Below are 47,518 nucleotides of genomic sequence, written 5' to 3' on the forward strand. Positions count from 1 at the left end.
GGGGATATCGAGGCTGACGTCGGGGTGGAGACCATAGAGGATAATGCCCGCGCGGCTGAGTGTGCTGCGGGAGGTATTTCTGTAGCAGGTAGCGGCGCTGTTCATAAAGTGGCAGTGGCGGAGCTTTATCCCGCGGCTGACGAGCTCGTCATATGTGTCGAGTATGAACTTCTGCTGCTTGTCGGTGTAGGCGACATTGTCGGGAGCGTCGCTGTCTGCAACTGAAAAATGTGTATATATGCCCTCGGCAGAGAGCTTGTTTATCTTCATCATTTCGGCTATCTCATCGGCGCATTCGGCAGGAGTATCGTGCTTCAGACCGATGCGTCCCATGCCAGTGTCTATCTTGATATGGCAGCGTATCGACGCGGGAGAGTTCTGTGCGAGCGCCTGTGCGTATTCCGTGGAGACTACGCCCTGTATGATATTGTGCATGGATATCTCATGCGCGTACTCGGGAGGAGTGTAGCCGAGAATAAGTATCTCCGCATTGGGCGCGTAATTCCTTACGGCGATAGCCTCGTCGAGGTTTGACACCGCGAAGTAGGTTATGCCGCAGTCCTGTGCGAGAGTGCGGACGATATGCGCGTCCCCGTGACCGTAGGCATCAGCTTTTACGACTGCCATTACTTCGGTCGGAGGGGAGTTGAGCCCCTTTATTATCTCTACGTTCTTTCTGAGCTGGGAGAGCGAGACTTCCGCCCACGCTCTTTTCAGATACGGTTTCATGCTGTCATATCCTTTCTTTATATAAATGCAATGCTTTTTTGCTTGAATATGTTGCAATATTCTTTATTCTGTGGTATAATATTTTGTATCGACATATTTGAGGTGCGCTATGCTCAACTCTTTGATATCGGGAATGCCTGTCGGCTCTGCTTCGGAGCTGCACTGCGACCGCAGCAGGACGGTCTGTATCACAGGTCACCGTGAGAAAAACATCCTGCCGTATAAGGGCGACCCGCTGTACTCCGATATCACGCTCGGAGCAGTCAAGATGATGCTGTACAGGTATATTGATATGGCAGCCGAGCGCGGATACACCGATTTCATCAGCGGACTTGCCACGGGTGCCGACCTCTGGGCGGCGGAGTATATCGTACGCAAGAAGCAGATCGACCCGCGCATCCGTCTCATCGGAGCTATGCCGTATCTGCGGCATGCCGAGAGATTTTCGCGGGACTATGCCGCGCTTCTCGACTATGTGGAGAAGAATGCAGACGTGCTCGTCACTGTGAACGATGACCCCGATATAGTTTACAGCAAGCACGGCGGGGCAGCGGGTCTCTACCGCGACCGCAACTACTATATGGTCGACCGCTCCGCGGCGGTGATAGCCTTTCTCAATGAAGGCAGCTTCGCGTCGGGGACGTCACAGACCGTCAACTATGCCTACCGTAACGGGCGGCTGATTTGCCGCTTCGGTATTAATGACGTGTACGGGCTTATTGACCGTGCGGGAGCAGACCTGAGAAGCATACGGCGAGAGACCGCGTTTCTCAACAATGTTTTCGACACTGTGCTCTGACGCTGCATTATCATTATACCACATATGCAGAATATTTCAAGCCCCGACGGCGATTTTTCTGCATATATATAGTAAAAACAGCAGCTTTGCGGCACACTATGTTGTGAAAACGGCTAATTTCCGTGAACGCGCGTTCGATTTCAACAGAGTGTTGAATCTGCTGTTTAAACACGTGCTCCGTACTCACAAATTGTTGAAAAGTTGAAAAATCTGTTGGTGTAGATATTACGCCGTTTGACATTACTGTCGAAATTTGTGTTATGACTTTCATTCACTTTACAGTGAATAATCAAAGACAATACTTATACGTTTTGTTGACTTGGGTCACATCGAAAGGAGAAACATCTGTCATGGCAAAGAATAAGAAAGTCGGAAGTATCGCATTACCCTACCTTATAACGATATTCGTGGGTATTCTGGTAATAGGCGGAGGAACCTTCTTCTTCCTGCATCATCTGGGTGTACTCGGCGGAGAGAAGGAGCTCTCCGAGCCGCCTCCGAAGCAGGTCGCTACCACCACCTACGAGGACAACCACACTATCCTCTTTATACTTGACGAGCCCGACCAGAAGTGTTCGTCAACATTTGTGCTCATGCGCTCTATCCCTAAGGATAAGAAGCTCGTTTTCGTGTGCATACCCGCAAATACTATCTCACTGATAGACGGCGAGCAGAAGGGCATCAAGTCCTGCTACGAGCAGGGCGGTGCGGCTGAAGCGGTCAGCTTTACTGAGAAGGTGTTCGGCATCACGGTCGACAGATATATGAAGCTCGATTCTGAGGCATATATCAAGATATGCGATATCCTCGGCGGCGTTACCTATCCTATCTCCGAGGACATTGCGGGCTTCAACGGCGACGGCTCCGAGCAGTATCTCAACTCCGAGCAGATAGACAAGCTCACTACCTACGCACTCTTCCGCGGAGGCGAATATGAGCGTTCATATACGGCAAGCGCCCTCGTTTCGAGAATGGTAAACCAGTCTGACCTCGTGCGCGTGTCAGACAGCTTCGACAACAGCTTCAACAGCCTTGTGAACATGACTGAGACTGACATCACTGCCGTTGACTACAAGAAGTACAAGGTAGCGATAAAGACCATGCTCGAAAGAGGAAGCGGCAGCTCTATAGCTACTCCGCTCGTTCTTGACGGTGACGAGGCTGACTCCGATTACATCCCCGCTCAGGGCTTCATCAACGATTTCAAGGACAAATACTATACACAGTACGAGAATAAGTAAATGAACAACATTTTTGATACTCACGCCCACTATGCTGACCATGCTTTCGATGAGGACAGAGAGATGCTGCTTTCGGAGCTCCCCGAAAAGGGCGTGAGCTATGTGATGCTCGCTTCATCAAGCGTTGAGGATACCGCCGAGAATTCCGCTCTCGCCGAGCGGTACGACTACATCTACGCTGCCTCGGGAGTCCACCCCGAGAGCGTTGATACGACCCCCGCAGATTACCTTGATATCGTCACGGACACTGTCAAGTCCAATCCGAAGGTGCGCGCGATAGGGGAGATAGGGCTCGACTACCACTACGAGGGCTATGACCGCGATAAGCAGATAGTCCTGTTTGAGGAGCAGATAGTCCTCGCGAAGAAGCTTGGGCTGCCGATAATCGTCCACAGCCGCGATGCTGCCGAGGATACGCTCGAACTGCTGAAAAAGCACCGTCCCGCCGGAGTCGTACACTGCTTCTCCTATTCGGCGGAGATTGCTAAGGAGATAGTGAAGCTCGGGATGTACGTCGGTTTCACGGGAGTCCTCACATTCAAAAACGCGAAGAAGCCCTGCAAGGCTCTTGCAGAGGTGCCGCTCGACAGGCTGCTGCTTGAGACGGACTGCCCATATATGGCTCCCGAGCCGTTCAGGGGAAGGCGCTGCGACAGCTCGCTCATCGCGTACACGGCACAGGCTGCCGCCGCGATAAAGGGGCTCGAAGTACAGGAGCTCCTTGATATAACCTGCGAAAATGCGATACGATTTTATTCTATATGAGCCTTTAGCCGTTAGCCTTTAGCCGTTAGCTCATTGTGTCCGCTTCGCGGACGAAATTTTAAATAATATCGCCGTAAGGCGATACCATTAGCTAATGGCTAACGGCTAAAAGCTAATGGCTACAAGAAAACGAGGTCACGTATGTTTTACTGCTGCGGTATAACTGAAAAAGGCATCATGCCTCATAACGAGGACGCTATGCTCGTCGGCAGAAACGTCCTCACGGACGGCAGGCTCGAGCACAGGCTGTCCGCACCGTTTATTGCCGCAGTTTCCGACGGCGTATCGGGTGAGAACGCGGGCGAGCTCGCGTCGAAGATGTGCCTTGAAATGGTGCGCGACATCACAGACTACCGCAAGGGCGAGCTCAGGGCTGGGCTGATGGAGATACACCGCAGCCTCGCCGAATACAGCGAGGATGACCCCGACAGCCGCAATATGCAGACCACACTTTGCGGAGTTGCCGTCGCGGATGACAGGCACGTTGTCGCTTTCAATGTCGGAGATTCGCGGCTTTACCGCTTTCGTGCAGGGAAAGTCCGCCAGCTCTCGCGCGACCAGTCGCTCGTGCAGCTGCTCTATGAGGAGGGCTCTATCACTCAGGAGGAGCGCCGCACTCACGTTCACAGGAACATCATCTTCCCCGCGTTCGGCAATGTCAAAAACGACCCTAAAATAGACGTCGAAGAGATAGAGGGCGGCATGGAGTACGGAGATGTGCTCCTGCTGTGCAGCGACGGGCTCTCGGATTACCTCTCCGCCTACGATATACAGGAGGTCATGGAGCTTCCGAAAAGCCTGCCGAAGCGGCTCGATATGCTTGTCAAGGAAGCGCTGCTCCGCGGCGGAACGGACAATATCACCGTCTGCGCTGTGGTGTGCGAATACGATGGATAAAAAAAGGAGTACCGAGAGGTACTCCTTTTTTGCATATTGTAGGGGCGTATTCCGTGCGCCCGTACGTGTTTCCTTAAAAAAGTCTGCATATAAAGGGCTGTCGAGGACGCCAGCCCCTACGAAATGTTGAATCAACGCAGTGTAGGGGACGGCGTCCACGACGTCCCGCACATTACCTGAGCATTTACAATATAAAGCATATCAGCCCCGAGCAGCCGTCGTTTATCACTCGCTCGAGTGTCTCTTGCAGCTTCATTCGCGCGTCAACGGGCATTTTGTAGAGCTTGTTGTGGAGTCCCTCGTTGACGAGCTCATGCAGCGACTTTCCGAAAATGTTGCTCTCCCATATCTTCTTCGGGTCGTCGTCGAAGCCGTCGAGCAGATACATCACAAGCTCCTCCGACTGCTTCTCCGTGCCGACGATAGGCGAGACGGTGGTATTGATATTCGCCTTCATCAGGTGTATCGACGGCGCGGACGCTTTCAGCTTAACTCCGTATTTTCCGCCCTGCTTGATTATCTTAGGCTCCTCCAGCGAGAGCTCCTCCAGCTCGGGCATAACGATGCCGTAGCCCGTTGCTTCGACCTCCTCCAGCGCGGGAGCTATGCGCTCATACTTGCGGCGAATGGAGTTGAGCTCCATGAGAAGGGGCATGAGGTCACTCTCGCTTTCGAGTTCGATGCCCGTCGCCTCGCCGAGGATCTTGTAGAAGAGACTGCTGTCGAGTTCGGCGGTGATAGTGACCGAGCCTTTGCCGAGGTCGATAGCAGTTGCGGCGGCACTGACTATATGCGGACACTCCGCCATTGCCTGAACAGAGGCGACCGCCTCCCGCACGAGCCGCACGTCTTTTGCAGCCTCGCGAATGCAGTCGAGGATCTCGCTTTTCAGCCAGTGCCCCTTCTCGAGGGAGTTTATCCAGCGTGCTGTGCGGATATTTATCTCTTTTACGGGGAAGGAGTAGAGCATCTCGCGTATCATGCCGCGGATGTCCTGCTCGTCGAGACTGAGGCAGTTCACGGGTATCACCTTCGCGTCATAGCGGTCGGAGAGCTCCGCGGCGAGAGCCTTCGCCTCGGGAGAGGTCGGGGAGGTGGTGTTCAGCACGACGATGAACGGCTTGCCGATAGCCTTCAGCTCGCGGATAACGCGTTCCTCGCACTCTTCGTACTCACTGCGCGGGATATCCGAGATCGAGCCGTCCGTGGTGACGACGAGCCCGATCGTGGAGTGGTCGGTGATGACCTTCTGCGTTCCTATCTCCGCCGCCATATTGAACGGTATCTCCTCGTCGAACCACGAGGTCATGACCATGCGCGGCTGCTCGTTCTCTATGTAGCCGACGGCGCTCGGGACTATGTAGCCCACGCAGTCGATGAGACGGACGTTGAATGTTGCACCGTCCCCGAGGCTGACCTCGACCGCTTCCTCGGGTATGAACTTGGGCTCGGTCGTCATGATGGTCTTGCCCGCGGCAGACTGCGGGAGCTCGTCGAGTGCGCGTTCGCGGACGAATTCGCTTTTGATGTTCGGGATGACGAGCGACTCCATAAAGCGCTTGATAAAGGTCGACTTGCCTGTCCGCACGGGACCGACAACTCCGATGTAGATATCGCCGCCTGTACGCTCGGCGATGCTCGAATAGATATCTTTAGCCATATTATGCTCCTTTGCAGATTATTCTTTTATCGGGATAAGCAGCATCCTGCCGTTTTCAAGCTTTTCGCCCGTGAGCTCGTTCTCCTCCATTATCGCGGATGCGTCGGTGCTGTAACGCTTGGCGATGTCCCAGACATCTTCGTTCTCGACGCCAAAATAAAGCTTTATCGCGTAGTCCCCGTCGCGCTGCTTCTTCACGGAGTCATCGACTGTGACAGCGGTCACGGCGCGTATGGCAGCTGAGCTGCCCGCGCTTATCTTCAGCGGGATATCAGCCTTTGCGGTGAGTACACCCTCGGGCGAGATGTTGTAGGAGACATTTGCTCCCGAGAGCTCCGCGGAGACCTCAGCGCCCGTGAGGTCGTCGCCGATATCTATCTGCTCCTCGAAGGCTTCATCCCTGTCGGGCATTATCATCTGTCCCGAGTTGTCCTTAGCCGCCATAGAATAGGTCAGCATCCCCGTGATCATGACGGAGCGACCGTCTTCACCTACGCGGGTGTTGATGTTCTTGGGAGTACACCACAGCGCGTATATCTCAGCGGGGACGGCGTCTCCCTCTGCGAGCACAGCCGAGTGGCGGAAGCTCTCCGCATAGACTGACGGCATCTGCTGAGCCTGTATCTCTGAGTATTCGACCTCGCATGGGTAGACAGTCGAATACGCATCCACAGCCGCCATAATGTCGGAAGTCTTGACAGCGCGGCAGGTTATGCGCAGCTCGGGCTCACATTTGAGCAGTCGGTTCTCGCCGTCCTTGTCGGCGGTCGGCGTCAGCTCGCAGCTTATGATCTCCGCACGGACGATGCACTCATATGTGTCGTCGAGCCCCTCCATGTCGAGTATCTGACTGTAGGGGATAGTGAAGCTCATCGGCTCGAGCGAGGAGCTTCCTCCGCTGCTGCACGAATAGAGAATATCAGCCTTTATCTCGCCCTTTGCGAGGAGCTTGCCCGATACTGTCTTCATCTCGCACTCGCCCGCGGAGCAGGTACGGTACACTATGTCTATCACGGGCGGCTGAGCTGCGCTGAGCGCTACCTCCTCCGAGAGCTGTACGGTCTTTTCGGCGCTGAGCCTGTTAGCTGCGAAGCGCACAGGTGCTTTTTTCAGCTGGATATTCATGCCGAAGGCGTCGCTGACGACCTCCTGCGAGCGCTCGCCGCGTACACTGATGCGTACGGAAACTGCACCTCTGACGTCAAGACGGCGCTTGTTCACGGCGCGGAAGTTGATGTGGTCTGATTTAGCTGCAAGCGTGACCTCGGGTGAATCGGTGCTCCTTCCGAGCTCCACAGTCTTGGAGTAGTCCTGTTTCTGCGTTACGCATCTGAGCTCCGAGCCGTCCTCGCCGCAGTAGAGCAGGCGTATCTCGCACCTGAGCTCATATGTCAGGCGGTCGCCGCTCACCGACCAGTCCGATACCACGGGTATCACGTCGCACCGCACGAGCCTTACGATGTCAGGGTAGTAGTCGGGGAGTATATAGTCGAGCTCGACTCCCTGTTCCTGTACGCCGCTGTAGATGATCTCCTCGGCGGGCACAGCTTCTCTGTTCAGTCTGAATTCCATATATTGACCTCCTTGAAAAAATGCTTTACAGCATTATATTCAGGAGCACGTACAAGTATTCCGACAGTGGAGATATGGCGTGATATTGCACAAAAATCGGAGCTGTTACGGCTGATTTTTCACGTTCCCGCCGTTTAATATTTAGAAAATGTAAACTTTCGCGCAGCAGTGTTTACTTTTGCCTCCAAAAGGATTAAAGTATATAATGTATTATTATGTTTAGGAGGCATTCACCAATGAGAAAACAGCTTATAGGCAAAGCAGTTTCCGCATTTATGACAGGTGTTATCGCGGTGGGAAGCACTGCTCCCGCGATACTGTCGCCGTATTCCGCTTTTGCGGGGCAGCAGCTCGGTCAGACCGACTTCGACGAGGGAGTTGGTCTGCCGTGGCATATCTGCGAGTCGGCTCCCGGAGAGATGGACTTTGAGATAGACAACGGAGTCTACAAGATAACGATAGTCAATCCCGGCGGAGCTTCGCAGGGCGGCGAGGACAGGTGGGACTGCCAGTTCCGCCACCGCGGACTCAAGATAGTCTCTGGGCATCAGTATAAGGTCAGCTACGAGATAACGGCGTCAAACAGCGGAAAATTTTACACCAAGATAGGCAACCTCGACGGCGACGTGGAGATATGGCATAATATGTCCACGGGCGACGGCGACTTCAACAATACGTGGGACCCGATACAGATAAACGCCAACGAGACGAAGAAGGTCGAGGTCACATTCACTCCCTCGCAGTCTATGGAGGTCGCGGAGTGGGCGTTCCACCTCGGCGGCGACGGACAGTACACCCCCGGCGGGTGCTTCCCCGCGGGAACTGTCATCACCTTTGATAATATGTCGCTCATCGACCTCAGCAGCGACGAGAACGACTATGTTCATCCCGAAGAGGAGCAGAGGCATTTCGTACTCACGAATCAGGTCGGCTATTTCGTTGGAAGAGCGAAGCGTGCCACCTTTGTCAGTGAGGACACCAAAAGCAATTTCACCTTCGACGTCATAGACGAGAACGGCGAATCCGTTTATTCGGGCAAGGCTCAGAAATTCGGCTATGACAAGGACTCTGACGACAATGTGTATATCCTCGATTTCAGCGATCTCGACGACGAGGGAACTTATCACATCGAGACCTCGGACGGCAATGTCAGCCGTGAATTCGCAATAGGCGGGAGCTCGGTATATTCGAGTATGCTCTATGACTCGCTCAACTACTTCTATCAGAACAGAAGCGGAATAGATATCGAGGCTTCTCTCATCACATCGGGAGACGCGAACGCTCTCGCGCGCAAGGCGGGTCACCCCAAGGATATGGCTGAGATAGAGCACACATGGGGCTACAGCGGTTCGAGCGGCAGTATCGACGTGACAGGAGGCTGGTACGACGCGGGCGACCACGGCAAATACGTCGTAAACGGCGGCTTCTCGCTGTGGATGATGCAGAATCAGTACGAGACGGCTGTGAAGTACGGCTTTGAGGACAAGTACGCCGACGGCACCATGAATATCCCCGAGAACACCAACAGCTACCCCGACCTCCTCGACGAGGCGCGCTGGGAGATGGACTGGATGTTCAGCATGATAGTCGACAGCGGCGAGTACAAGGATATGGTCTACCACAAGGCTCACGACGAGAAGTGGACTGCACTGGGCATAGCTCCCGCAGACGACGATATGAAGCGTATCGTAAAGCCTCCGACGACGGCGGCGACCCTCAATTTTGCGGCGTGTGCGGCACAGTCGGCTCGCCTCTGGAAGGGCATTGACGACAGCTTCTCGCAGAAGTGTCTCGACGCGGCAGAGAAGTGCTATGAGGCGGCAAAGAAGCACCCTTCGATGTATGCTCCGCTCGATGAGTCGGTCGGCGGCGGCGCATATGGAGACGACGATGTCACCGACGAATTCTATTGGGCTGCGACGGAGCTCTTCATCACAACAGGCAATGAGGACTATTACGACGATATACAGGAGAGCAAGTTCTTCCTCGATGTGCCTACCTCCCTCGGAGGCGGCGAAAGCGTTGATACTATCGGCAGTATGGACTGGGGCAACACAGCAGCCTGCGGAACACTCAGTGCCGCACTCAATACTAAGTCATTCGATAAAGGCGACGCTGAGATAATCACGGACGCGGTCACGAGTGCCGCCGACTACTACATAGACCTCGAGAATGAGCAGGGCTACGGCCTGCCATACGGTGCGAGCAAGCTCGCGTATAATGACTCAGACGAGGGCTACGTATGGGGAAGCAACTCCTTTGTTACCGATAATTCCATAGTTATGGCGTTTGCTTATCTGCTCACGGACGATGACAAGTATATGGACGGCGTCATCGGCGGTATGGACTACATACTCGGACGCAACCCTATGGATTACTCATACGTTACGGGCTACGGTTCACACACCACCGAGTACCCCCACCACCGCTACTGGTCCAAACTCATCGACGATGCTTTCCCGAAGGCTCCCTGCGGAGTAATGGCAGGCGGTCCCAATTCGGGTATGCAGGACCCGTGGGTACAGGGCAGCGGCTGGAAAAAGGGGCAGATAGCTCCGCAGAAGTGCTACCTCGACCACATCGAGGCGTGGTGCGTGAATGAGTGTACTATCAACTGGAACGCCTCGCTCGCGTGGGTAACGGGTTTCCTCGCGGAGGAGAACGGCGGTATAGTGGTAGGCGAGACGGGATGCTCTGCGGGAATTGTCAACGACACCGCCAAGGATGAGTCCGCCGCCAAGGTCACGACTTCCAAGACCGAAAAGAGCGGCAGGACGGTCACAACCGCAAAGGCAAAGGCTTCCAAGGCTGACGATGACTCCGAGAAAGGCTCGTCAGGTGTGTGGATAGCTATCGCGGTGATCGTGGCTGTTGTTATGTTTGCGGGAGTTGTCATCGCTATAGCGCTGATGATATTCATATATAAAATGGTGAAGCTCAGATCCGAAAACGGCGGCAAGCTGCCAAAATCCGACGAAAAGAAAAAAGATTAAGAAGTTCTTTCCTTAGCGAGACGGTGACAAAAAAAGGCGTGATAGATTTCTATCACGCCTTTGCTTTTTACAGCTTTTTGCTGCTGCCGAGCAGGTACTTCTGCAAGAGCACCATGTCGTTTATTGCAATTTTTTCGTCGGGGTCAATGTCAGCGTTTGACTTCGCAAGCCCTGTGAGTTCTTTCTTGCCTGTCAGTGCCTGACGTCCGAGTATAAGGTCGAAGGTGTCGACAACTCTGTCACCGTCAATATCGCCCTTGATACCGTAGAAGCTGAAATCCGCCACGTTGAAGAGGAAGTCCTCAGTGCCCGTGAATACAAGGTAAACGTCGTTTACGCCCTTGACCTGTTTGGTCTTGCACTCGAATTCCTTGAACTCCGTCCAGCCATCAGTTCCCGTGATATCACACGTTCCGAGCAGCGTGCCGTCAACTCCGCCCACTCGTATCTCTATCGTTCCGCCTGCGGATTCGCTCGCAGCGCTCACCTTGAAGCCCTGTGCGCCGCTCTCGAAATCCATGTTCCTGTAGACAACGTATGAGCCGTCGGTGATGTAGCCGAGGTCGGTGTCGTCGTGGTCTTTGCGGACTGTTCCGTGTTTGGAACGGTAGCTGCAAGCTGCGGTCTTATCGTAAGCCGAAACAGGTACGGGAGGCGTACTGCTTCCGCCGTAGAGCTCCAGCTCGTATACTCTCGCTCCGCCGTCGTTGCTCTGCGTAGAGGTCAGCAGCGTGAGTTTTACGTATCTTGCGGAGACATCTTTCAGGCTTGAACCCGCGACAGTCTTTGTGTTGCCGCAGACAGTGTCTATCTCGGACCAGCTTGTGCCGTCGGTGCTGCCCTCGAGTTTGAAATCGCGTGCGTTGTACTTGATATCTTCCTTCACGCCCGCGAACTTGATAACGTAGCGGCTGATGTCAACTTCTTCGCCGAGGTCGACCTGTATCCACTCTCCGCTGAGACCGTCCATATGACACCATTTTGTGCCGTCCTTGCCGTCCACAGCGAGAGCTGCTTCCTCGCCGCTTTCATTTCCTGAAGACGTTACCTTCTTGCCGAGCGCAAGATTCTGCATCTCGTCCGCCCCCTCTATCATCAGTGAGCCGTCGAGGGTATACTCCTGACCAGCCTCGGTGTCGAAGCTGACAGTAGCTCCTGCGTATCTGACTGTGCAGACGCCGCCCGAGCCCGAGAGGATAACTGCCTTGTCGAGCGAGCCGTCAGACCAGCTCATCTCTTTTATCGTGAAGTTGCCGCGCGCGCGGAGACCGTTCGCGTGACCTGTGTTCCACTTCTGAGGAAGTGCGGGGAGGAGCGATATCACGTCGTTGTGGCTCTGTAGGAGCATCTCTGTAACGCCCGATGTAAAGCCGAAGTTGCCGTCTATCTGGAAGGGCGGATGAGCGTCCCACAGGTTGTCGTAGAGGCGTCCGTTGCTTCCGACAGGCGAGCAGAGGAGCTTCACGAGTTTGTAGGCGTGCTCGCCGTCCTCGAGGCGTGCCCAGCAGTTGAGCTTCCAGCCCTCAGACCAGCCCGTACCGCTGTCGCCGCGTCCGTTGAGTGAAGTTGCCGCGCCCTTTGCAGTGGTCGGGTTGTCGGTGGGAGTTATCTCATATCCCGGGAAGAGCGCGTACATATGCGAGATATGCCTGTGGGTCTCCTTGGGGTTGTCCCAGTCGTGAGCCCACTCCTCTATCTGTCCCCATTTGCCTATCATCTCGGGGCGTATCAGTGTAAGCTTGGCGTTGAGGTCATCGCGGAGATTCTCGTCTCTGCCGAGTATCTCGGAGGCTTCGGTCACGCCCTTGAACAGCTCGCGGGTGATGCCGTTGTCCATCGTTACGCCGTAGTCGCAGAATGCCTCGTTCTGGCCGCTGTAGGGCGGGAGATTCAGCTCGGGAGAGGTACTCGGGTTGATTACCGAGTATTCCTGCCCGTCTATCTTGACAGTCTGCATGAGCCGGTTGAGGAATTGCGCACTGCCCTTTATCGTGGGGTATACCTTTTCGAGGTAGCTGTCGTTCTGATTGAAGCGGTATGCGTCGTAGAGCATATTCGATACCCACGCTCCGCCGACGGGCCACTGTCCCCACGCACCGTCTATCGGAGCTGTCCTGTTCCAGAGGTCGGTGTTGTGGTGGAGCACCCAGCCGTCGGATATGCCGTAGTGAACACGTGCGGTCTGGTTGCCGTTCTCCTGCATAGATATCGCCTTATCCACGAATGGCATGAAGCACTCTTCGAGGTTTGTCGTCATCGCAGGCCAGTAGTTCATCTCGTAGTTGATGTTTGTGGTAGCCTTGCTGCCCCACGCGGGCGAGGAGTATTTGTTCCATATGCCCTGCAGGTTCATAGGCTGAGCGTCGCGTGACGCGCTTATCATGAGGTAGCGTCCGTACTGATAGAGGACCTTTACCATTTTGGGGTCGTCGCTCCTGCCGAATTCGCTGATACGTGTCGGTATGGTCTTGGAGTTGGCAGCCGCGCTGTCTCCGCCGAGGTCGACGTCCACGCGCTTGAAAAGCTCCTGATAGTCAGCCTTGTGAGCGGCGTAGAGCTGGTCGTAGGTTTTCTTCTCAGCCGCTGCCATATCAGCCTTTGCGTCGCCCTTTTCGTCTCCGTTGCAGGTCTTGTAGTCGACAAAGTTTGTGCGCACGGTCGTGAGTATCATTACCGAATCAGCGCCCGATACGTTAAGCGAGCCGTTGCCCGCGCTGACTTTGCCGCTCTCGGGGATGACCTTGGTGCGCGAGGAGAAATAGACCGCACCCTTTACCCAGTTGTCGTCGCTGCCGTGACCGTTGGCAACGAGCGTATCGCCACCTTCTACGGAAGCTCCGCCGTTAAGCACGTTCTCATAGCCGAGGCTCAGCGATACCGAGCCCGACTTGTCGGCGGTTATGCGTGTCACCATAACTTGGTCGGGGTGGCTGACGAAGGTCTCGCGCAGGTATTTTACGCCGTTGCAGGTGTACTCCGTTCGCGCAACGGCGTCGTTCATATCGAGTACGCGCTGATAGTCAGTGACGTTCTTGTGTCCGAAGCTGAGTTTCAAGCCGCCGACCATCTGGTACTTCGCCTCGCCGCCGCCAATCATCTTGCTGCTGATGAGGTCGTTAGCCTCCTTGTATTTTCCGCTTTTCAGCAGGTCCTGAGCCTGCTTGAGATAGGAGGCAGCTCCATCTTTGTTGTTGTTGCTCGGCCCCGAGCTCCATACTGTACACTCGTTGAGGTCGATGAGTTCGTCGGGATAGTTTCCGTAGACCATTCCGCCGATGCGTCCGTTGCCGACGGGTAGAGCCTTGTAGAACGACTCGTCATTGTTCCATGCATTGTTGGTGTTGACATTGCCCGCCATGGTAGTGTAGCGCATGACCATGTCGTCGTCATATCCGTACTCAGCGGCATTTGCTGCTGCGGGCACCGTGCTCACCCCGGGAATCCCCGAGGCGAGCGGCAGTACCATGCACGCAGACAGGCACACCGAGAGCATTTTCTTTGTAATTTTCATCTTCGTTTATACCCCTTCTGAAAGTAAAAATTCCCTTTTATTCACGTTTAAGCCGTGAGTATCTTTCTGAGACGTATCAGGTCGAAGGTATCGACTCTGCCGTCCTTGTCGAGGTCGGCTGCCTCGAACTGCTGCTTGGAGAACTTCTCAGCCTTGAGCAGGTATCTCTCCATGCATACGAGGTCTGCCGCAGACACTTTGCCGTCGAGATTTACGTCGCCCTCGGGCTTGCCGAGCGGTATCGCAAGCGCAATACGGTCGACCGAGGGAGCGTTGCCTTCGTTGTTGTAGAGCTTTATGGTGTTGTCGCCCGCCTTGAGTTTGACTGTGGTAGTTATCGCGCGTATGCCCGACCAGTCACCCTGATTTGCGAACAGGTCATTCAGCTTGACTGCGAACTGTCCGTTGACGTCCACCTTCAGGCTTCTTCTCTCGCCTGAGATGTAGTAGATACGCAGCGGGTACTCGCCGTCCTTGTCAGCTCTGATGTTTGTGAAGGTCACGCTGCCGCCGCCGCTGCCGCCTACATAGCCGACATATGCGCTGCCCGAGCTGTACTTTGCGTCCTTGCCTGTTGTGAGCTTAGCTCCGCCGCCCATCTGAGCGCTCTCTGCCTCGTAGAACTTGTAGTTCGAGTAAGGCGTTGTGAGATTCATCTCATGCTGAGTAAGCTTTATTACGCAGCCGCCGTTTGCGAGGAGCTTCTGCGTGATAGTGTCCTTGGAGGTTAGCCCTTCGAGCTTCTTTATCTCGAGAGCACTGCCGTTGGCGTTATCGCCGAAGATGTAGGCGGTGTACTCGCCGTCGCCAACGAGCTCCGAGAGCTTAATATTAACAGTGCGTGCAGAGAGCGTTGAAGCTCCGATGAACCATTCGTCGCCGCTTCTTCTTGCGGTCACGTTGAACTGCATTGGATAGCCGTCGAGCACCTTCATGTCGTCCCATGCTACGGGCACGTCATTGAGCAGCGGAAGTGCGGGGTTGCCCTCGTAGGTGTATACGGAGTGGGCGAAGTGCTGAATGCCCGATTCAATGGTGACAACGTCCGCAAGTGCGAAGCCTGCTGTTGCCTTTATCCCGTATATCGGGATGCCCGTGGGAGTGAAGTCAGCTGAGCCGACTACGTTTCTCGTGAATGTATAGGATACTCGGTTTGCGAGCGCGGGGGACTCGAACCACTTGTAGTACTCAGTGCCGTTGACAGCCTCGAAGGAGACTATATTCGGGAATGTACGGCTCTCACCGCGGGGGATGGTACAGCCGTGGAAGAGCACCATGAGGTGATTTTTTGCTGCTATTGTCGCACAGAGATACATCTGCTTCATTGTTTCCTGAGTGTCGCTCTCGTAGTAGTCGACCTTGACGCCCTGTACTCCGAGACCGCGGATACGCTCGAACTCGCGGACAATAGTCGCCTCGTCAAGCAGCGAGTAGTACGGATAGGCAGGATTGCCCTTGCTGTCCTTGTAGCCGCTGTGGCCCTTGTTGTTTACGCCGTACCAGAGGTATATGCCGATCCCTCTCTCAGCTGCGTATTCGCAAAGCTCCTTGACCTTTGCTTCACTGTCGTCCCAGAGAGCCCAGCCGAAGTCGAGGCAGACGAAGTCCCAGCCGTTATCGGCTGCGAAGTCGATGTAGTCCTTCTGAGTATGGTACATAACGGGCGAGTCACCGCCGCTGCTCCACCATGACCATGCGGTCTTGCCTGGGCGTATCCAGCTTGTGTCCTCTATCTCCGAGGGCGGATTGAGGTTGAGGATAAGGTCGCTCGAGGACATCTCATCGAGAGTGTCACCGATGACAACGGCTCTCCACGGCGTATGGAACGCTTTGCTCATTGATATGCCGCTGACCTTGACGCCGCCCTTGAAGCGGAGGCTGTGGTAGTTGCCGAGGAACTGCACTGCGCCTGCACAGTACGGGTCGGGTTCGTTGAATACGCTCGCCTCGGAAACTGTTACCCAAGTGCTGTCGTTGGCGAGTACGCCCGTATACGGGAGCGAATATGTCGCGTTGGTCTCATTCGCTCTGTCTTTGGGAAGCTCGACCATATCCCACTCATATGTGGCGTTAGGCCAGTTGCCCCAGAACTTAGAGCCTCCGGGGAAGATGACCTCAGTCGCTTCCTCCTTTATGGAGCCGCCCTTGTTAAGCGCATACCTCAGACCGATACCGTCATCGTATGTGCGGAGGTAGACGGTGAGTATCGAATTGCCCTTCACAAGCGGGAACGAGAGCTCATTATAGCGGTCGCGGATAGTGGTGTGCTTGCCGTAGGGCATTGTGTATATCTCATCGTGCGGAGTTATCGTTGCATCGGGAGCTGTCTTGCCAAAGCCGCTCGACAGGTCCTCATTGCTGAGGACGATACCCATTTTCGAGGGCGAGATGACCGTCTCACCGCTCTCCTTGCTTACGGAGTAGTAATAGCTTCCGTTATTGTCATACCAAATCTTGGTGACGAGCCTGCCCGTGGGGGAGGTGGTCGTCATTGCGGGTATGCTCGTAACGGTCGCGCCTGTGCGGGACTTGCCCTCCTCCTCGGTTATCTCTGTCTCCACTTTTGTGACGGTATCGCCGTCGAAGCTGTATGAGTAGAGCGGGAGAGTATCGGAGTTCGGTCCGACAGCCGAATCGTAGAACTGTACGTCGTCTACCGACATACTGATGTCGTTGTCGGAGTAGAGCGAGTGACCTATCGAATTGTAGATGTACTTGTCGAGTATCTTTTCGGAGAAGAGGCTGTTCATCGTATCGGTGATAGTGTCAGCCTCGTAGCCGACCTTGTCGCCGTCAATATAGTAGGTCGCAGCCTCGGGTGTACATACAAGCATGAGCTCGTGCCACTTGCCGCTGTCGGGTTTGGCGCTTAGGTCGAATATCGCACGGTGCTTATCGTCGTTCAGCGTGGAATCGCCTGTGCCTGCGAATACGCTCGCGCGGAAAGCGGTCTTATCCTTGACGTCGACGGAAATATCGGGCGACGAGTACGAGGGCGCATTTCCCGTACCGAAGGGTACAGTCGCGAACTGGAACAGACGCGAGTAGTTCGCGGCATCGGAGTTCAGCTTGTACTTCATCGAGAAGGTGAAGCCGTTGTCGCAGCCGCTCTTGAAGAGTTCGGGGAGCTCCAGCCAGCCCGCTCCGAATGAGCCTCCCTTCAGCGAAAGGACGTCCGAGCCGAGCTCGCTGTCCTTGCTGATCGCAGCACCCCCGCGGAGATAAGCCTGCGAGTCTGACTTTCCGATGCTCCTGACCGCAGTTTCTGTCCGTACCGCAGCCATACTGTTCGGCAGTGCGGGGAATGTGCCTGCGCCGAGGACCAGAGCTGCCGCTGCCGCTGTCACAGCCCTTGTCAATTTGTGTTTCATTCTGATTACCTTCTTTCCTGCCCGTGAGCGGACAATTATTTCCTTTTTCACAAACACGTCGGAGCGGCGTGTCTATAACATACCACCATAACTATAACATAATGTACGGACAAAAGGCAACCCATTTTTTTAAGAAATGGTGTAAATCTTGAATATTTTACTACAAAGTAATATAAGTAAACTATTCGTTCTGCACAACAAGGTCACTGCGAGTGGACAAAAAAAGCTCAGGTCTTACCCTGAGCTGAAGCTGTTTATTCTATTTCTATGAAGGAAGTGCCGACCGTCTCGCAGACCTGCGCGAAATATCCCGAAGCAGCGAGCTTCTCAGCACATTTCTCCGCTGAGCCGCGCTCCTCGAAAAGTCCGAACACCGCAGAGCCGCTGCCTGTCATCACTGCACTGAGCGCTCCGCAGGCGATCATGGAAGCTTTGATGTCATCTACCTCATGGAGGTCCACTGCTTCCTCAAAAAGGTTGCCGAAGTACTTGTAAGCCTCATCGGGAGCGTTGTTGACAGCTTCCACAAGAGCATCTGTATCGGGGTGCTTTGGCTTTATGAGCTTGTCTATTCGCGCGTAAGCCTCACCTGTAGAGACTCCCTCACTGCCCTTGGCGATAACGAGTATCCTGCCCGAATAATCAGCGATAGGTTCGATTGACTCACCTATGCCTGTGACGTATGCTGTGCCTCCCGTGAGGAAAAACGGTACGTCTGCTCCCACGCTGTCGGCTGGGGGGATATCCTTTCCTGTGAGTTTGTGCAGACAGTACAGAACTGCTGCGGCGTCGGTACTGCCGCCGCCCATACCTGCCTGTGATGGGATGCCTTTCCCGATATGTATGCGGCAGCCTGTTCCCATGCCGTTGCGGTTCAGAAAGTATTGTGCCGCTTTGTAGGCGATATTGTGCTCATCGCAGGGGATAGTGTCTGAGCTTGCAAACATCTCGGGGACATCGCAGCTTACCTCTATCCTTGGATCGTCAATGAGCTCCACCGTTACCTCGTCATATATGCCCACTGTCTGGAATACGCTCTCTATCGCGTGATATCCGTGATTGAGCCTGCCTACCACGTCAAGCGCAAGGTTTACCTTTGCAGCTGTTTTTACCTTCATTTTTTCTCCTCCTTCAGCTTGTTGAGGAACTGCTCAATGCGTTCCATAGCCTCCATAAGGTGCTTGAGGGAGTAGGCGTAGGAAATGCGGATATATCCCTCGCCCGATTCGCCGAATGCGCTTCCTGGGACAGCCGCTACCTTGTTCTCGTAGAGCAGGCGCTCGCAGAACTCCTCACTGCTGAGACCTGTGCTCTTTATGCACGGGAACACGTAAAACGCACCCTCGGGGTCGAAGCAGGTCAGACCGAGCCTGTTGAACTCGCTGACGAGGAATCGGCGGCGGATATTGTACTCGCCGACCATTTTCGCGACCTCGTCGTCACATGAATCGAGCGCTACAACAGCGGCGTTCTGGCTGATGTAAGGACTGCACATTATGCCGTACTGGTGGATCTTCGATATCTGCGATACTATCGGTGCGGGAGCAGCCAGATAGCCGAGTCTCCAGCCTGTCATAGCGTATGCCTTGGAGAAGCCGTTCACGTAAATAGTCCGCTCACGCATACCCTCGAGCTCGATTATCGAGAAATGCTTTCTGCCGTAGGTGAGCTCGGAGTATATCTCATCCGTGAGCACTATTATATTTGTATCGCGCAGGAGCTCGGCGATAGGCTCGAGGTCCTCGCGTGTCATTATTGCTCCTGTGGGGTTGTTCGGGAAGGGAAGAATAAGCATCTTCGTGCGCTCTGTTATCTTGCCGCGCAGGTCGTCGACAGTAAGCTTGAAGTTGTTCTCCAGCCTTGTCGGGACCGAGACAGCCACGCCGCCCATGAGCTCCACGAGCGGAGCATAACAGACAAAGCAGGGCTCGACTACGAGGACTTCGTCGCCAGGGTCGAGCAGACCGCGTACAGCAAGGTCGATAGCCTCAGAGCCGCCGACGGTAACGATGACCTCATTGTCAGGGTCGTACTTGACGCCGTGCTTGTTTTCGATACGTCTGGATATAGCCTGCCTCAGCGGGAGCACGCCCTTGTTGGGACCGTAGATGATGTGTTTGCGTTCGAGCACCTGTATAGCCGCCTTGCGTATGACCCACGGAGTCGAGAAGTCGGGCTCGCCAACGCCGAGGGAGATGACGCCCTCCATAGTTCCTGCGATGTCAAAGAACTTTCGTATTCCCGATGGCTTTACGTTCTTTATCTTATCCGAAAGGACCTTGTCATAGTCTATCACGCTTAATACAGACCCCTTTCGTCAGGTTCTTCGTTATCGATGAAGATACCCTTTTCCTTGTATTTTTTGAGAATGAAGTGTGTGGAGGTGGAAAGAATGCCGTCTATCGTGGCAAGACGCTCCGACACGAAGAATGCGACCTCTTTGAGGTCCTTGCCCTTGACCTCAACGGCGAGGTCGTATGCACCCGAGGACATAAGGCTCACGCTCTCTACCTCGTCGTACATCATAATTGTCTTGGCGATATCGTTGAAGCCGCGGTCACGCTGGGGAGTGACCTTGAGCTCTATCGTTGCGTATACGGTGGGCTCGGCGAGCATATCGTCATCGAGTATGACGCTGTAGCCGCGTATAATGCCCTCGTCCTCAAGCTCCTTTATCTCCTTGGCAGCCTCATCTGCGGTGATATTGAGCATTTCGCCGAGCTCAGTGTTGGAGATGCGCGCGTTCTGCTGTAATATTTTGATTATCTGTTCTTTCATATATATCGTCCTTTCGGTTAGTTTGTCCATTCCTTTGTAGGGGCGAGTTCCGCTCGCCCGCCGTTTTGGGGATTTATCGGGCGCACGGAATGCGCCCCTACACCTATTAAAATATTTTTTTAAAATTCGGCTTTCTCTCCTTGAAGTACGCGAGGTAGCGGAAGCCCGCCTCCTTGGCAAGCTCTGCTCCGTCGGAGACATTCGCACCGATATCCTCGACCGTATGTGCGTCCGAGCCGATAGTCAGTATCTCTCCTCCGAGCTCGCGGTACATCTTCAGGTATTTAAGGTCGGGGAAGGTCGCTCCGAAGCCCTGCCGCAAGCCCGAGGTGTTTATCTCGATGCCTTTTCCGCTGTGGGCGAGAGTACGGAAAGTCTCCGCGATGATGTCATCGAATCGGCTTATATCCGGACATATCCCGTGTCTCTGCTTCATATATCTGAGACAGTAGGTGATGTGTCCTATCACGTCGAACATCCCTGTCCGGCTGAGTTCGTACACTTCCTTGAAGTAGCGCCCGAAGAGGTCGTATATACCGTCCATGTCGAGCTTGGTGTAGTCGATGAAGTAGAAGTCTTTCTCACCGTGTATGCGGTGTGCAGAGCCGATGATGAAGTCCACGCGCTTATCAGAGCATACTACCTGTGCGGCGTCGCGGTTGAAGAGAATCTGTCCGAGCTCCGAGCCGCAGATGAGGTTCAGTCTGCCCGCATACTTCTCCTTGAGCGCGGTGACTGCCGCCACGGAAGCTTCATAATCAGCTTTGTAGTCGGTCTTTTCGTGAAATTCGCTCTCCTCGGCGGAGTAGTGCTCCGCGGGATACCACGCATCGCATTCGCAGTGGTCGGTAATGGCGTAGGCGTCGAGCCCGAGCTCCGCAGCCCGCTCGACACAGGCGTTTATGTCAGCCTCGGAGTCCACCGAGAACTGTGTATGTGTGTGGCAATCAATTAAAATCATAGCTTCACCTCTGTAAGTACTATTCATACATTATAACACATCTTTGACAAAAATGCAACCGCTGAGAGGGATAATTTGCGCGCTCTCTTCAAACGTATATATAGTATTTTTATCACCGCGCCTGTTGCTTTTTGAAAAAAAGTATGTTATAATATTGTCATACTATCGGAGCGGAGCGAACCGCCCGAAAAACGGAGGTCATATTATGAGAGCAGTCGTAACTGTTATAGGCAAGGACACAGTAGGAATTCTCCACAAGGTAAGCGGTATCTGTGCCGAATACAACGTAAATGTGATAGAGGTGACACAGAGCGTATTGCAGGATATGTTCGCGATGATAATGCTCGTGGACATCACGGGTATCAACGCCGACTTCGCAAAGCTTGTCGACAGCATGGACAGCCTCGGTAGTCAGCTCGGGCTCTCGATACACACCATGCACGAGGACATCTTCAACTCCATGCACAGCGTGTGAACAACTGTAGGGGACGCCGCCCTCGGCGTCCCGCAATATCCCGAACAACCAACGGCAACATTCTGTAGGGGCGCCCTTTGGGCGTCCGCAAATTCACCAACAAACCACCCGCAACAGAATGTAGGGGACGGCGTCCCCGACGTCCCACAAATTACAGAAAGGGTAGAATATAATGCTCAATGTATACAATATACTCGAGACGATAAGAATGATACAAGACGAATGTCTCGACATAAGAACGATAACAATGGGTATCTCCCTGCTCGACTGCATAGATACCGACATAGACAAAGCCTGCGAGAAGGTCTACAGCAAGATAGTCACCAAGGCAGGCAGGCTCGTTGAGGTCGGTCAGCAGATAGAGAAGGAGTACGGCATACCGATAGTCAACAAGCGCATTTCGGTCACTCCGATAGCCATGCTCGCGGCAGCCTGTCCCGACGGCGACCCCGTCAGGTTCGCGAAGGCTCTCCAGCGCGCGGCTGACACCTGCGGAGTAAACTTCATCGGCGGATATTCCGCACTCGTACACAAGGGCTTTTCCGCGGGCGACGAGGCGCTGATACGCTCTATCCCCGAGGCTCTCGACGTTACGCAGAACATCTGCTCATCGGTTAATATCGGCTCGACCAAGTCGGGTATAAATATGGACGCGGTAAAGCTCATGGGACAGATAGTGAAGCAGACTGCCGAGCGCACTTCAGACCGCGACTGCATAGGCGCGGCAAAGCTCGTCGTATTCTGCAATGCGGTCGAGGACAACCCCTTTATGGCAGGAGCCTTCCACGGTGTAGGCGAGCCCGACTGTGAGATACACGTCGGCGTATCGGGTCCGGGTGTTGTTCGCGCGGCTCTGACAAAGTATCCCGATGCTTCAATTAACGAAATAGCGGATATAATCAAAAAGACCGCTTTCAAGATAACACGTATGGGTCAGCTCGTCGGAGCAAGGGCTTCCGAGCTTCTCGGCGTGCCGTTTGGTATAGTCGACCTCTCGCTCGCTCCGACTCCCGCAGTCGGTGACAGCGTAGCCCATATCCTCGAGGAAATGGGACTCGAGATGTGCGGCACTCACGGAACTACCGCCTGCCTCGCCATGCTCAACGACGCCGTAAAGAAGGGCGGAGTCATGGCTTCGTCAACTGTCGGCGGCCTCTCGGGAGCATTCATCCCCGTCTCCGAGGACGCAGGAATGATAGATGCGGCAGTCGACGGCGTGCTCACCCTTGAAAAGCTCGAAGCGATGACGGCTGTATGCTCCGTAGGACTGGATATGATAGTAGTTCCAGGCGATATAGCTCCCGAGACTATCTCTGCCATTATCGCGGATGAAGCCGCTATCGGCATGGTCAACACCAAGACCACAGCTGTACGTCTTATCCCCGCTATCGGCAAGAAGGAGGGTGAAACGCTCGAATTCGGCGGCCTCCTCGGAAGCGGACCCGTTATGCCTATCAGGGACAAATCGGCTGCAAAGTTCATCAACCGCGGCGGACGCATCCCCGCACCTATGCACAGTTTGAAGAACTGATTTTGCAAAATGACACTTGACATCATGAAAGGAGCGATATATGCAGACATCAGAGAGCTTCCGAGTATGTGCGCTCCTGTCTTTTTCGGGCGGCTTGCAGGACGCCTACACCTATAACGTCCGCGGACACGTTTTCGCCAACGCGCAGACAGGCAATGTCGTCCTAATGAGCCAGAACTTCATGACGGGACACTGGCACGACGGACTGCGGTATATGCTGCCGCTCATCGCTTTTGCGGCGGGCATATTCATAGCAGAACGCGTCGAGAACCGTTACAAGGAGGGCAGCAGCCTCCACTGGCGGCAGATAGTCATAGCAATAGAAATGGTAATGCTTTGCATAGTGGGATTTCTGCCGGAGAGCCTGAATATGGCTGCAAATATGCTCGTATCGCTGGCGTGCGCAATGCAGGTGCAGTCGTTCAGGACGGTACACGGCTTCGGCTACGCGAGCACGATGTGCATAGGCAACCTCCGCAGCGGTACCGAGAGCTTCTCGAAGTTCCTCCGTGACAGAGAAAGGGAATCGCTGTATAAGGCGCTCCACTTCTTTGGTATAATCGTCATCTTTGCCATCGGAGCAGGCGCAGGCGGCGTGATATCGGCACGCCTCGGGCTCGGCACGATATGGTTGTCGGTGATGCTTCTCGTCATTGCGGCACTGATGATGACGAAAGAAACAAGATAAATCATTTTGCGGGCGGATAATATCCGCCCTGCGTTTTTCAGTGAAAGGAGTCCGCTATGGATATAATTACCGCAGCTCCCTCGGACCTCGAAACGGTCTTTGACATTGCACAGTCCACGATACGTGCGATATATCCGCACTATTACCCTGCGGGCGCCGTGGACTTCTTCCTCGCGCACCATAGCCGCGAGCACATCTCCGCAGACATAGAAGCGGGCAGAGTCAGCCTCGCGGTTTCGGACGGCAAAGCTGTCGGGACGGTCACTGTCGCCGATGACAGCATAAACCGCCTGTTCGTACTACCTGACGAGCAGGGCAAAGGCTTCGGCGGTAAATTGCTGAGGTTTGCGGAGGCGGAGATCGCCGAAAGCTACGGGACGGCACGGCTCGATTCGTCCCTTCCCGCAAAGCAGATATACCTCAGAAAGGGTTACATGGTGATAGACTCACGGATGATAGAGGCTAACGGCGACTTTCTCTGCTATGACATAATGATAAAGAGGGTTGAAGCTAATGGAGATTGAGCGTATCGCCGTACTATTCGGAGTTGCAGGCATTTGCGGTATCAGCGAGGTAGTTACGGGTCACATAAACCGCACCTATATCGTCACAGCCGAGAGCGGACGCTACGTGCTCCAGTCGCTGAACCACAGCGTATTTCCCCGTCCCGAAGCGGTCATGTCCAACATCGCACAGGTTGCGGCGGCTTTTGCTGACCAAAATGACGTGAGAGTGCCGCACTTTCTCACCTGTAACGGCAGGAATTTCGCCGAGTCTGACGGCGATATATGGCGGATGTATGCCTTTTGCGAAGATTCGGCACGTGGGGGAGAGCTCCGCCGCACAGGGTACGCCTACGGCACTTTTATACGCGTGATGAGCTGCTCGGGAGCTCAGATACAGCAGGTGATAGACGGTTTCCACAACTATGATAGGTACTACGCACGCCTTACTGCGGTCTGCACCGATATCCCGCCCGAGCTCACGGCTCTTCGTGAGCGCCTCAGCCGCAGCTTTGAGGGCGTCCCTGTGCGTGTTATCCACGGAGATGCCAAGACGGACAATGTCATCGTCGGCGAGCCTTGCACCATACTCGACCTCGATACGGTCATGCTCGGAGCAGCCGCCCTCGATTACGGCGATATGGTGCGGTCAGTGTGTACACATGGAGTTGACGCAGAGGCAGTGCGGGAACTGACAGAAGGCTTCAGAGCGGGACTTGGCGTTCTTCTCACAGATGCGGAAAAAGCCTCGCTGTTCAGCGGTATACTGTGGGTGACAGGTGAACTTGCTCTCCGCTACCTCACTGATTATTACAGCGAGGAGCGTTACTTTGTCGGAAAAACGCGCGAACAGTGCCTGAAACGTTCACGGGAACTCCTCGGACAGCTCGGCGGCTTCCTCGAAGCCGAACAGGACATAAGGCGAATAATTGAGAAATAGCCACTGTATAAGGGGTGTACCTATACGGAAGTAATACGGAGTATTTATTGAGGGAAACCCTTTTGAAAAAGGGTTCTCCCTCAAACTCCCTTCCTAAAACTTTCAATTTAAATTTTGCCCCTATGGGGTACTCTCCTGATATGAAAAGAGTAAGTCTTTCTTTTCAATGAGAGCACCCCATAGGGGCAAAATTTGGACTAAAAGTCTTTGGAAAGGGGCTCGGGGGAGAACCTTTCTTCAGAAAGGTTTCCCCCGATATATGTCCCGTAATGCTTCCGTATAGGTATAGCCCTTACACAGTGGCTTTTTTTGCAATGATACAATAATATGCCGAAAATGATATACAAATGACACACGGATGTGATATAATAAGTCCAAAGAGTAAAGGAGCTCTGAACTTTATGAATATACTGCTTATTGAGGACGACCTGCAAATATGTGAAGTCACTCAGAAATACTTCACAAACAAAGGAGCGGCTGTAACTGCCGTCCACAACGGCGCGAACGCTCTGCGTCTCGCGGAAAGCGATATGAGCGCGTATTCGCTCGTGCTGCTCGACATAATGCTGCCAGAGGCAGACGGCTTCACCATATGCCGTGCTATCCGCAGAAAAAGCGATATCCCCGTCGTGTTCATCACGGCAAGAGGCCGCGAGGAGGACATACTCCGCGGGTATGACCTCGGCTGCGACGACTACATAGTCAAGCCGTTCATGCTGTCGGCGCTGTACGCGAAGTGCTCGGCTATCGTCAAGCGCACCGAGGGCGGCTCGGATACCGTGCTCGTCTGCGGAGACATACGCCTCGACACACGCAAGCTGACGTGCTATGTCGGCAGCGAGGAGGTCGAGCTGACGCCCAAGGGCTTTGCCATACTGCGCTATCTCATGGAGCATCAGGGCTGGACGGTCAGCCGAGATACACTGCTCGACCGAGTGTGGGGAAGCGACTATTTCGGCGCAGACCGAGTGGTGGATAACCACATAAAAAGGCTGCGTAAGGCTCTCGGGAGTGCGGGAGCTCAGATTCACACCGCCGTCGGGAGAGGCTATAAGCTGACCGACAAGTAAAGGAGGGACTTATATGAAAAAGTTCAGGAAACAGAAACGCGAAAAACCCGCATGGGTATTTGCAAAGTCGCTCGCAGTCGCGCTCGTGCTTTCGTGCGCATTTGCGGTGGGATTTCAGACGTTCATACATGAAACTATCAATTACGAGCTCAACTCGCAGATAGAAGAGCAGACAGGCGACCTCAATGAGCACATAAATCTGAAGGCTGAACAGCTAAAGGAGCGCTATGGCTACGTTGACCCTGATATTCTCTACTCAGAGCTTGACAGCTATCTCACAATGTATACCACCTACGATGTACAATTAGACCAATTCGGACTGTTCGACCCGCAAAACAGGTTTTCGGTGCAGATAGTACCGAATTACAGTAAGAACTGTCATGCTATGTCTGCTCTCACCGACAAAGACGGCAATATCATCGCTTCGAGCCGTATGAATATGCAGACTATGCTGCTGTTTCAGAAGGATAAGGATACCGACATGGACCGAGGCTTCTATCAGTGCGACCTCGGGCTGATAGACAGTTCCGATATCGCGAGCTTTATCAGGTCGAACTACACTAATGATATTTATGTGTTCTGCGATATAAAAGCGGATAGTCTTTATGTTAACAAAAAAGACCGCACCTTCATACCGCACGAGGGAAGGATCAAAATGACAACATATAAAAAGCACGGATTCTTCCACAATGAGAACGGTAATTACCTCGTTGACGACAGTATAGAAAAAGAGGAAACAAAAGAATTTACAATAGATATCAACGACATCGATGTCGACAGCTCCGAATATGAGCTTATCGAAGTTCACATGGGAATAGGCGGCGATGAATACCCGAAAGCGTTTCTTATGAACATATGGGGTACAGACAGAGATACATTCGACTGCTTCAGCGACGAATTCACTGCTCCCGATACCGACTTCAGTTCATACTCCTATAAATGGAACTCCGATAGCACCGCAACTTTCGCAAGAAGCAGGACTTTATCAATTTACGGCGAGCCCTACACCCTGAACGTCAGATTCGTCTTCAACTACATGGAGCCTCAGCTTGTGCGCTATTACTGGACGTATACCATTCTCGTCGCAGTTCTGCTCATCATCATCGCTCTGCTGTACGCATGGCGCAGGAACGTCAAAAACAAGGCAAAGTACGCTATGGAGGACTTCCGCCGCGACCTCACAAACGCTCTCGCCCACGATATCAAGACTCCCCTCACAGCGATAGGCGGCTACGCCGAGAATATCCTCGATGGCGGACTTTCCGAGGACGAGCAGCAGAGGTATCTTCATTCTATAATCGACAACGTCGCCTTCACCGATTCCATGGTCAACCGCACGCTGCGGCTCAACACCATGGACGGCTCTGAGCTCGGACGCGAGAAGGTCAGCGTCGGGGAGCTCGTCGAGAGCACAGTAAAAAAGTACGATATCGTGCTTGAGGAGAAGAACATCACGTTCAAGGCAAGCGGCTCTGCGGAGATAAAGACGAATGGTGGATCGCTCGGGACGATAGTCGAGAACCTTGTCTCCAACGCCGTGAAGTACACCACCGAGAACGGCACGATAAATGCAGAGCTCGATAAAAAGCGCCTTGTTATCACTAACACAGTCGCGGCAAAGGTCGACGTGAAGAAGCTCAAGCAGCCCTTTGTGCGCGGCGACGCCTCCCGCAGCAACACTCAGGGAAGCGGTCTCGGACTCAGCTTGGCAGACCGTGCCGCTGTGATGAACGGCATGGTGCTGAAGCTCGCGTGCACCGATACCGAGTTCCGTGCAGAGCTGAGATTCTGACGATCATACAGCTGCAAAAACATCGGCACTCAGAACGAGTGCCGATGTTTTTCGGTATAGTGGACCTTGCCGTAAGATTTCCCCGATAAATGCCCGCATTAGTCGCAGTCTTTCATTGAGCTGTCCGACTTGCTGTCGTGGCAGTGCTCGGAGGATTCGCTGCCCGACTGCTTGTGCTGGTCGTTCTCGACGTCAACGCTGTGCTTTTTCTTGCTCATATTCTCACCTCTAAGGATAGATTGGAACAATGTCCTGTTGATAGTATGAGCAGAAATTTCCTGATTATTCATCGAGGTCGAGCGTGAATTCGGTGATGTAGCCGAAGCTCTGATGACCGTACTGGTCGTCGAATTCTATCGAGCCGTTCTCGTTGGACTGGCAGTTCTTGTCGCCGACCTTTATCGTCAGCGTTTTTGAATCGGTCGAAACGCACGCTGAAGCCCATTCGCCGTCGGGCATATCAATAGGATTCATCGGCAGACCTTCGATGTAGTTGCCGTCCTCGTCGAACACGAACACAAGCGGGTGAACAGCGTGGCAATAGCCGTCCTCGGTGCCGTTTTCAATTTCTTCACGCATAGCGATGTCGTAGCTCTCGGGATAGCCGCCATGACAGAGCATCATTGCGGGACTTATGCTATATACCGTGAAATAGAAGCCGTCCTTTTCGGCGGTCTTGTTTATCTGACGGACAAGACTTGTGTCAGCGGTGATGTTCTGGCTGAGCTCGAGCCTGCCGTCCTCGTGACCTGTCATGACGTCATAGCTGTGCGGAGTGTCGGTGTCGTAGTCATAGGTCTGTTTCTCGTTCGACCATATTCTTGTCAGAGTGACCCTGACCTCGGCAGTGTCGTCGAAGCGCGCCTCACATGGGAGTATGCACGTCATACTGCCGCTGAAGCTGTTGCTCTCGCCCTCATCGATGACGAAAGTTCCCCACCAGTCCGACATGAGGTTTTGCCCGTCGTAGCTTTTGGGGTGGTATTGCTTGCCGTCTATCTCAACAGTAGCCGTGAAGCCGAGGTTATTCAGCCCCTCCTCGTTTCCGTTTGCCATTTCGCCCGTGAAGCCGAGTATCAGCTCGATACCGTCGTAGTATGCGCTGTCGAGGTCGACGCTGAATTTATCATTCTCGGCGTGGCTGACCTCCTCGAACTTGACCGCGTGCGGAGCTATCTTGTCGTACTCGTTGCGGTCGAACTTGTCGAGCGGACCTGTATAGCCGTTACTGTAGGTTATCGTCCTGTCGCGCTTATTTGAGAGCTTGTCGAACGCACCGAGACCTGCCGCCGCCGCGACAGTACCTCCGCACGCCGCAACGACAGCTACAGCTATCGCCGCAACAGCCTTATCCGTATAACGGTGCTTTATCCTCTTTCTGGTTTTTTCACTTCTCATGTTCATTACCTCCTCGCGGCACTTATCGCTCGGATAAATGCGGTCGGTGACTTTTCTGTAATCGTCCATATTCATAAGCACATCTCCTTGCCCAAAGATTCTTTCAGGAGCTTCCGCGCCCTGTAGAGCTGAGTCTGGACGGCAGTTTCGCTTCTGCCGATGATTTTAGCGGTCTCTGCCACGGAATACCCCTCATAGTAGTAGAGATGTATCACAAGTCTGTATTTCGGAGGAAGCTCCATGACCGCGTGGTAGACCGCGCTCTCCTCGGGAGTCTCGTAGACGAGCTCTGCCTCGTCGAGCGGCACCGAGTTGTAGAAATACCGATATCTTGCCGAGCGGAACATATCCCTGCATTTGTTTGCCGCGACCTTCATCAGCCACGCCTTTTCCGCTTTGTCGTCGGGGAAGCTGACGTCCGTCTGAAAGCGTTTGATGAACGTCTCCTGCGTGATATCCTCGGCGTCGGCTGTATTGCGGCAGTACGCGAACGCGGCGCGGTAAACGGCACTGCTGAATTTGTCGTATATCAGTGCCATTTGAACGTCGTTCACGGCTCCATCTCCTTTCTGTCTATATGGCTGACCTTTTAGCAGTTTGTAGCGTCACCGAGCCGTAAAGCTGCGGTTTGTATTTGCTCTCCTACGAAGCTGGCTAAAGGGACACCCTTTGAAGCGCTTCTACTATATAAACGAGGCAGGGAGGAAAATAATCACACTAATATAAAAAAGTAGGGACGACCATTGGTCGTCCGCAAAAATAAAGATGAATTGTAGGGGCGCATTCCGTGCGCCCGTGCGTATTCTAATTTTTTTGCGGGCGAGCGGAACTCGCCCCTACATTATTTATTGTATTACGTTGATGAATTTCAGCCAGAAGCGTCTCAGCGGCTTTGATTGCGCGTAGAGCTTCTTTGCAAATCCCTCCGCGAACTTCATATGCTTATCAGCCTCATTCTTGTTCGGGAGCTCCTCGGAGAATGCCGCTCGCAGAGCAGCGTCGGTGCAGGCGGTGAATCCGCCTTCCGGGTAGAGCTTGCCGCCGAGAGCCCTGTCGACCTTTGCCGCGAAGTCCATGCGCGATTCGCCCTCGCGTTTGAGCTCCATGATGCCGAGCAGTTTTTCCGCGTATCCGTAGATATACCGCATACGTTTCGACGGGTCGCCCTCGCTGAGGCGCTTTCGCCTCATCCACAATATGAGCGCGCGACGCAGCAGAGCTGCCGCTACGAATGCAGCCGCAAGCAGGAACGTGTATATCGTGTACTTGACAGCGGGCGGAATAGTGATGTGGAATCCGCCGCCGCTTCCCTTGCCGAATCCGCCTGTAGAAACGGCAGTGGTCGAGCCCGCAGTCATCGCGGCAGTTGTGGTATCCTGTGCCGATGTGGTATTATTCTGAGAGCGCGTGTCCGTAGTCTCGTCGGTGGTAGTCTCGGGGACAGCAGTCGTAGTTGTAGTATCGGTAGCTGTCTCATCAGAAGCTGTAGCCGTAGTTGTGGGAGTCGTATCTATCGACTGCTGACTGTAGCCGGCGGTGAATTCGTAGGGCACCCAGCCGTAGCCGCTGATGTAGACTTCTACCCACGCGTGGCTGCGGTTGTCCTTGACGTCTATCTTGTAGGTGTGGAGAGTGGGGTGGTAATAGGCATCACCGAAGTCGTCGCCGACTATGACGTAGCCCGTCGCATAGCGTGCAGGAATGCCCGCCATTCTCGCGAGTATAACTCCCGCCGAGGCATAGTGTGTGCAGTAGCCCTTGTGGTTCTCGAAGAGGAAGTAGTTGACAAAGTCGCGGTTGTTGGGAGTGCGCCCCGGAGTGAGCGAATACTCGACCATAGAGGCTACCTTGTCTCTCAGAGCGTCGAGTATAGCAAATTGCTCTGTAGCTGTTTTGCTCTCGTTTTGCCTTGTGAGCAGGGGAGCGAATTCATTGCGGATCTCCTCCATTTCCACAGTATCGGGCACTTGCAGATAGTTCTTGTAAACGAACTCCTCATACTGTCCCTCTAATATCTGCGGGAGTAAATATTCGGGGTTGTTGTAGTAGAAAGAAGGCTGCACATTGAGGTGTGAATTGAGCAGGAAGTGATCGTCGCCATCGGTCATAAGACCGTTGTCAGCGCAGTATTTGCTTATCGTCCCGCGCAGCTCGTCGTCATGGATGCGGTCCGGATAGCAGACCATACGTACAGGCTTGCTCAGCGCATGGATAATGTCGTCTGGATAATAAGGAATGAACTGATAGCGGAACTCGCTGCCGTTCTCTTTTTTCGAGACAACGTCCTTGTCACGGTTGTAATAGCTGATACCTGCCGAGGAAGTCCCGTACGGTGCAAAGCTTCTGTTGGCGCGGAGATTGGACTTTATCTTTATCGTGTAGTCGTCGTTGTATGGCAGGATGAGCTGATCCATCGTATAGGGGAAGTCCTGCGGGTATATCGAATACTTCTTGAAATCGTCAAAGAGCTTGTCATTGTATACCGAGTCGGAGAAAGAGGTCCATTCGTCTGAGTCGTACTTGACTCCCGTGAAATCCTTGAGGTATATAGCCCCGTCGACCTTGTCGCTGACAGTTACGACGAGGTCGGTGGTATCCTTATAGCGCAGCCTGTCGACATTTCCGAGTTTGTGGGTATCGGTCGTGAAAGTGAATCCGAAGGCACTGGTTATATTGGAGACACTGCCGGTTATATCATCAATTGTGAACGAGCTTACAGCGTCGCGGACATCTCTTCGTGTGCGGTTGAGATCGTCGCTGCGCTTGTAGTCGAGAGCCTTCATAGCTCCCGCAGTGAGTATGGTAATGGCAAGCACCTCTGTCATCACCATAACGCCGCATTTTTCGGTGACTTTAAGCCGCATCTGCCGCTTTGGGAAGAAGAGGTTCTCCTTTCGGACGAAGCCGCCGCTTCCTCCCGAATATTCGCCGATGTCGATAGTGGTCATGGAGAAGAGAGCGAACCAGTAGCCGACAAGGAGCATTCCCCATAATACCGAGACTTTCATGCCGTTGTAAAGACCTATTTCCAGTACGGGGAAAGAAATGAGCAGGGGAGGTATCGAGTTGGGACGGTATATCGTGAATATATAAATTGCAAGTGCGAGTCCCCATATGTACAGTATGAAGAAAGCAGTCGTTGCGCCTGATTCGAGGTCGGGCTTCAAAAATTTGTAGTAGGATATGTCCGTATGGTAAGCGGCGCTGTAGATCCTGTTGTATACGAACTTGAAGCCGAGAGCGAGCTTTTCGATGTACCTGTAGCACGCAAACATAGCTATGAAGGCCGAGCCTGCCGCTATCCATATGCCTTTCTTGCCCATCAGGGAGAGGGTGATATACACAGCCGAGAACAGTATCGCCGAAAAGACGACAGCAGGACGGTTATAGTTGAAGTCGAACATCGAGAAGAAGCACATTATCGTTGCCGTGAAGCCGCATACCGCGATGAGCACAGCTTCGGCCGTCCTGAAATTCGGGCGCTTTCTCTTGACGGACATTATGATACTGTCACATATCGCAATGCCGTTGCTGTTCTTTTGGTTTTTATGTTTCATAATGGATCCTTTTACAGTTCAATATCCTTAACAGACGAGCTTATCCTGCCGATAAATACAGGGATAGTTCTGAGATTCGGATAGCTGTCTGTGATGCCTGATGCTTCCGCGGGAGTAGCCACGACCACAAGCGCATTGAGAATATCCGCATCAACGTTGTCGTCGATGTATTCGAGTATTGGAGTATCGGGCACTGAGGTGATAAACGTAAATGAAGACAGCGACAGACCGCTGTGCTCGGTGAAATAGAGCTCGGGCGGCTCGCAGTAGAGGTTGTCGGTGACAGAGAGTATCAGCTCCTGAACAGTCCCTGCAAGGTCGTCGGGGTCGCAGATATGCCGTTCAACGAAGCCGTTTGACTTTCCGCTGTAGAACACTATGGAGTGAAGCCTCTCGTTTTCAAGCATGAACTGCGAAACCGACACAAGCGTCTCTACGAGCGTATCGAATACAGGCAGAGTATAGCGCGGGTCGTTCTTTTCATAGCACTTCAGATTCAGAAAGAGCGTACACGGCGTATCCACGGGCAGACTGTAGTCCTTGACGATGAACTCGTCCTTTTTTGAGCTGAGCTTCCAGTGTATACGGTTGAGCTTGTCTCCAGGGTGATAGCCGCGGAGGTCGAATATCTCAGACGGGTCATCGCCGGGCTTGTGTTCGGAGAAGACGCTGCTCTCCTCATTTGTGCGGTCGAGGTAGCTTACCTCTCCGCCGATCTCGTGTCCCTCCGGCATTACAGCGACCTGAGCGGTCAGATTTTTCGCTATCCTGAACTTGAAGATCCTCAGCGGGTCGTAGATATAGATACGAACGCACTTGATATTGATAATACCGCAGAACTGCGAGCTGAGCTGGAAAGTGACGCTCTGCTCGTTCAGCGGCTGAACGGGCATATGCAGGTCGAACATATTTATCTCGTTATTGAAGACATTGTAGTATTCGATATGAGCATCAGCCTTGCCGATAGGGAAAATGCTTCTGTTATTGAGGCGAATGAACACGGGGAAATCTTCGCGTTTTGATGCACTGCCGTCCCTGACAGTCATCTCCGCGGTCATGAGGAGCTTGGTGATGAATGTGGTAACGAACATCAGCACAGGCAGAGCGCATACCACCACGAGCAGCACAAGAGCGAAGTCCCAGAGGTACATCACATAGAATACCGCGCAGATAATGATGAGCACGGCAAAGAATACCTTCATCAGAAACATTGCTTATACCTGCTTTTCAGATATCCCGGGAGCGGGCACCTTCTTGATGATGTCGGCGATAACGCTCGCAGCGGTCACCTCCGAGAGCTTAGCCTTGGAGTTGAGGATGATTCGGTGCTCAAAGACATCGCTGCAAATGTAGATGATATCATCGGGGATAACGTAGTCACGTCCCATAGCAGCGGCAATACCCTTTGATATCTGCATGAGCGCGAGAGTACCGCGCGGGCTGACACCGAGCTTTATCATCGGATGATTTCTCGTAGCAGCGGAGAGCTGAACGATGTATTCGTATATCCTGTCGTCCACGTAAATGTTGGAGATATAGTCCTGCAGCTCGGTTATCATGCGTGCATTCGCGACTTCGTTGACACCGTCGAGCGGGTTGGAGTTGAACTTGGATTTGAGGATAGCGACTTCACCGACAAAATCGGGATAACCCATGCTGAGCTTTATCATGAAGCGGTCGAGCTGAGAGTCGGGGAGGTTGTGCGTACCTGCCGAGCCGATGGGGTTCTGTGTAGCGATGACGGTGTACGGCTCGGGGAGCTTGTAGGTATTGCCGTCAACGGTTATGCTTTTTTCCTCCATAAGCTCAAGCAGGGCTGACTGCGTCTTGCTGGAGGTACGGTTTATCTCGTCCGCGAGGAAGAGGTTGCAGAAAGCGACGCCGGGGCGGAACTCGAAAGTATTCTTCACCTTGTTGTACACGTTGAAGCCGGTAACATCTGAGGGAAGCACGTCGGGAGTGAACTGCATACGGTTGTGCTCGAGGGACAGAGCCTTCGAGAAGGCGAGGGCGAGGGTAGTCTTGCCGACGCCGGGGATATCCTCGATAAGTATATGACCCTTGCAGAGAATAGCGAGCAGGGTCTTGATGATTATAGCGTCCTTGCCGATAACAGCTTTTTTGACCTCGGCAACGACATCGTTTATCTGTTTTGCATAGTAAGAATTATTCATATCTGACTCTCCTGAAAATACAAAATACACTTTATTATAGCATAACTGACGAGCTATTTCAAGTCGTATGTTAAAATATTGCAATAATTTTGCATTTTTAGTTTGTATTGACTATTTCCATGATGAATGCTATAATTAATCTGATATCCGAAAGGAGCTGTTAATTATGAAAAAAGCTTTATCTGCGGCACTTGCCATGGCGGTGCTACTCACAGTAGGGACGTTCGGCGGAGCTGCTCCCACTGTATATATCACTGCCGAATGTGCAGAGACTTCCTCCGGTACGTGCGGAAAGTCGCTTTCGTGGACGTTCAGCGGCGGCACTCTCACCGTCAGCGGAACAGGGGAGATGTACAGCCGCAGCAGCAATTATACGGTGCCGTGGACTGACTTCAAGGACGAGATAACGTCCGTTGTCATCGGCAGCGGAGCGACCTCAATAGGCGGACAGGCGTTCGACAGCTGCAAAAGCCTCACTTCTGTAGAGCTGCCGGACACTCTGAAAAGCATCGGCACGTACTCGTTTTCGGGCTGCACATCGCTGAAAAGCATAACTATCCCCGACGGCGTGGCAAATATCGGCTCAAGCGCTTTTGCCGGCTGCAAGAGCCTCGCAGAGATAGAGATACCGCCCTCAGTGACCTATATCGGAGACATCGCCTTTGCCGGTACTTCGTGGCTGGAGACGCAGCGCAGCAAGGAGCGCCCCTTCGTCATAGTCAACGGCATACTCATAAACGGCAGTCTATGCACCGGCGACGTTGTCATTCCCGACGGCGTTACGGACATAGCCGGAAATGCGTTCTATTACTGCACGGGTATGACGTCGCTGACCATTCCCGATTACGTGACGGTTATCCGCGATAACGCCTTCAATTATTGCACGGGGCTGACTTCCGTGACTATACCTGCCTCGGTCAGGGAGGTCGGTATGCAGGCGTTTGTGAAGTGCGATATGCTCGCTGAGGTCACTGTCCTTGCTCCCGACTGCGATATCTACGACCGTGCGACCACCTTCTCCAACGACAACAAAGGCGGCTACAGCGGCACTATACGCGGCTACGAGGGCTCGACTGCCGAGACCTACGCCGCGAAGTTCAAGCGCACCTTTGTATCGCTCGGGCGCGCTCCTGCACTCGGCGACCCGAATGCTGACGGCAGCATCGACGCCAAGGACGCCTCGTTCATACTCGCCGAATACGCGCTTCTCTCGACAGGCGGAGCTCCGACGTTCACAGCCGCTCAGAAGCAGGCTGCCGACGTGAACTGCGACGGTAAGACCGACCCAAAGGACGCGTCGAAGATACTCGGTTACTACGCCTACCTTTCCACGGGAGGGGAGGAGGGATTCGATGTCTACCTCAGCAAGTGATTATTCCGCCTGCACTCTCTGTCCGCGGAGGTGCGGAGCTGACCGACGCACAGGTGTCGGTTACTGCGGTATGGGGGCAGTACCCACTGCGGCAAAGGCGAGCCTCCACAAGTGGGAGGAGCCGTGTATCGCCTACAAGAACGGTGCGGGAACGGTGTTTTTCACGGGTTGCAGCCTCCACTGCGTATACTGCCAGAACAACGTCATCAGCCGCGAACTCCACGGTGCACAGACCTCCTCAGACAGCCTCGCGGACATATTTCTCCGTTTGCAGGAGCAGGGGGCGGACAACATCGAGCTTGTCACGCCCACGCACTTTCTCCCCGATATTATCGACGCGCTTGAAAAGGTCAAGCCGAAGCTGAACGTGCCTGTCGTGTACAACACGGGCGGCTACGAACTCACAGAAACGATACGTCTTCTCGACGGTCTCGTGGACGTCTACCTTCCCGATATCAAATACTTCTCGCCCGAGCTTTCTGCGAGATATTCCAATGCTCCCGACTACTTCGACCACGCCTCTGCGGCTGTTGAGGAGATGATACGTCAGGTGGGAGACCTCTGCTATAACGATGAGGGCGGACTGCTGAAAGGCACAGTGATACGTCATCTCGTGCTTCCGAACTGCCGCCATGACAGCATAAAGATAATGGAGTGGATAGCCGAGCACACGACCTCGGAGCAGGTGCTCGTAAGCATTATGAATCAGTACACTCCGTTCGGATTTATACCCGACAGCTTCCCCGAGCTGAAGCGGCGGGTCACGAAAATGGAGTACAACAGCGTTGTACGGCGGGCGTCGGAGCTTGGACTGAACGGCTTCACGCAGGAGAAGTCGTCCGCAGATGCACAGTATGTCCCCGATTTTGATTTGTCGGGAATCAAATAAAAAAGGCTGTACGCGATGTACAGCCTTTTGCTTTTATTACAGCTTTGTGAAGCGGTGGATAGTACCGTCGCCTGCTTTTCCGCAGAATATAGCCTTCGGACGAGCCCAGACTGTGCCGTCCTTGAGCGACTTGTAAACTACGAGTTCCTCGTTGTTCTCGCTGTGACGAGCGATGGCGATGACCTCGTACTCGTTGCCCTTGTAGTGGCGGTAGTGAGCACCGATCTCGACCTCGGTCTCATCGTGAGGAGCCTCCTCATGCGCGGGAGCAGCCTCGGGCTCAGTGTTGACGATATCATCGGAAACGATTATCATAGACGTGAACGGCTGGAGCGTGATATGCGCATTGCCGTCGTGAACATCTATCTGATTAGCGCTCAGAACATCGACGAGAGCGGGCAGGTGAGTGCCGAAGTTGAAGTCGTATGGATAATCTGCGAGATTGAGCGCAACGTAAACGGTCTGGTCTCCCTGCACCTTCTTGAACAGAAGCTGCTGATTCGTTATCTGGATACGTTCATAGGTGCCTGTTCGCATTGCGGGATAAGCCTTATAGATGCGGCCGAGCTTGACGATATGCTTGTAGAGCTCAACGTTCTCGCGCTCCATATCCGCAAGGTGGAGACACGGACGGAGATTGTCGTCGGAGTTGTTTTCCTTGCGTCCCTGAATGCCGTACTCACTTCCGTAGTAGATAGAGGGAATACCCGGCATCGCATACTCGAGAGTATAGATGAGCGGCAGATAAGCGGGATTGTTGACAGTGCTTGCGAGGCGGTTCACATCGTGGTTGTCGACGAAATTGTAGAGGTTGATATTCCTGTAGATACCGCCGTTTACCCCTGACTGGCGATTTATCGAGTAGTCTATCTCGAAGTAGTTCTTGTCATTGTGTGAGGAGTAGAGCCCCTTATAGCACTCGTAGTTTGTAACGCTGTCGAGCATCTCGGGGTTAGCCCAGCGGTTGTAATCGCCGTGGATTATCTCGCCCATGAGCCAGAAATCGCGCTTCTTGCCCTTGCAGAAGCTTCTTATCCTCTTGAAGAAGTCGAAGTCGATGCAGTCAGCGGCGTCGAAGCGTATGCCGTCAATGCCGAACGATTCTATCCAGTAGTTCACTGCGTCGATGATATGGTCACAAACACCGACGTTGCGGAGATTGAGCTTGACGAGGTTATAGTGGCCGTTCCAGCCCTCATACCAGAAGGGGTCGCCGCAGGGGCTCTGACCGCCGAAGTTGAGGTTTGCGAACCAGTCGCAGTAACCGCTTGCCTGACCTTTTTCCTGTATGTCGACGAACTGCGGGAACTTTCTGCCTACGTGGTTGAAAACGCCGTCAAGGATGACTCTGATACCGTTCTCATGGAGACGGTCACAGATGAAGCGGAACGAATTGTTATCGCCGAGACGGCGGTCTATCTTCTTGTAGTCGACCGTATCATAGCCGTGCTCCACGGACTCGAAAACGGGTCCGAAGTAGATAGCATCCACGTTCATTTCCTTGAAGTGCGGGATCCAGTCGAGCACCTTATCGAGGCGGAAGGACACCTCATCGCTGAAATCGTTGAATTTTGGTGCTCCGCAGAAGCCGAGCGGATAGATGTGATAGATTATGGCGTTATCATACCAGTTCATATATATACTCCTTTGGTTAAAGTTTTTCTTTATGTTTCATTATGTGACCCGACTCCGTTGGTCGGGGCAGTTGCATTATTTATCGCTGCCTTCGAGGAAGTAGGAAGCCTCCATATCAGCGACGTGGAGCGCAAAGGCAAGCGGATACATTTCAAGAGCCTTGCCAATGGTGCTCCGTTCCTCGATACTTCCGTACGAGAATCCCATATGCCAGCGTATCGCGCAGGCTTCATCGCGGGTAAGGCGTCCCTCGCCGTAGAGGTAGCCGGAGATAATATACACCGACTTTTCGCCGTGTCCGTAAGGAAGGGTGTCATTTATCGTATAGAACGGCACCTTTTCCCACTGCCCCGTCTCGTCGTTCTTCTTGTTGCGCATTTCGGTGGTGTAGAAGTTGACTTTGCACACGTCATGCAGCAGAGCGACTATCGCGATGCTCTCTTCCGAGAAGTCCATGCCGTAGAGCTCCTTTGTCCGCGGGCGTGAGAGGTAGTCCTTGAGGCAGTGATAGACGTTGACGCTGTGTTCGACGAGCCCTCCCTCATGCGAGCCGTGGAAGCGGGTGCTGCTCGGAGCCGTGAAGAAGTCGCTCTTCTGCAAGAATTCGAGGAGCTTATCCGCACCTTTGCGCTTGATGTTCTCGGTATAAATGGAAATAAACTCTTCCTTTGCTGTCAAGTGGAAGCGCTCCTTTCAGGCCATCGGCGAACGGCGCCGACAAATAATAATATAATTCAACCAACAATAATTATACCACTATCGGAACAATAATGCAATAGTTTTTGGTGAAAATCTTCAAAAAAAACAATTGCCTTCCTGATTAATAGTGAATTAAGCATACATACAGGGAAAAAACGGGCAGCCTGAGAGCTGCCCGATGAGACCATATTCTATTGTACAGGCTGAGCGCCTATCTCGACCCATGCGGGCTTAAAGCCGCAATTAAGGGCGATGTTCTGCGAGCGGAGATTAGCGGCTGCTGTGCCGTAGAATGGGATATCTCCCTGCTCTGCTATCTTATTTTTCAGCAGAGTGACGAGGTACGTGCCTATGCCCTTTGAGCGGTATTCGGGGATAACGTCGATGCCTATCTGCTGCCAGTGCGGGGCATCCTCTGAGCAGCCCGCCATACCCATTATCCTGTCGCCGTCATAAGCGCAGACGACTATCCTGTCGGGACGCTCGGGCAGAAAATGCGGGCATATCGCGTTCGGGAAGCGCTCGTCCCCGTAGAATTGGTGTATCTCTCCGTCAAAGAACCACTTTACGGGGTATGAGGCGGATGGCTCGACGTGCCTGTCGGGGAGGAACATATGGTGTGCCTGCGTGAGTGTGAAGCCGTGCTTATTCAGCTCCCGCTCTATCGGCACGAGCTCGGTCATAGCGAACAGCCAGTGTCCGTTCACCTTTTTTACGTAGTCCGCAAGGAAGTCCTGCATACACTCATTTGCCGTGACAACGGTATTCCCGCCGAGTGTCACCATGTGGAAGAAATACCTGTCGGGAATGTACTGCCGCCGCCCCTCATGCAGAGCCGAGACTGTCAGCACGTTCTCGCTCCGCAGGAAGTCCTCGGGCGCGCAGTTGTATTCGAGGGACAACAGTTCCCTCAGTTTATCGGAATAATGGCTTTGCATGGGTTCACGCTCCTTGTAATCCCGCGGGAAGGTCTGCACGCGTGTACATTTTTGCAGACTCGTCCCCGAGGAGCTCCGCGAGTGCCGACTTGTCCGCTATAAGGCGGAGTTTTTTTGCACGTGTGAGTTTTTTTACCGCGTATTCGAGCTTGGAAGCAGTGCTCCTGTCATTGCAGCTCCACAGCGCCTCAACGGCTGCGGGCGGGTGCGAGTGCGTGAACTTTGCCCCGTTCGGAGCTTCTCCCGCGTGCTCGCGAAAACGCCGCACGGGGTCAGTCGTAATGCCCGTATACAGCGAATCGTCGGTGCAGCGGAGGATATAGACGAAGTACATTACTTCTGCTTGATGCGGAATGCGCTGTTGTGTATCCTGTTGGCGTCAAAGCCCTTGTTCTCGCGCTTTTCGCGCTTGGGACGCGGCTTCCTGTCACCCTGCTGCTTCTTTTCTGCCTCGTCGCCGAGCTTCATGGTGAGGGAGATGCGGTTGCGCTTGAGGTCAACGTCGAGAACGCGCACCTTAACGACCTCGCCTACCTTAACAGCCTCGAGCGGGTGCTTGATGAACTTGCTGCACATCTGCGAGATGTGAACGAGACCGTCCTCATGTACGCCGATGTCCACGAACGCGCCGAAGTCGATGATATTGCGGACAGTTCCCACGAGCTCCATACCTGGCTTGAGGTCTTTGATGTCCATAACGTCGCCGCTTCTGAGGAGCGGAGGCGGGAGCTCGTCACGAAGGTCGCGGCCGGGCTTTTTGAGCTCGGAGATGATGTCGGTCAGCGTAGGAACGCCGATACCGAGTTTTTCGCTTATCTTGTCTATGCCCTCGCTCTCAGCCTTCTCGGATATCCCCGCAGCGCCGCCGTTTGAGACGTCAGCGAGCGTGAATCCGCACTCGCTGAGCAGCGACGAAGCCGCCGCATAGCTCTCGGGGTGGACCGAAGTATTGTCGAGCGGGTTCTTGCCGTCGCGAACTCTGAGGAAGCCCGCACACTGCTCGAAAGCCTTCTTGCCGAGCTTCGGGACTTTAAGGAGCTCCTTGCGGTCGGTGAACCTGCCGTTTTCCTCGCGGTATGTGACGATGTTCTTCGCAACAGAAGCGTTGATGCCCGATATGTACGAAAGGAGGGAATGAGAAGCGGTGTTGAGGTCGACACCGACGGAGTTGACGCAGTCCTCGACAACGCCCGACAGAGCCTCGCTCATACGAGCCTGCGGCATATCGTGCTGATACTGACCGACGCCGATAGCCTTCGGGTCTATCTTTACAAGCTCCGCGAGGGGGTCTTGCAGGCGGCGTGCTATGGAGATAGCGCCTCTGATAGATACGTCGAACTCGGGGAATTCCTCAGCCGCGACTTTTGAAGCCGAGTAGACGGAAGCACCCGCCTCACTGACTACCATGTAGCTCACGCCCGGGGTCTCCTTGAGGATATCAGCGACGAAGCTCTCCGTCTCGCGGGAAGCCGTGCCGTTGCCGATAGAAATGACGTTTACGTGGTACTTGTCGATGAAGCGCTTGACTATCTTCTTTGCCTCGTCAACTCTCGCCTGAGAAGCCGACTCCCTGACGGGGTAGATGATAGCGTGGTCGAGCACCTTGCCCGTTGCGTCGATGACTGCTGTCTTGCAGCCGTGCGCGTAGCCTGGGTCGAGTCCGAGGATAACGCTCTCCTTCATAGGCGGCTGCATGAGCATCTGTCTGAGGTTGGAGGCGAATACCTTTATGGATTCCTCGGCGGCTGTAGCCGTCATGTCGGAGCGTATCTCGCGCTCTATCGACGGGAAAATGAGGCGCTTGTAGCTGTCGGCAGCTGCCTCGCGGACGATCTCTCCGCAGGCATTGTTAGCCTTGATGTACTTGCCGAAAATAACGTCTGTAGCGAGGGTTTCGTCGAGGGTCAAGCTGACCTTGAGCTTGCCCTCCTTTTCGCCTCTGTCGAGTGCGAGGACGCGGTGATTCGCCACCTTCGGCACGGGCTCGCTGTAGTCGTAGTAGTTCATATATACTGTCTCCTCTTCGGGGTCAGCCGCCTTGGAGACCATTTCGCCCTTCTCGCCTGCAAGGGCACGGAGCTTCTTTCTGATGTCGGCGTCGTCGGAGATATCCTCAGCGATTATGTCCATAGCGCCCTGTATCGCAGCCTGAGCGTCCGCGACCTCCTTCTCCTCACTGATGAAGTTCTCGGCTTCCTTCTGCGGGTCGGTGGAGTTGTCCTGTGCGAGTATCAGCTCGGCGAGCGGCTCGAGTCCCTTCTCGCGGGCGATGCTTGCACGAGTTCTTCTCTTTGGCTTGAACGGGCGGTATATGTCCTCGACTTCAACGAGGGTCATAGCAGCGCTGATAGCCGCCTCTATTTCGGGAGTCATCTTCTCCTGCTCAGTGATGGAGTTAGCTACTTCCTCCTTGCGCTTTTCGAGGTTCCGCAGGTACATGAGCCTGTCATACAGCTCACGGAGTATCTGGTCATCGAGCGAGCCTGTGAGCTCCTTTCGGTAACGGGCGATGAAGGGGATAGTTTTGTCGTCGTCGATAAGAGCGACGGTATTGTCCACCTGTTCCTGTCTGAGTGAGAATTCTTTTGCGAGTGTCTTGTTAATGTCCATTGCGATTATCCTTTCTGTTCTGCGTCCTTTGCTTCTTCTGCGGCTCTGACCGATTCGAGTATCTCGAACACGTCAGCCTCCGATGTGTGAACAGGCTTTGGAGCCTTATCCTGCGTTTTTTCTGCCTCAGCGGGAGTGAACGTCTCGGGCACACCGAGAAGCTCAACTGCCTCCTCTTCGGGGACTGCCGTCATTTCCGCTTCAGCATTGAAGCCGCCTATCCTGTCGAGCCATGAATACAGAGTCTTTGCGATGTCCTTGTAGACGTTGACGCTGTTCTTTTCGTGCAGGAGTTCATGGCGCATACCGTCGAAGAGCCTGAACGAGACGCTCTCGTAGCCCGCCTTGTCCAGCAGACTGACGGATTTCATGAATTTGCGTTCCGATAGCATACAGGGGTCGTCGCGTCCCGAGAGGCAGCGTATCGGCAGATTCGGGTTGGTCACATTCCAGCCGTTCTTATCGTATGCCATGCGCATGATATGCAGTATGCCCTGATATCCGTTGAGCGTATAGCGGAAGTTGCAGAGCGGGTCGGCAGCGAATTCTTCAACAGCCTCCCTGCGGCTGTTGAGCCACGAGAACTTAGCCGAGCCGAACTGCTTGCCGAAAGTCTCTTCACGCACGTCGTATACGAGGTCGCTTATGTAGCGTGAGCCATGCTTCTGAGAAATCTCCGCAGAGATGTTGCGGATATAGCGGGTGAAGCGGCTGTAGCTCGGGCTGCTGAGCAGCAGTATGCCATTGAGGTCGTCGTCATGTTCTTTCAGCATACATCTCAGCGCGAGAGCTCCGATATCGTCGCCTATCATAAAGTACGGGAAGTTCGGATAAGCCGAGCGCACCGATTTTTTCAGCTGTACGATGTCGCTGATGAAGCCCTCACCGCCGTTCCTGTACATAAAGCCGAGGTCTTCGGGAGCGGCAATGCTACGTCCGTGACCGCGGTTATCGTGGATAACGGTGATGAAGCCCTCTGCGGCGAGGTAATCCATAAATTCAAAATAGCGTTCCTTGTGCTCGTTCATACCGTGGACGAGCTGTACGATGCCATTGATTTTTCCTTCGGGTTTTGCGATGAATGCGGAGACGGTCAAGCCGTCAAATTCGGATGTGAATTCAAATTGTCTGGTCGCGGCATTCAGCATATGCATACCTCCTGTTATGGGGATAATAACATATCTATTGTATCACATTTGCACAGAAAAATCAATAGCTGAGCCATATAAATTTGTATAGGTGTATATTGTAAGCCTATTTTTCGCTTACATACCGTGTTATCCCGTTGAAGAGGGTCAATGCGACTTTCTCCTGATATTCCTCGGTGTTCAGCAGAGCAGCCTCCTCGGGATTGGAGAGGAAGCCGCACTCCGCCATGACGGTCGGATTCTCGCTGTAATAGCACAGGAACAGCTCCTTGCCGCACAGCTTTATCTCGCGTTTGTTGTCGGGCTGGAGAAGCTCCGCAAAACTCGATTGGAGACTGCGTGCGAGCTGTTCGCTGCGGCTGTCGGTGCTCGAATAGAACATCTGCGCGCCGCTGTATTTCGGGTCAGTGAACTGATTCTGATGTATGGAAACGCATATAGCGTTGTCGTACTTGTTGAACAGCGCGAGGCGGTTATCCATATCCGAGCTTTTCTGGTTTGCGAGGCCTTCTATGCCGCTGTCGTGTATCGAGACATCCTCGTCGCGCGTTACGTCGACCTCATAGCCCGCTATCAGCAGCATATCACGCAGCCTTTGCAGTATGCTGAGATTGATGCCTTTTTCGGGTACGCCTTCCGCAGAGACGCAGCCGCCGTCGAAGCCTCCGTGTGGTGAATCAACTAAAACTAAGTCGGATTTTTGGCTTAAAATAGCCGTTTGTACATTCATTATATCACATATTTTTGAAATGTCAAGAGAAAAAACTACGCCCGTTTTGATACGGGCGCAGTATTTATAATTTCCATTGGATATGTATCTCTCGGATACCGTTTTCGTCGGCCATTCCTATCTCGATATAGTCAATGAACTCGTCGGCAACCGTGCGGTCGAGTTTGTCGAAATGAGTGTACTTCTCAATGACAGCTTGCTGTTCCTCAGTGTTTCTGATACGTTCCTTGCAAGTGGATATCTGTTCATTGATATCGTCTATGCGAACTGACAATTCCTGCTCCTCATCGGCGAGGTTTTGACGAAACAATGCGTAGTCCTCATCGGAGATCATACCGTCGAGCTTGTCCTTGTACATTGCTAATATCCGCTTCTCAGCTAAGCTGTGCCGCTCTTTGAGTTTTACAAGTGCAGCCTCAAGCTGTCGGAGCTGTTCACCGTACACATCAGTGAATTCTATCCTGTCAGTCTGACAGTAGCGCTCAATAATAGCGTTGAGCTCATCAAGTATCTTGCGTTCGAGCACAAGTCCGCTCATACTTGTTTTGTTCGGGCAATTCATAGCTCCCGTCTTGTAGGTCGCACACTGAAGATTATAATACTTGATTGTCTTAGCCTTGTTGTAATAGATATTCCGCTTCATCGGGCGTCCGCAGCAGGCGCACCTGACCTTGCCCGACAGGGGAGAGAGCTCTTGTGAGCACTTTCCGACTCGTGCATTACTGTTCAGACGCTCCTGAGAGCGCCCCCACGTTTCGGCATCAATAACAGCTTCGTGGGCGTTGGGGATACGCACCCAGTCAGCCTTCTCTACTTTTTTGCGCTTCTTATTCTTGTAGCTGATGTGGTGGGACTTGCCCTGTACCAGTGTACCAGAGTACACCTCATTAGCAAGGATTCTTGCAACTGTAGACTGTGTCCATAGTCCTTTAGAGTTGCTCGAATCCGCGTTACAGTTTACATATTTCGAGCCTTTGCTCCGCTTGTATTCAGAGGGACTTACTATGCCCTCGTTGTTTAGCTTCTGAACTATTCTCCGGTATCCCTCACCCGTGATGTACATATTAAATATCAGCCGTACAACGGGAGCAGTTTCCTCGTCTATGACCAGATGGTGCTTGTCAGTCGGGTCTATCCTGTAGCCGTATGGTGCAAATGAGCCGATGAACTGTCCCTGCTCGCGTTTGTAAGCGAGAGTTTTGCGTATCTTTGCGGAGATATCCTTGACGTACATCTCGTTGTAGGCGCTGGTGAAAAGTCGCATCGTGGAGTAGCTTTCGCTGTCTGTATCAGCGTTATCAGCGACTCCAATGAAGCGTATTCCCCACTCGAGGAATTTATCGTTTATGAACTGCTCTATCACAACGGTGTCTCGAGAGAAACGCGACTGATCCTTGCACAGGACAATGTCGATGTGTCCTGCCTCGCAGTCGCGAAGCAGGCGGTTGAATTCGGGACGGCTGCGGTCAATGCCGCTGTAGCCGTCGTCAATATATATGTCATATATCTCCCAGTCGCGCTCGTGGCAGTAGTCGCGGAGCATATTCTTCTGGTTGATTATGCTCTGACTGTCGTCGCTGCCGAGCTTGTCCTTATCTTCAATGGATAAACGGCAGTATATTGCAACTTTGGGCATTGACCTCACCTCCCTATTTTTAGTGTGTCATTGTTTAACCAGCCTTCTTCATCTGCTGGTTCACAAGCTTGCTGACCTTTTCAGTGACAGTCTTCTTCAGATACTCCAAATCTGCGGATTTGAAGCTGTTTTTGGTATGTATAGTCTCTTTCATTTTCCTTCCTCCTCGTATAATAGATTTTAGGGTGGTTTAAAGAGCACCCCAATGAACCTCTGCCACGCTCGGTTGAGTAAAGCAGCATTGAAATCGGAATGAGCGTAGCGAATGGAGATTTCAATGCTGCGGCGGAGTTCCGCCGGGTTTAATCAAACAATCAACAGGCATTCACATACCCATGATATAATAGCTGTAATCAGCAGGAACAAGTTCTGATCTTCCTTAGTCGAACCTCAAGGTTGCTTCCTTAGAGAGTCTGTTCCCCAGAGCTGTGAGTTAGCTGCTTACACGTAGGCTGT

The 47,518-nt window shown here is 53.4% G+C and carries 36 protein-coding genes (1 of these 36 only partly in view); 14 read left to right on the forward strand and 22 right to left on the reverse strand.

Going from position 1 to position 47,518, the window contains the following annotated elements; translation table 11 throughout:
- Window positions 1–729 carry the 5' portion of an alanine racemase gene (alr, locus tag BMX22_RS08880; protein ID WP_074742116.1) on the reverse strand. Its footprint begins 408 nt before the window's first position, so the window shows 729 of its 1,137 coding nt (coding positions 1–729); it begins with the start codon at window positions 727–729; its stop codon lies off the left edge, out of view.
- 109 nt (window positions 730–838) lie between these two features.
- Between alr and BMX22_RS08885 the strand changes: the two genes are divergently transcribed.
- From BMX22_RS08885 to BMX22_RS08900, 4 genes are all read left to right on the forward strand, one after another.
- Window positions 839–1,528: an SLOG family protein gene (locus BMX22_RS08885; RefSeq protein WP_074742117.1), complete on the forward strand. Its 690-nt coding sequence runs from the start codon at window positions 839–841 to the stop codon at window positions 1,526–1,528.
- Between the two features lie 350 nt (window positions 1,529–1,878).
- Window positions 1,879–2,769 (forward strand): LCP family protein, encoded by an 891-nt coding sequence (locus BMX22_RS08890; protein ID WP_074742118.1) that lies wholly within the window; start codon window positions 1,879–1,881, stop codon window positions 2,767–2,769.
- Window positions 2,770–3,534, forward strand: a complete 765-nt coding sequence (locus BMX22_RS08895) for a TatD family hydrolase (RefSeq protein WP_074742119.1) — start codon at window positions 2,770–2,772, stop codon at window positions 3,532–3,534.
- Between the two features lie 141 nt (window positions 3,535–3,675).
- On the forward strand, window positions 3,676–4,431 hold the full coding sequence (locus BMX22_RS08900; protein WP_074742120.1) for a PP2C family protein-serine/threonine phosphatase: 756 nt from the start codon (window positions 3,676–3,678) through the stop codon (window positions 4,429–4,431).
- 184 nt (window positions 4,432–4,615) lie between these two features.
- Here BMX22_RS08900 and spoIVA read toward each other — a convergent pair whose 3' ends face one another.
- On the reverse strand, window positions 4,616–6,091 hold the full coding sequence (gene spoIVA, locus BMX22_RS08905) for a stage IV sporulation protein A (RefSeq protein ID WP_074742121.1): 1,476 nt from the start codon (window positions 6,089–6,091) through the stop codon (window positions 4,616–4,618).
- Window positions 6,092–6,109: 18 nt separating this feature from the next.
- Complete coding sequence (locus tag BMX22_RS08910) at window positions 6,110–7,663, reverse strand: DUF3794 and LysM peptidoglycan-binding domain-containing protein (RefSeq protein ID WP_074742122.1); 1,554 nt, start codon at window positions 7,661–7,663, stop codon at window positions 6,110–6,112.
- Window positions 7,664–7,899: 236 nt separating this feature from the next.
- On the opposite strand from BMX22_RS08910, the gene BMX22_RS08915 reads away from it, so the two are divergent.
- On the forward strand, window positions 7,900–10,656 hold the full coding sequence (locus tag BMX22_RS08915; RefSeq protein WP_074742123.1) for a glycoside hydrolase family 9 protein: 2,757 nt from the start codon (window positions 7,900–7,902) through the stop codon (window positions 10,654–10,656).
- A gap of 67 nt (window positions 10,657–10,723) precedes the next feature.
- Here BMX22_RS08915 and BMX22_RS08920 read toward each other — a convergent pair whose 3' ends face one another.
- From BMX22_RS08920 to BMX22_RS08945, 6 genes are all read right to left on the reverse strand, one after another.
- Window positions 10,724–14,167 (reverse strand): glycosyl hydrolase family 95 catalytic domain-containing protein, encoded by a 3,444-nt coding sequence (locus tag BMX22_RS08920; protein WP_074742124.1) that lies wholly within the window; start codon window positions 14,165–14,167, stop codon window positions 10,724–10,726.
- Between the two features lie 47 nt (window positions 14,168–14,214).
- Window positions 14,215–17,538, reverse strand: coding sequence for a glycoside hydrolase family 97 catalytic domain-containing protein (locus BMX22_RS08925; RefSeq protein ID WP_074742125.1), 3,324 nt, complete (start codon window positions 17,536–17,538; stop codon window positions 14,215–14,217).
- Between the two features lie 254 nt (window positions 17,539–17,792).
- Window positions 17,793–18,656: a 4-(cytidine 5'-diphospho)-2-C-methyl-D-erythritol kinase gene (ispE, locus tag BMX22_RS08930; protein WP_074742126.1), complete on the reverse strand. Its 864-nt coding sequence runs from the start codon at window positions 18,654–18,656 to the stop codon at window positions 17,793–17,795.
- Window positions 18,653–19,834 (reverse strand): aminotransferase class I/II-fold pyridoxal phosphate-dependent enzyme, encoded by a 1,182-nt coding sequence (locus tag BMX22_RS08935; RefSeq protein WP_177173002.1) that lies wholly within the window; start codon window positions 19,832–19,834, stop codon window positions 18,653–18,655. The genes ispE and BMX22_RS08935 overlap by 4 nt, the downstream gene beginning before the upstream one ends.
- A gap of 2 nt (window positions 19,835–19,836) precedes the next feature.
- Window positions 19,837–20,316: an Lrp/AsnC family transcriptional regulator gene (locus tag BMX22_RS08940; protein WP_074742127.1), complete on the reverse strand. Its 480-nt coding sequence runs from the start codon at window positions 20,314–20,316 to the stop codon at window positions 19,837–19,839.
- 106 nt (window positions 20,317–20,422) lie between these two features.
- On the reverse strand, window positions 20,423–21,277 hold the full coding sequence (locus tag BMX22_RS08945) for a histidinol-phosphatase HisJ family protein (RefSeq protein WP_074742128.1): 855 nt from the start codon (window positions 21,275–21,277) through the stop codon (window positions 20,423–20,425).
- A gap of 205 nt (window positions 21,278–21,482) precedes the next feature.
- Between BMX22_RS08945 and BMX22_RS08950 the strand changes: the two genes are divergently transcribed.
- The 7 genes from BMX22_RS08950 to BMX22_RS08980 all read left to right on the forward strand — a co-directional run bounded on the left by BMX22_RS08950 (window position 21,483) and on the right by BMX22_RS08980 (window position 28,276).
- Window positions 21,483–21,752: an ACT domain-containing protein gene (locus BMX22_RS08950; RefSeq protein WP_074742129.1), complete on the forward strand. Its 270-nt coding sequence runs from the start codon at window positions 21,483–21,485 to the stop codon at window positions 21,750–21,752.
- Between the two features lie 172 nt (window positions 21,753–21,924).
- Entirely contained in the window at window positions 21,925–23,283 is a 1,359-nt protein-coding gene (locus tag BMX22_RS08955) for a PFL family protein (RefSeq protein ID WP_074742130.1), read from the forward strand.
- A 40-nt stretch (window positions 23,284–23,323) separates the two neighbouring features.
- Window positions 23,324–23,971, forward strand: a complete 648-nt coding sequence (locus BMX22_RS08960; RefSeq protein WP_074742131.1) for a YoaK family protein — start codon at window positions 23,324–23,326, stop codon at window positions 23,969–23,971.
- Between the two features lie 56 nt (window positions 23,972–24,027).
- Complete coding sequence (locus BMX22_RS08965; protein WP_074742132.1) at window positions 24,028–24,495, forward strand: GNAT family N-acetyltransferase; 468 nt, start codon at window positions 24,028–24,030, stop codon at window positions 24,493–24,495.
- Window positions 24,485–25,414, forward strand: a complete 930-nt coding sequence (locus BMX22_RS08970; protein ID WP_074742133.1) for a phosphotransferase enzyme family protein — start codon at window positions 24,485–24,487, stop codon at window positions 25,412–25,414. The genes BMX22_RS08965 and BMX22_RS08970 overlap by 11 nt, the downstream gene beginning before the upstream one ends.
- A gap of 401 nt (window positions 25,415–25,815) precedes the next feature.
- The gene (locus tag BMX22_RS08975; protein ID WP_074742134.1) at window positions 25,816–26,484 is read left to right on the forward strand and encodes a response regulator transcription factor; all 669 of its coding nucleotides are present in this window, start codon (window positions 25,816–25,818) and stop codon (window positions 26,482–26,484) included.
- 13 nt (window positions 26,485–26,497) lie between these two features.
- Window positions 26,498–28,276, forward strand: coding sequence for a sensor histidine kinase (locus tag BMX22_RS08980; RefSeq protein ID WP_074742135.1), 1,779 nt, complete (start codon window positions 26,498–26,500; stop codon window positions 28,274–28,276).
- A gap of 282 nt (window positions 28,277–28,558) precedes the next feature.
- Here BMX22_RS08980 and BMX22_RS08985 read toward each other — a convergent pair whose 3' ends face one another.
- From BMX22_RS08985 to BMX22_RS09005, 5 genes are all read right to left on the reverse strand, one after another.
- Window positions 28,559–29,749, reverse strand: a complete 1,191-nt coding sequence (locus tag BMX22_RS08985) for a hypothetical protein (RefSeq protein ID WP_074742136.1) — start codon at window positions 29,747–29,749, stop codon at window positions 28,559–28,561.
- Complete coding sequence (locus BMX22_RS08990; RefSeq protein ID WP_081349152.1) at window positions 29,746–30,228, reverse strand: RNA polymerase sigma factor; 483 nt, start codon at window positions 30,226–30,228, stop codon at window positions 29,746–29,748. The genes BMX22_RS08985 and BMX22_RS08990 overlap by 4 nt, the downstream gene beginning before the upstream one ends.
- 291 nt (window positions 30,229–30,519) lie before the next feature.
- Window positions 30,520–33,231, reverse strand: coding sequence for a transglutaminase-like domain-containing protein (locus BMX22_RS08995; protein ID WP_074742137.1), 2,712 nt, complete (start codon window positions 33,229–33,231; stop codon window positions 30,520–30,522).
- 11 nt (window positions 33,232–33,242) lie between these two features.
- Complete coding sequence (locus BMX22_RS09000; RefSeq protein WP_074742138.1) at window positions 33,243–34,442, reverse strand: DUF58 domain-containing protein; 1,200 nt, start codon at window positions 34,440–34,442, stop codon at window positions 33,243–33,245.
- A gap of 3 nt (window positions 34,443–34,445) precedes the next feature.
- Window positions 34,446–35,405, reverse strand: coding sequence for an AAA family ATPase (locus BMX22_RS09005; RefSeq protein WP_074742139.1), 960 nt, complete (start codon window positions 35,403–35,405; stop codon window positions 34,446–34,448).
- 166 nt (window positions 35,406–35,571) lie between these two features.
- Here BMX22_RS09005 and BMX22_RS09010 point away from each other — a divergent pair, with 166 nt between their 5' ends.
- Window positions 35,572–36,777 (forward strand): leucine-rich repeat protein, encoded by a 1,206-nt coding sequence (locus tag BMX22_RS09010; RefSeq protein WP_074742140.1) that lies wholly within the window; start codon window positions 35,572–35,574, stop codon window positions 36,775–36,777.
- Window positions 36,758–37,666: a radical SAM protein gene (locus tag BMX22_RS09015; protein ID WP_074742141.1), complete on the forward strand. Its 909-nt coding sequence runs from the start codon at window positions 36,758–36,760 to the stop codon at window positions 37,664–37,666. Before BMX22_RS09010 ends, BMX22_RS09015 begins: the two co-directional genes overlap by 20 nt.
- A gap of 36 nt (window positions 37,667–37,702) precedes the next feature.
- Here the strand turns inward: BMX22_RS09015 and BMX22_RS09020 are convergent, their stop codons facing one another.
- From BMX22_RS09020 to BMX22_RS09055, 8 genes are all read right to left on the reverse strand, one after another.
- Window positions 37,703–39,301, reverse strand: coding sequence for a DUF1653 domain-containing protein (locus BMX22_RS09020; RefSeq protein WP_074742142.1), 1,599 nt, complete (start codon window positions 39,299–39,301; stop codon window positions 37,703–37,705).
- A 75-nt stretch (window positions 39,302–39,376) separates the two neighbouring features.
- Entirely contained in the window at window positions 39,377–39,979 is a 603-nt protein-coding gene (locus BMX22_RS09025) for an HD domain-containing protein (RefSeq protein ID WP_074742143.1), read from the reverse strand.
- Between the two features lie 212 nt (window positions 39,980–40,191).
- Window positions 40,192–40,938: a GNAT family N-acetyltransferase gene (locus BMX22_RS09030; protein WP_074742144.1), complete on the reverse strand. Its 747-nt coding sequence runs from the start codon at window positions 40,936–40,938 to the stop codon at window positions 40,192–40,194.
- 4 nt (window positions 40,939–40,942) lie between these two features.
- A complete protein-coding gene (locus BMX22_RS09035; protein ID WP_074742145.1) occupies window positions 40,943–41,272 on the reverse strand; it encodes a GIY-YIG nuclease family protein in 330 nt (109 codons plus the stop codon).
- Window positions 41,272–43,548, reverse strand: coding sequence for a Tex family protein (locus BMX22_RS09040; protein ID WP_074742146.1), 2,277 nt, complete (start codon window positions 43,546–43,548; stop codon window positions 41,272–41,274). The genes BMX22_RS09035 and BMX22_RS09040 overlap by 1 nt, the downstream gene beginning before the upstream one ends.
- Window positions 43,549–43,553: 5 nt before the next feature.
- Window positions 43,554–44,696, reverse strand: a complete 1,143-nt coding sequence (locus BMX22_RS09045; RefSeq protein WP_074742147.1) for an alpha/beta fold hydrolase — start codon at window positions 44,694–44,696, stop codon at window positions 43,554–43,556.
- Between the two features lie 106 nt (window positions 44,697–44,802).
- Window positions 44,803–45,426, reverse strand: coding sequence for an N-acetylmuramoyl-L-alanine amidase (locus BMX22_RS09050; RefSeq protein ID WP_081349154.1), 624 nt, complete (start codon window positions 45,424–45,426; stop codon window positions 44,803–44,805).
- Between the two features lie 64 nt (window positions 45,427–45,490).
- Window positions 45,491–47,062, reverse strand: coding sequence for a recombinase family protein (locus tag BMX22_RS09055; protein ID WP_074742149.1), 1,572 nt, complete (start codon window positions 47,060–47,062; stop codon window positions 45,491–45,493).
- Between the last annotated feature and the right edge of the window lie 456 nt (window positions 47,063–47,518).

The organism is Ruminococcus sp. YRD2003, from assembly GCA_900109435.1.
GTDB classification, from domain to species: Bacteria; Bacillota; Clostridia; order Oscillospirales; family Ruminococcaceae; genus Ruminococcus; species Ruminococcus flavefaciens_G.

Excerpts from the sequence above, each read along its gene's own strand:
- BMX22_RS08960 (WP_074742131.1), top strand. The coding sequence starts at position 23,324 with ATGCAGACATCAGAGAGCTTCCGAGTATGTGCGCTCCTGTCTTTTTCG.
- BMX22_RS08885 (WP_074742117.1), top strand. The coding sequence starts at position 839 with ATGCTCAACTCTTTGATATCGGGAATGCCTGTCGGCTCTGCTTCGGAG.
- BMX22_RS08965 (WP_074742132.1), top strand. The coding sequence starts at position 24,028 with ATGGATATAATTACCGCAGCTCCCTCGGACCTCGAAACGGTCTTTGAC.
- BMX22_RS08950 (WP_074742129.1), top strand. The coding sequence starts at position 21,483 with ATGAGAGCAGTCGTAACTGTTATAGGCAAGGACACAGTAGGAATTCTC.
- spoIVA (WP_074742121.1), bottom strand. The coding sequence starts at position 6,091 with ATGGCTAAAGATATCTATTCGAGCATCGCCGAGCGTACAGGCGGCGAT.
- BMX22_RS09005 (WP_074742139.1), bottom strand. The coding sequence starts at position 35,405 with ATGAATAATTCTTACTATGCAAAACAGATAAACGATGTCGTTGCCGAG.
- BMX22_RS08980 (WP_074742135.1), top strand. The coding sequence starts at position 26,498 with ATGAAAAAGTTCAGGAAACAGAAACGCGAAAAACCCGCATGGGTATTT.
- BMX22_RS08900 (WP_074742120.1), top strand. The coding sequence starts at position 3,676 with ATGTTTTACTGCTGCGGTATAACTGAAAAAGGCATCATGCCTCATAAC.
- BMX22_RS08910 (WP_074742122.1), bottom strand. The coding sequence starts at position 7,663 with ATGGAATTCAGACTGAACAGAGAAGCTGTGCCCGCCGAGGAGATCATC.
- BMX22_RS08975 (WP_074742134.1), top strand. The coding sequence starts at position 25,816 with ATGAATATACTGCTTATTGAGGACGACCTGCAAATATGTGAAGTCACT.
- BMX22_RS09020 (WP_074742142.1), bottom strand. The coding sequence starts at position 39,301 with ATGAACTGGTATGATAACGCCATAATCTATCACATCTATCCGCTCGGC.
- BMX22_RS08915 (WP_074742123.1), top strand. The coding sequence starts at position 7,900 with ATGAGAAAACAGCTTATAGGCAAAGCAGTTTCCGCATTTATGACAGGT.
- BMX22_RS08970 (WP_074742133.1), top strand. The coding sequence starts at position 24,485 with ATGGAGATTGAGCGTATCGCCGTACTATTCGGAGTTGCAGGCATTTGC.
- BMX22_RS09035 (WP_074742145.1), bottom strand. The coding sequence starts at position 41,272 with ATGTACTTCGTCTATATCCTCCGCTGCACCGACGATTCGCTGTATACG.
- BMX22_RS09010 (WP_074742140.1), top strand. The coding sequence starts at position 35,572 with ATGAAAAAAGCTTTATCTGCGGCACTTGCCATGGCGGTGCTACTCACA.
- BMX22_RS09045 (WP_074742147.1), bottom strand. The coding sequence starts at position 44,696 with ATGCTGAATGCCGCGACCAGACAATTTGAATTCACATCCGAATTTGAC.
- BMX22_RS09040 (WP_074742146.1), bottom strand. The coding sequence starts at position 43,548 with ATGGACATTAACAAGACACTCGCAAAAGAATTCTCACTCAGACAGGAA.
- BMX22_RS09015 (WP_074742141.1), top strand. The coding sequence starts at position 36,758 with ATGTCTACCTCAGCAAGTGATTATTCCGCCTGCACTCTCTGTCCGCGG.
- BMX22_RS08945 (WP_074742128.1), bottom strand. The coding sequence starts at position 21,277 with ATGATTTTAATTGATTGCCACACACATACACAGTTCTCGGTGGACTCC.
- BMX22_RS09000 (WP_074742138.1), bottom strand. The coding sequence starts at position 34,442 with ATGTTTCTGATGAAGGTATTCTTTGCCGTGCTCATCATTATCTGCGCG.
- BMX22_RS08895 (WP_074742119.1), top strand. The coding sequence starts at position 2,770 with ATGAACAACATTTTTGATACTCACGCCCACTATGCTGACCATGCTTTC.
- BMX22_RS09030 (WP_074742144.1), bottom strand. The coding sequence starts at position 40,938 with ATGCAAAGCCATTATTCCGATAAACTGAGGGAACTGTTGTCCCTCGAA.
- BMX22_RS08925 (WP_074742125.1), bottom strand. The coding sequence starts at position 17,538 with ATGAAACACAAATTGACAAGGGCTGTGACAGCGGCAGCGGCAGCTCTG.
- BMX22_RS08890 (WP_074742118.1), top strand. The coding sequence starts at position 1,879 with ATGGCAAAGAATAAGAAAGTCGGAAGTATCGCATTACCCTACCTTATA.
- BMX22_RS08940 (WP_074742127.1), bottom strand. The coding sequence starts at position 20,316 with ATGAAAGAACAGATAATCAAAATATTACAGCAGAACGCGCGCATCTCC.
- BMX22_RS09055 (WP_074742149.1), bottom strand. The coding sequence starts at position 47,062 with ATGCCCAAAGTTGCAATATACTGCCGTTTATCCATTGAAGATAAGGAC.
- BMX22_RS08955 (WP_074742130.1), top strand. The coding sequence starts at position 21,925 with ATGCTCAATGTATACAATATACTCGAGACGATAAGAATGATACAAGAC.
- BMX22_RS08985 (WP_074742136.1), bottom strand. The coding sequence starts at position 29,749 with ATGAATATGGACGATTACAGAAAAGTCACCGACCGCATTTATCCGAGC.
- BMX22_RS09050 (WP_081349154.1), bottom strand. The coding sequence starts at position 45,426 with ATGAATGTACAAACGGCTATTTTAAGCCAAAAATCCGACTTAGTTTTA.
- BMX22_RS08920 (WP_074742124.1), bottom strand. The coding sequence starts at position 14,167 with ATGAAAATTACAAAGAAAATGCTCTCGGTGTGCCTGTCTGCGTGCATG.
- ispE (WP_074742126.1), bottom strand. The coding sequence starts at position 18,656 with ATGAAGGTAAAAACAGCTGCAAAGGTAAACCTTGCGCTTGACGTGGTA.
- BMX22_RS08995 (WP_074742137.1), bottom strand. The coding sequence starts at position 33,231 with ATGAAACATAAAAACCAAAAGAACAGCAACGGCATTGCGATATGTGAC.